61 protein-coding genes (1 of these 61 cut by a window edge) are annotated in these 56,450 nt (G+C 45.2%); 50 read left to right on the top strand and 11 right to left on the bottom strand.

The genetic code is table 11. The annotated features are described in order from the left end of the window. Positions 1-64: 64 nt before the first annotated feature. Together VP97_RS06260 and VP97_RS06255 are read left to right on the top strand one after the other, a co-directional pair. The gene (locus VP97_RS06260; protein ID WP_050180829.1) at positions 65-901 is read left to right on the top strand and encodes a lipoate--protein ligase family protein; all 837 of its coding nucleotides are present in this window, start codon (positions 65-67) and stop codon (positions 899-901) included. A 195-nt stretch (positions 902-1,096) separates the two neighbouring features. Continuing rightward, positions 1,097-3,658, top strand: coding sequence for a vitamin B12-dependent ribonucleotide reductase (locus VP97_RS06255; RefSeq protein ID WP_050180828.1), 2,562 nt, complete (start codon positions 1,097-1,099; stop codon positions 3,656-3,658). Positions 3,659-3,767: 109 nt separating this feature from the next. Here VP97_RS06255 and VP97_RS06250 read toward each other — a convergent pair whose 3' ends face one another. Continuing rightward, positions 3,768-4,148 (bottom strand): SA1362 family protein, encoded by a 381-nt coding sequence (locus tag VP97_RS06250; protein ID WP_050180827.1) that lies wholly within the window; start codon positions 4,146-4,148, stop codon positions 3,768-3,770. A 37-nt stretch (positions 4,149-4,185) separates the two neighbouring features. After that, positions 4,186-5,124, bottom strand: coding sequence for a DUF1385 domain-containing protein (locus tag VP97_RS06245; protein ID WP_050180826.1), 939 nt, complete (start codon positions 5,122-5,124; stop codon positions 4,186-4,188). 106 nt (positions 5,125-5,230) lie between these two features. On the opposite strand from VP97_RS06245, the gene VP97_RS06240 reads away from it, so the two are divergent. From VP97_RS06240 to VP97_RS06105, 28 genes are all read left to right on the top strand, one after another. Then, the gene (locus tag VP97_RS06240; RefSeq protein WP_050180825.1) at positions 5,231-5,644 is read left to right on the top strand and encodes a hypothetical protein; all 414 of its coding nucleotides are present in this window, start codon (positions 5,231-5,233) and stop codon (positions 5,642-5,644) included. A 59-nt stretch (positions 5,645-5,703) separates the two neighbouring features. Continuing rightward, positions 5,704-6,141 (top strand): type II 3-dehydroquinate dehydratase, encoded by a 438-nt coding sequence (gene aroQ / locus VP97_RS06235; RefSeq protein WP_050180824.1) that lies wholly within the window; start codon positions 5,704-5,706, stop codon positions 6,139-6,141. 3 nt (positions 6,142-6,144) lie between these two features. Beyond that, entirely contained in the window at positions 6,145-7,206 is a 1,062-nt protein-coding gene (locus VP97_RS06230) for a M24 family metallopeptidase (protein ID WP_050180823.1), read from the top strand. Positions 7,207-7,226: 20 nt separating this feature from the next. Next, positions 7,227-7,784, top strand: a complete 558-nt coding sequence (efp, locus tag VP97_RS06225; protein ID WP_050180822.1) for an elongation factor P — start codon at positions 7,227-7,229, stop codon at positions 7,782-7,784. A gap of 109 nt (positions 7,785-7,893) precedes the next feature. Then, complete coding sequence (locus VP97_RS06220) at positions 7,894-9,000, top strand: acyl-CoA dehydrogenase family protein (protein ID WP_050180997.1); 1,107 nt, start codon at positions 7,894-7,896, stop codon at positions 8,998-9,000. Positions 9,001-9,091: 91 nt separating this feature from the next. Further along, positions 9,092-9,985, top strand: coding sequence for a stage III sporulation protein AA (gene spoIIIAA, locus VP97_RS06215; protein ID WP_050180821.1), 894 nt, complete (start codon positions 9,092-9,094; stop codon positions 9,983-9,985). Beyond that, positions 9,982-10,494, top strand: coding sequence for a stage III sporulation protein AB (locus tag VP97_RS06210; RefSeq protein ID WP_050180820.1), 513 nt, complete (start codon positions 9,982-9,984; stop codon positions 10,492-10,494). The genes spoIIIAA and VP97_RS06210 overlap by 4 nt, the downstream gene beginning before the upstream one ends. 13 nt (positions 10,495-10,507) lie before the next feature. Continuing rightward, on the top strand, positions 10,508-10,711 hold the full coding sequence (gene spoIIIAC, locus VP97_RS06205) for a stage III sporulation protein AC (protein WP_050180819.1): 204 nt from the start codon (positions 10,508-10,510) through the stop codon (positions 10,709-10,711). Positions 10,712-10,811: 100 nt separating this feature from the next. Beyond that, entirely contained in the window at positions 10,812-11,120 is a 309-nt protein-coding gene (locus VP97_RS06200; RefSeq protein WP_082220269.1) for a SpoIIIAC/SpoIIIAD family protein, read from the top strand. Positions 11,121-11,123: 3 nt separating this feature from the next. Further along, positions 11,124-12,209, top strand: coding sequence for a stage III sporulation protein AE (gene spoIIIAE, locus VP97_RS06195; RefSeq protein WP_050180817.1), 1,086 nt, complete (start codon positions 11,124-11,126; stop codon positions 12,207-12,209). Between the two features lie 4 nt (positions 12,210-12,213). Continuing rightward, entirely contained in the window at positions 12,214-12,714 is a 501-nt protein-coding gene (locus VP97_RS06190) for a stage III sporulation protein AF (RefSeq protein WP_050180816.1), read from the top strand. Beyond that, positions 12,707-13,255, top strand: a complete 549-nt coding sequence (locus VP97_RS06185; protein ID WP_050180815.1) for a hypothetical protein — start codon at positions 12,707-12,709, stop codon at positions 13,253-13,255. Before VP97_RS06190 ends, VP97_RS06185 begins: the two co-directional genes overlap by 8 nt. Continuing rightward, complete coding sequence (locus VP97_RS06180; protein ID WP_050180814.1) at positions 13,255-13,773, top strand: SpoIIIAH-like family protein; 519 nt, start codon at positions 13,255-13,257, stop codon at positions 13,771-13,773. The genes VP97_RS06185 and VP97_RS06180 overlap by 1 nt, the downstream gene beginning before the upstream one ends. A gap of 148 nt (positions 13,774-13,921) precedes the next feature. Continuing rightward, positions 13,922-14,413, top strand: coding sequence for an acetyl-CoA carboxylase biotin carboxyl carrier protein (accB, locus tag VP97_RS06175; RefSeq protein ID WP_050180813.1), 492 nt, complete (start codon positions 13,922-13,924; stop codon positions 14,411-14,413). Positions 14,414-14,426: 13 nt separating this feature from the next. After that, positions 14,427-15,785 (top strand): acetyl-CoA carboxylase biotin carboxylase subunit, encoded by a 1,359-nt coding sequence (gene accC / locus VP97_RS06170; RefSeq protein WP_050180812.1) that lies wholly within the window; start codon positions 14,427-14,429, stop codon positions 15,783-15,785. A gap of 16 nt (positions 15,786-15,801) precedes the next feature. After that, on the top strand, positions 15,802-16,221 hold the full coding sequence (locus VP97_RS06165; RefSeq protein ID WP_050180811.1) for an Asp23/Gls24 family envelope stress response protein: 420 nt from the start codon (positions 15,802-15,804) through the stop codon (positions 16,219-16,221). Between the two features lie 102 nt (positions 16,222-16,323). After that, the gene (gene nusB / locus VP97_RS06160) at positions 16,324-16,716 is read left to right on the top strand and encodes a transcription antitermination factor NusB (RefSeq protein ID WP_050180810.1); all 393 of its coding nucleotides are present in this window, start codon (positions 16,324-16,326) and stop codon (positions 16,714-16,716) included. A 14-nt stretch (positions 16,717-16,730) separates the two neighbouring features. Beyond that, positions 16,731-17,585: a bifunctional methylenetetrahydrofolate dehydrogenase/methenyltetrahydrofolate cyclohydrolase FolD gene (gene folD / locus VP97_RS06155; protein ID WP_050180809.1), complete on the top strand. Its 855-nt coding sequence runs from the start codon at positions 16,731-16,733 to the stop codon at positions 17,583-17,585. 87 nt (positions 17,586-17,672) lie between these two features. Next, positions 17,673-19,028 (top strand): exodeoxyribonuclease VII large subunit, encoded by a 1,356-nt coding sequence (gene xseA, locus VP97_RS06150; protein ID WP_050180808.1) that lies wholly within the window; start codon positions 17,673-17,675, stop codon positions 19,026-19,028. Beyond that, positions 19,018-19,248: an exodeoxyribonuclease VII small subunit gene (gene xseB, locus VP97_RS06145; protein ID WP_050180807.1), complete on the top strand. Its 231-nt coding sequence runs from the start codon at positions 19,018-19,020 to the stop codon at positions 19,246-19,248. Before xseA ends, xseB begins: the two co-directional genes overlap by 11 nt. Next, a complete protein-coding gene (locus tag VP97_RS06140) occupies positions 19,245-20,126 on the top strand; it encodes a polyprenyl synthetase family protein (protein WP_050180806.1) in 882 nt (293 codons plus the stop codon). The genes xseB and VP97_RS06140 overlap by 4 nt, the downstream gene beginning before the upstream one ends. A gap of 93 nt (positions 20,127-20,219) precedes the next feature. Further along, positions 20,220-22,115 (top strand): 1-deoxy-D-xylulose-5-phosphate synthase, encoded by a 1,896-nt coding sequence (gene dxs, locus VP97_RS06135; RefSeq protein WP_050180805.1) that lies wholly within the window; start codon positions 20,220-20,222, stop codon positions 22,113-22,115. Between the two features lie 2 nt (positions 22,116-22,117). Next, positions 22,118-22,945: a TlyA family RNA methyltransferase gene (locus VP97_RS06130; protein ID WP_050180804.1), complete on the top strand. Its 828-nt coding sequence runs from the start codon at positions 22,118-22,120 to the stop codon at positions 22,943-22,945. A 136-nt stretch (positions 22,946-23,081) separates the two neighbouring features. Next, on the top strand, positions 23,082-23,531 hold the full coding sequence (gene ahrC / locus VP97_RS06125) for a transcriptional regulator AhrC/ArgR (protein ID WP_050180996.1): 450 nt from the start codon (positions 23,082-23,084) through the stop codon (positions 23,529-23,531). Positions 23,532-23,548: 17 nt separating this feature from the next. Continuing rightward, the gene (gene recN / locus VP97_RS06120) at positions 23,549-25,240 is read left to right on the top strand and encodes a DNA repair protein RecN (protein ID WP_050180803.1); all 1,692 of its coding nucleotides are present in this window, start codon (positions 23,549-23,551) and stop codon (positions 25,238-25,240) included. 89 nt (positions 25,241-25,329) lie between these two features. Beyond that, positions 25,330-26,415, top strand: coding sequence for a SpoIVB peptidase (gene spoIVB, locus VP97_RS06115; RefSeq protein WP_050180802.1), 1,086 nt, complete (start codon positions 25,330-25,332; stop codon positions 26,413-26,415). Positions 26,416-26,600: 185 nt separating this feature from the next. Beyond that, entirely contained in the window at positions 26,601-27,377 is a 777-nt protein-coding gene (gene spo0A, locus VP97_RS06110) for a sporulation transcription factor Spo0A (protein ID WP_050180801.1), read from the top strand. Between the two features lie 386 nt (positions 27,378-27,763). Next, positions 27,764-27,988: a hypothetical protein gene (locus tag VP97_RS06105; RefSeq protein WP_050180800.1), complete on the top strand. Its 225-nt coding sequence runs from the start codon at positions 27,764-27,766 to the stop codon at positions 27,986-27,988. Between the two features lie 155 nt (positions 27,989-28,143). Here the strand turns inward: VP97_RS06105 and VP97_RS06100 are convergent, their stop codons facing one another. Further along, a complete protein-coding gene (locus VP97_RS06100) occupies positions 28,144-28,737 on the bottom strand; it encodes a restriction endonuclease (protein WP_050180799.1) in 594 nt (197 codons plus the stop codon). 602 nt (positions 28,738-29,339) lie between these two features. Here VP97_RS06100 and VP97_RS06095 point away from each other — a divergent pair. Continuing rightward, positions 29,340-29,648, top strand: coding sequence for a replication initiation and membrane attachment family protein (locus VP97_RS06095; RefSeq protein ID WP_050180798.1), 309 nt, complete (start codon positions 29,340-29,342; stop codon positions 29,646-29,648). A gap of 124 nt (positions 29,649-29,772) precedes the next feature. On the opposite strand, the gene VP97_RS06090 is transcribed toward VP97_RS06095, so the two are convergent. Further along, positions 29,773-30,012, bottom strand: a complete 240-nt coding sequence (locus VP97_RS06090; protein WP_050180797.1) for a DUF2627 domain-containing protein — start codon at positions 30,010-30,012, stop codon at positions 29,773-29,775. A gap of 168 nt (positions 30,013-30,180) precedes the next feature. Between VP97_RS06090 and lpdA the strand changes: the two genes are divergently transcribed. Genes lpdA through VP97_RS06070 form a run of 4 tightly spaced genes read left to right on the top strand, consistent with a single transcriptional unit; the run spans position 30,181 to position 34,857 of the window. Further along, on the top strand, positions 30,181-31,596 hold the full coding sequence (gene lpdA / locus VP97_RS06085; protein ID WP_050180796.1) for a dihydrolipoyl dehydrogenase: 1,416 nt from the start codon (positions 30,181-30,183) through the stop codon (positions 31,594-31,596). Between the two features lie 14 nt (positions 31,597-31,610). Then, on the top strand, positions 31,611-32,618 hold the full coding sequence (locus VP97_RS06080) for a thiamine pyrophosphate-dependent dehydrogenase E1 component subunit alpha (RefSeq protein WP_050180795.1): 1,008 nt from the start codon (positions 31,611-31,613) through the stop codon (positions 32,616-32,618). Continuing rightward, a complete protein-coding gene (locus VP97_RS06075) occupies positions 32,618-33,601 on the top strand; it encodes an alpha-ketoacid dehydrogenase subunit beta (RefSeq protein WP_050180794.1) in 984 nt (327 codons plus the stop codon). Before VP97_RS06080 ends, VP97_RS06075 begins: the two co-directional genes overlap by 1 nt. A 20-nt stretch (positions 33,602-33,621) precedes the next feature. Continuing rightward, positions 33,622-34,857 (top strand): dihydrolipoamide acetyltransferase family protein, encoded by a 1,236-nt coding sequence (locus VP97_RS06070; RefSeq protein ID WP_050180793.1) that lies wholly within the window; start codon positions 33,622-33,624, stop codon positions 34,855-34,857. A gap of 33 nt (positions 34,858-34,890) precedes the next feature. Here the strand turns inward: VP97_RS06070 and VP97_RS06065 are convergent, their stop codons facing one another. Further along, complete coding sequence (locus VP97_RS06065) at positions 34,891-35,751, bottom strand: DUF1002 domain-containing protein (RefSeq protein WP_050180792.1); 861 nt, start codon at positions 35,749-35,751, stop codon at positions 34,891-34,893. A 186-nt stretch (positions 35,752-35,937) separates the two neighbouring features. Between VP97_RS06065 and VP97_RS06060 the strand changes: the two genes are divergently transcribed. The 5 genes from VP97_RS06060 to VP97_RS06040 all read left to right on the top strand — a co-directional run bounded on the left by VP97_RS06060 (position 35,938) and on the right by VP97_RS06040 (position 42,403). Then, positions 35,938-37,467: a methylmalonyl-CoA mutase family protein gene (locus tag VP97_RS06060; protein ID WP_050180791.1), complete on the top strand. Its 1,530-nt coding sequence runs from the start codon at positions 35,938-35,940 to the stop codon at positions 37,465-37,467. Then, a complete protein-coding gene (gene scpA, locus VP97_RS06055) occupies positions 37,464-39,644 on the top strand; it encodes a methylmalonyl-CoA mutase (RefSeq protein ID WP_082220250.1) in 2,181 nt (726 codons plus the stop codon). The genes VP97_RS06060 and scpA overlap by 4 nt, the downstream gene beginning before the upstream one ends. Next, the gene (meaB, locus tag VP97_RS06050; RefSeq protein WP_050180790.1) at positions 39,641-40,723 is read left to right on the top strand and encodes a methylmalonyl Co-A mutase-associated GTPase MeaB; all 1,083 of its coding nucleotides are present in this window, start codon (positions 39,641-39,643) and stop codon (positions 40,721-40,723) included. The genes scpA and meaB overlap by 4 nt, the downstream gene beginning before the upstream one ends. A gap of 198 nt (positions 40,724-40,921) precedes the next feature. After that, a complete protein-coding gene (locus VP97_RS06045) occupies positions 40,922-41,359 on the top strand; it encodes a BrxA/BrxB family bacilliredoxin (protein ID WP_050180789.1) in 438 nt (145 codons plus the stop codon). Positions 41,360-41,416: 57 nt separating this feature from the next. Next, complete coding sequence (locus VP97_RS06040; protein ID WP_050180788.1) at positions 41,417-42,403, top strand: aromatic acid exporter family protein; 987 nt, start codon at positions 41,417-41,419, stop codon at positions 42,401-42,403. Here VP97_RS06040 and prli42 read toward each other — a convergent pair. Beyond that, entirely contained in the window at positions 42,396-42,491 is a 96-nt protein-coding gene (gene prli42 / locus VP97_RS23745; protein WP_156153429.1) for a stressosome-associated protein Prli42, read from the bottom strand. The genes VP97_RS06040 and prli42 overlap by 8 nt on opposite strands. Before the next feature lie 122 nt (positions 42,492-42,613). Between prli42 and mce the strand changes: the two genes are divergently transcribed. The 3 genes from mce (at position 42,614) to VP97_RS06025 (ending at position 45,773) form a co-directional block, all read left to right on the top strand. After that, positions 42,614-43,024 (top strand): methylmalonyl-CoA epimerase, encoded by a 411-nt coding sequence (gene mce, locus VP97_RS06035; protein WP_050180787.1) that lies wholly within the window; start codon positions 42,614-42,616, stop codon positions 43,022-43,024. Then, on the top strand, positions 43,021-44,571 hold the full coding sequence (locus VP97_RS06030; RefSeq protein WP_050180786.1) for an acyl-CoA carboxylase subunit beta: 1,551 nt from the start codon (positions 43,021-43,023) through the stop codon (positions 44,569-44,571). The genes mce and VP97_RS06030 overlap by 4 nt, the downstream gene beginning before the upstream one ends. 83 nt (positions 44,572-44,654) lie before the next feature. After that, entirely contained in the window at positions 44,655-45,773 is a 1,119-nt protein-coding gene (locus tag VP97_RS06025) for a M20/M25/M40 family metallo-hydrolase (protein ID WP_050180785.1), read from the top strand. Positions 45,774-45,908: 135 nt separating this feature from the next. On the opposite strand, the gene VP97_RS06020 is transcribed toward VP97_RS06025, so the two are convergent. Together VP97_RS06020 and zwf are read right to left on the bottom strand one after the other, a co-directional pair. Further along, the gene (locus tag VP97_RS06020; protein ID WP_050180784.1) at positions 45,909-47,462 is read right to left on the bottom strand and encodes a histidine kinase N-terminal 7TM domain-containing diguanylate cyclase; all 1,554 of its coding nucleotides are present in this window, start codon (positions 47,460-47,462) and stop codon (positions 45,909-45,911) included. Positions 47,463-47,590: 128 nt separating this feature from the next. Then, positions 47,591-49,090 carry a glucose-6-phosphate dehydrogenase gene (gene zwf / locus VP97_RS06015; protein ID WP_050180783.1) on the bottom strand — a complete coding sequence of 500 codons (1,500 nt, stop codon included), beginning with the start codon at positions 49,088-49,090 and terminating at the stop codon, positions 47,591-47,593. Positions 49,091-49,218: 128 nt separating this feature from the next. Here zwf and rnz point away from each other — a divergent pair, with 128 nt between their 5' ends. Continuing rightward, a complete protein-coding gene (gene rnz, locus VP97_RS06010) occupies positions 49,219-50,136 on the top strand; it encodes a ribonuclease Z (protein ID WP_050180994.1) in 918 nt (305 codons plus the stop codon). Here rnz and proC read toward each other — a convergent pair. Continuing rightward, positions 50,133-50,954 (bottom strand): pyrroline-5-carboxylate reductase, encoded by an 822-nt coding sequence (gene proC / locus VP97_RS06005; RefSeq protein ID WP_050180782.1) that lies wholly within the window; start codon positions 50,952-50,954, stop codon positions 50,133-50,135. The two genes, rnz and proC, sit on opposite strands and share 4 nt — an antisense overlap. Before the next feature lie 158 nt (positions 50,955-51,112). Between proC and VP97_RS06000 the strand changes: the two genes are divergently transcribed. The 3 genes from VP97_RS06000 (at position 51,113) to VP97_RS23740 (ending at position 53,150) form a co-directional block, all read left to right on the top strand. Then, a complete protein-coding gene (locus tag VP97_RS06000) occupies positions 51,113-52,075 on the top strand; it encodes an MBL fold metallo-hydrolase (RefSeq protein WP_050180781.1) in 963 nt (320 codons plus the stop codon). Next, a complete protein-coding gene (locus VP97_RS05995) occupies positions 52,065-52,841 on the top strand; it encodes an SDR family NAD(P)-dependent oxidoreductase (RefSeq protein ID WP_050180780.1) in 777 nt (258 codons plus the stop codon). Before VP97_RS06000 ends, VP97_RS05995 begins: the two co-directional genes overlap by 11 nt. Before the next feature lie 63 nt (positions 52,842-52,904). Continuing rightward, positions 52,905-53,150, top strand: coding sequence for a hypothetical protein (locus tag VP97_RS23740; protein WP_156153428.1), 246 nt, complete (start codon positions 52,905-52,907; stop codon positions 53,148-53,150). A gap of 50 nt (positions 53,151-53,200) precedes the next feature. Here the strand turns inward: VP97_RS23740 and VP97_RS05990 are convergent, their stop codons facing one another. Continuing rightward, positions 53,201-54,163 carry an alpha/beta hydrolase gene (locus VP97_RS05990; RefSeq protein WP_082220248.1) on the bottom strand — a complete coding sequence of 321 codons (963 nt, stop codon included), beginning with the start codon at positions 54,161-54,163 and terminating at the stop codon, positions 53,201-53,203. After that, positions 54,112-55,035, bottom strand: coding sequence for an aldo/keto reductase (locus VP97_RS05985; protein ID WP_050180779.1), 924 nt, complete (start codon positions 55,033-55,035; stop codon positions 54,112-54,114). The genes VP97_RS05990 and VP97_RS05985 overlap by 52 nt, the downstream gene beginning before the upstream one ends. A 67-nt stretch (positions 55,036-55,102) precedes the next feature. Between VP97_RS05985 and VP97_RS05980 the strand changes: the two genes are divergently transcribed. The 3 genes in view from VP97_RS05980 to fur are tightly spaced (at most 55 nt apart) and all read left to right on the top strand, a layout consistent with a single transcriptional unit that may run on beyond the window. Continuing rightward, complete coding sequence (locus VP97_RS05980; RefSeq protein ID WP_050180778.1) at positions 55,103-55,648, top strand: NUDIX hydrolase; 546 nt, start codon at positions 55,103-55,105, stop codon at positions 55,646-55,648. Between the two features lie 48 nt (positions 55,649-55,696). Further along, on the top strand, positions 55,697-56,326 hold the full coding sequence (gene spoIIM, locus VP97_RS05975; protein WP_050180777.1) for a stage II sporulation protein M: 630 nt from the start codon (positions 55,697-55,699) through the stop codon (positions 56,324-56,326). A gap of 55 nt (positions 56,327-56,381) precedes the next feature. Then, on the top strand, positions 56,382-56,450 hold the start of the coding sequence (fur, locus tag VP97_RS05970; protein ID WP_050180776.1) for a ferric iron uptake transcriptional regulator. It continues 417 nt past the right edge of the window; only the first 69 of its 486 coding nucleotides appear in the window; the start codon lies at positions 56,382-56,384; its stop codon lies beyond the right edge, outside the window.

Raw genomic sequence — 56,450 nt, 5'->3', positions numbered from 1 at the left:
TGAATTTCTGGTTCAATTTGATAGACTTGTTGAGGGAATTTACTATGAAAAGAAGGCGTATATTATGGCAAAAGAAACATGGGCTTTTCTGGATACTGGAAATCAAAGTGCCGCTTACAATATGGCTGTTGACGAGGCGCTGCTTGACTGGCACAGCAGAGGCTTGATTCCGCCTGTTGTTCGTTTTTATGGCTGGGAGCCAGCTGCGCTGTCGATCGGGTATTTTCAAAAAGCGGAAAAAGAAGTGAATTTTGATGCTATTAAAGAATATGGACTTGGCTTCGTGCGTCGTCCTACCGGTGGAAGAGGTGTGCTTCATGAGCACGAGCTGACCTACAGCGTCATTGTAAGTGAAGAGCATCCGGATATGCCAGCGGGTGTAACGGAAGCATATCGAGTCATTTCGGAAGGCGTACTTCAAGGGTTTCGCGCGCTTGGGCTTGCAGCAGAGTTTGCTGTACCCCGGACGGAGGAAGAAAAAGCGAGCTTGAAAAACCCGCGGTCAAGCGTTTGTTTTGATGCGCCAAGCTGGTATGAGCTGGTTGTAGAAGGAAGAAAAGTGGCAGGAAGCGCGCAAACCCGGCAAAGAGGAGTTATTTTGCAGCACGGATCTATCCTGCTTGACCTGGATGAAGACAAGCTTTTCAGCTTGTTTCACTACCCAAATGACCGGGTAAAAGAGCGGATGAAGCGGGCATTTGGAAACAAAGCAGTGGCGATTAACGCACTTCGTTCAGAACCGGTAACACTTGATGAGGCACGTGTTGCGTTCAAACAAGGATTTGAGGACGGGCTCGATATTCACCTTGAACCGCTTGTTTTAACAGATGACCAAAAGCGTCAAATTGAAACCATTCAAAGAGATCGATATGAAAACCCGGATTGGAATTTTCGTAGATAAAAAGAGGTTCGACAAAATTATTTTTTTTTGCTTTTTTCTCTTGAATTTTAAGGCCTGCCAGAGGATGAGCCGAAGGGCAGCCGCTTGACAAACCGCAGTAACTAAATCAATATATAGAATATAAAATTGAAAACAAACACAATATATTGTGTTTGTTTTCGCTTTTTTCAACAGAATACAAAAGGAGTTGTTTTCATGTCTGCTACGTCCGCTAAGGTTATGTCACTGAACGTCGACCAGTTAAACAAGGACATCAGCATTTTCCCGCAGGTTTTCCCGATCACGCCGGAAATGAACATTACACATAAAGGCGTTTCCCGCCTGGTTATGATTGACCGCTATTCATTTAAAGATACTGAAAAAATTACCCTGTCTGAAGGAGACTTTGTTGTTCTGACAATTAAAGAAGATCCTAAATTCCCAGCTCGTGGGACAGGCTTTGTCGTATCGCTTGACCGAGAAGCGAAAAGAGCATCGATTTTGATCGATGAAGAATACCGCAGTGCGATCGATGATCCACAAGAAGCAGAATCAGGTATTATTCACCGCAGTCTCGATGTGATTGAAAAGCCGCTTGAAGTTTTTTACGAGCAGATTGCTAAACGCAACGCAGCAGGGCTTTCATCCGTTGAGAAAACAGATGAAAAGAAAAAAGAATGGTTCGATAAATTTTATAATGAACTTGTAAGCTTAAACTTTATTCCGGCGGGCCGTGTATTATATGGAGCGGGGGCAGACACAGACGTAACATATTTTAACTGTTATGTAATGCCTTTTGTAGCTGATTCACGTGAAGGCATATCCGAGCATCGTAAGCAGGTAATGGAAATTATGAGCCGCGGCGGCGGCGTTGGAACGAACGGCTCTACTCTTCGTCCGCGCAATACCCTTGCCCGTGGCGTAAACGGGAAGTCATCTGGATCAGTTTCATGGCTTGATGATATTGCCAAGCTGACACACCTTGTTGAGCAGGGCGGATCAAGACGTGGTGCTCAAATGATTATGCTGGCAGATTGGCACCCGGACATTGTAGAATTTATTATTTCAAAAATGCAAAACCCGCGCATTTTGCGCTATCTTCTTGAAAATACAGAAGACGAGCAAATTCAAAAAGCGGCAAAGGACAAATTAAACTTTAAGCCGCTGACGGAGCGCGAAGAGCAAATGTATCAGGGTGTGACAAATTATAAAAACATTCCTGGTTATGGCGGCTTCAGTCCTGAAATTATTAAAGAAGCGGAAGAGAAACTTCGTACCGGCGGAACATACAGTGTTCATAACGCTGAATTTTTAACAGGTGCCAATATTTCAATTTGCTTAACGAATGAATTTATGGACGCAGTAGAAAGAGATGCGGATTATGAACTTCGTTTTCCAGCCGTTGAAAAATATAACAAAGAAGAAATGGATCATTACAACGAAAACTGGCACAAAATCGGTGATGTCCGTGAATGGGAGCGCCAGGGAAATCAAGTTCGCACGTATCGTAAAATTAAAGCACGCGAGCTGTGGAATTTAATTAATGTATGTGCAACGTATTCAGCGGAACCGGGCATTTTCTTTATCGACAATGCCAATGAGATGACCAATGCAAAAGCATATGGCCAGCAGGTTGTCGCAACAAACCCATGTGGTGAGCAGCCCCTTGCACCATTTTCTGTCTGCAACTTGGCAGCAGTTAACCTTGCCGAAATGGCGGACAAGGAATCGAAAACGGTGAATTTTGATAAACTGAAACAAACGGTTCGCACCGGCGTTCGTATGCAGGATAACGTAATCGATGCAACGCCATATTTTCTTGAAGAAAACAAAAAACAGGCACTTGGTGAACGACGGGTCGGTCTTGGCGTAATGGGACTGGCGGACCTGCTGATTTATTGTGAAAAAGAATATGGTTCTCCGGAAGGCAATGCACTTGTTGACCAGGTGTTTGAAGCCATTGCGGTCACAGCGTACGAAACATCTGTGGAACTGGCGAAAGAAAAAGGCAGCTTCCCATTCCTTGAGGGAGAAACGGAGGATGAAACGGCTCGTCTTCGTGAGGCATTCATTCAAACCGGCTATATGAAAAAAATGCCGGATCACGTCCGAGAAGCGATTGTTCAAAACGGTATTCGCAATTCGCACTTGTTAACTGTTGCACCGACGGGTTCTACTGGAACAATGGTCGGCGTATCAACGGGATTAGAGCCGTATTTCTCCTTCACGTACTACCGAAGCGGACGTCTTGGTAAATTCATTGAAGTCAAAGCGGATATTGTAAAAGATTACTTGGAGCGCAATCCGGCAGAGGATCCGGATCAACTGCCTGACTACTTTGTTACTGCTATGAGCCTTGCTCCAGAAGCACATGCAGATGTTCAATGTGTGATTCAGCGTTGGATTGACAGCTCCATCTCTAAAACAGTGAATGCGCCGCGCGGCTATACTGTTGAACAAGTAGAAAATGTATACGAGCGTCTTTATAAAGGCGGCGCGAAAGGCGGCACTGTGTACGTGGATGGAAGCCGTGATTCCCAGGTACTCACATTGAAAGCGGAAGAAAACACATGGGATGAAGAGGAAAAAACGGAATCGAAGGAACATGAAAATCACGTTGTGCTGATCGATACCATTCAAGATCTTCGCTCAACGAATGTAACCATTGGCAGTGAAGTGGGCAATACTTGTCCAGTCTGCCGCAAAGGTACAGTAGAAGAGCTCGGCGGCTGCAATACATGCACAAACTGCGGAGCCCAGCTGAAATGTGGATTGTAAGCAAAAGATAAATTCATAAATAAAAGCCGCCTCGATATACAGAGGCGGCTTTTATTTATACCCAATAATCGTAGATAAGAAAAAACTCGGCCTGGATGTTCCGGCAGAGTCATTCGGAAGAAGCGCGGGAGCCTCTTTTACCTTTATTTCCTTGAATGACAGTTAAATGTGAAGCTTTCTTTCGGCGGGATGCTTTCTTTTTCGTTTTTCCAGCTGCAAAAGCAACAGACGCTTTTGGTTTAAAGCCTGTTTTGGACGCATAACGTTTTTTAGATTGCTTTACTGCTTTTGTATAAGCACGGTTTTCACTTCGGTTTCCTTCAGTCCGGTTTCGCATAAAAAGCCGGAGTAAAAACATGACAACCGCAACGGTAATAACAGCAAAAGCAATTTGCTGCACGAGCTGCCCGGGAGAGGTAATCATCATTGACACGAGACCAATGGCAGCGAGCGCAGTAATGGCAGAAACGATAACAGTACGAACATTCATTAAAGCCACCTCCCGGAGAAATAGTGTTACTTACATATTAGACAATTTCGTCCGCTTTTAATCCTTTTTCAGCACTTTCTTCAATAGAAATTAATTTCTTAAAAGAAGCAATGGCGACTTCTACCTGCTCATCTGATGGATCTTTTGTGGTTAAAAGCTGAAGCCAAAGACCGGGATAACCAAGCCACTTTAAGCCGGGGATATCACGAACCTTGTTTGTAAGCTGCAGAACTTCAAATGAAAGGCCAAGCACAACAGGAATAAGAGCAAGTCGGTTAAGCACTCGAACATAAATTGGCTCAGTCGGTACAAGCATATACACGAAAACGCCGACAATGACCGTAAACAAAATAAAACTGGACCCGCAGCGGTAGTGAAGCCGGGAAGATGCCTGCACATTTTGTACAGTGAGTTCAAGCCCATTTTCAATAGCGTTTATTACTTTATGCTCTGCTCCATGATATTGAAACACCCGTTTAACAATTGGCGTCATTGAAATGCCCCAAATATAAACGAGGAGGAGCAGTAATTTAAATAGCCCTTCTATTAAAATTTGAGCCAGATCACTTGAAAAAACAGGCCTTGTTAATTCTGCCAATCCAAGTGGTACAAGTGTGAAAACAAATTTTCCGAATAGGAATGATAAAACGCCAACAAGTGCTACACCAAACACGAGTGTAAGCTTTGATGGCTCTTCTTGGTTCAGTTTTTCCTCGCCCGGTGAAACATCATATCGGTCGTTGGCAAAATTCAAATGTTTAGAACCAGTTGCAGCAGCTTCTAAAATCGCAACAATGCCGCGAAGAAGCGGAATTTTTTTCAGTGTTTGGAGAGCGGGTCGGATTGTACGTGGCAAATGAAAATACTCAATGGATCCGTCATTTCGCCTCACTGCTGTCACGGTGTGTTTTTTTCCGCCAAACATAACGCCTTCCACGACAGCCTGCCCGCCATAAACCGGCTTTTCATTACTCATCGTTCGTTCCTTCTTTCGTTCATCCTTTATGAGGGATGCATGGTAATCATATTTTAGCGATAATCCGGCTAAAATAAAAGCGGGACTTCTCTAAAGGAGGAAAGAAATGAGTGGGGTAAATAATTCTAAACATTCTGACTATTATGGGCGGATTATATTTGAAACAGGTGTAATGGCCGGCTTGCTGCTGCTGCTGTTCGGCTGGCTAGCTTATACGTTTCGCTTTTTAAACTGGAATCCTGCAGCCATGCTGGCCGACTTCCCGCTGCTTGTTCAATACGGACTTGCTCTTGCGATAAGTGTACTTATTTCCATTGTACTGTCTTTATTATACTATGCGCTGTTGCGTAAAAGAAAGCCTTTCGTTGCCGGAATCTTCGTTGCTGCTTGCTTTTTTCTTTTCTTTTTGCCAGGCGTGGATCGTTCGCTGTTGAATTTGGTGACGATATTCTCCCTCTTGCTTGGCTATTTCCTGTTTATAAGCCTTACAATTTCCTGGCATGATGAGAAGGGTAAGTAGTCAGAGGCCGGACAAATATGGTAAACTAGTCGGGAAAATGAATAGCCGGGGGACAGGGAATGAAGAAAATTTTGCTTATAAATGGAGTGAATTTAAACCGGCTTGGAAAGCGAGAGCCGCATATTTACGGAACAACGACGCTTGCCGAGCTCGAGGAACGGTTAATCAAACATGGAGAGCAGGCAGGCATAGAAGTTGTTGCCTTTCATTCGAACTTTGAAGGGGAAATTGTGGAGCGGCTCCACCTTGCTGAGGATGAAGGAATGGAAGGGATTATTTTTAATCCTGGAGCATTCACTCATTACAGCTATGCAATTGCTGATGCGGCGGCAGGAATTAACGTACCGATAGTAGAAGTACATATTTCAAATATCCATAAGAGAGAAGCATTTCGGCATCATTCAGTTATAGCACCTCACGCGGCGGGACAGCTGTGCGGCTTTGGGCTGTATGGTTATAAAATGGCACTGGATTTTTTAGCGAACAGGGAGGGCTGATGAATGGAGCGGATTGAAAAACTACGTTCAAAAATAACTGAAAAAGGTTTGGATGGCTTGTTTATTATGAGCCCGTACAACCGGCGCTATATAAGCGGGTTTACCGGTTCTGCGGGCGCTGTGCTTGTGACAAAGGATCAGGCAGTTTTTATGACAGACTTTCGCTACACAGAGCAGGCAGCAAAGCAGGCAGCAGGCTTTACAATTGTTCAGCATACAAAATCAATTTTTGAAGAAGCAATGCAAAAAGCAGAAGTGCTTGGTGTGCAAACGCTTGGTTTCGAAAAAGAATATGTTTCTTACCAGGAATATGAGCTTCTCCAAAAATACTTTGGCGGCACGCTTAAGCCTGTGGCAGGCATCGTAGAAAACTTGCGCTTGATTAAGACAGAACCAGAGATTAAGATATTAAAGGAAGCGTGTGATGTTGCGGATGCGGCATTCAAGCACATTTTGGATTTTCTGAAGCCCGGCGTCAAAGAAATTGATGTGTCAAATGAACTTGAATTTTTCATGAGAAAATGCGGTGCGTCTTCTTCCTCTTTTGATATAATTGTCGCTTCAGGCGTTCGCTCTGCCCTGCCTCATGGTGTAGCAAGCGAAAAGAAAATCGAATCAGGGGACTTCGTTACACTTGATTTTGGCGCATACTACAAAGGATATGCATCGGACATTACCCGTACAGTGGCGGTTGGTGAACCGTCCGAGCAGCTGAAGGAAATATATGCCATTGTTTTAGAGGCGCAAATGGCTGCGGTGGATCAAATTAAGCCGGGAATGACAGGTATTGAAGCAGATGCCGCAGCACGCGACATTATTTCAGCAAAAGGATATGGAGATGCGTTTGGCCACTCAACCGGACATGGACTTGGTCTTGAAGTGCATGAAGGTCCGCGGCTTTCTGTTAAAGGTGATCAGCCGCTCGAATCCGGCATGGTTGTCACCGTTGAACCGGGTATTTATTTGCCGGGTGTCGGTGGTGTCCGGATCGAAGATGACATACTACTCACAGACAGTGGGAACGAACTGCTCACACATTCTGCTAAAGAACTTATTATTTTGTAAAAACCCCAGGAGGAACACACATGATTTCAGTAAATGACTTTCGTACAGGATTAACGATTGAAGTAGACAATGGCATTTGGCGCGTTGTTGATTTCCAGCACGTAAAACCAGGTAAAGGAGCGGCTTTTGTTCGTTCAAAGCTGCGCAACCTTCGTACTGGCGCGATCCAGGAAAAAACTTTCCGTGCCGGTGAAAAAGTAGGAAAAGCACAAATCGATAACCGTCGCATGCAATATCTATACGCAAACGGCGACCAGCATGTTTTTATGGATAACGAATCATACGAGCAAATTGAGCTGCCAGCATCTCAAATCGAGTATGAATTAAAGTTCTTGAAAGAAAACATGGAAGTATCAATCATGATGTTTGGAACAGAAACACTTGGTGTGGAACTTCCAAACACAGTAGAATTAAAAGTAACAGAAACAGAACCAGGTATCAAAGGAGATACAGCTTCAGGCGGCACAAAGCCTGCTATTGTGGAAACAGGCCTTTCTGTAAATGTACCGTTCTTTGTTAACGAAGGTGATGTTCTTATCGTGAATACAACAGACGGCTCATACGTATCACGTGCATAATCGTTTTTGAGGGTGTACCTTAACAGGTATACCCTTTTTATTTGCGTTCTGTCCCGCTTATTCGTACGATAAAAGAAGACAAAGAGAAAGAAGGTCGATCGTATTGGGTATGAAAGAACAAATCGAGATGCTGATTCCCGTCTTTCAATCTAGGGAACCGGCACTCGACGAGCTGAATTCTTTTCCGTTTGAGAATATAAAAGATTTAAAGGAAATCGGCTATACAAAAGCGATGCTTCCGCAAAATGGAGGAATGTCACTTGTTGATTTTATCCAGCATCAGGAACTGATCGCAAAAGGGTGCGGGGCAACGGGTCTTTCGATTGGGTGGCATACCGGTATCCTGATGGAATATGCAGAGTACCGGCACTGGAACCCGGCGATCGCTGATTTTCTTGTAAAAGAAATCCAAAACGGCAAATTGGTCAATGCGGCAGCAAGTGAACGCAATGCAGGAAGCCCGCTTCGGGGGGCGCGATTTAAAACAAATGCGGCTCGTAATGGCCAGGAATATATAATCAATGGAGAAAAAACATTTACCTCAGCTGCACCCGTATTGGATTACGTCTTTGTTTCTGCCTCAATCAGTGAGACGGAAGAGGCGGCTGTGTTTCTTGTCCCTATGTCTGCCGAGGGTGTTTCGATACGAGAAACATGGGACAGCGTAGCGATGCGTGGAACAGCGAGTCATGATTTGATTCTCGAAAACGTTAAAATACCGGCTGATTATATTGTGGAAGAGCTCAATAAATCCCAGCGTCTCCGCCGGAAAGGATCTCTTCTTCACATACCGGCTTGTTATATTGGCATTGCCGGCGCCGCTCGTGACTATGCCCTTCAGTTCGCGTCCTCTTATACGCCGGCTACCCTGGATCATCCGATTGGCGAATTGCCAGTAATGGAACAGTCCATTGGCGCAATGGAAACCAAGCTGATGGCTGCCCGGCAATTTTTATACCGTACCGCAGAGCTGTATGATCAGGAGCCCGATTTCCCGCTGGGTCCGCAAATGGCCGCAGCGAAAACTTTTGTGACCAACACGGCTATTGAAGTAACCGATATCGCCATGCGAATTGTCGGTGCCAGAAGTTTATCGGCGAAAAACCCGCTTCACCGGTACTGGCAAAATGTGCGTGCCGGCCTTCACAATCCGCCAATGGATGACATAGCTTACCGGACACTCGCACAAAGCGCTCTGGCACAATTTCCCTCATAAATATTAAACCGCCAATCTTCTGGCGGTTTTTTCATGGATAATATGCCTTCTTCAATCATACAATGTGGAAAGAGCGGAAGGAGGCGGCGGATTGCCCTATAAAACCATTATCCCTTATTTACCCGAATCGACGTTACAAGCTGTCAGTCCTCTTTTGAAAAGCGATCCGGCAATTGAAGAGATCAGGCTTCGAACCGGTCAGCGTATTGAGCTGTCAGGCCCAAAGCCATATGTGCTCTCCACTTATTTTTCTGAACAGGATCGTGCTGCATTTGTTCACAAGATTACGAAACATTCCGTGTACCGGCTTGAAGAGCAATTAAAGCGTGGTTATTTAACCATTGAGGGAGGCCACCGCATCGGTCTTGCAGGACAAGCTGTTTTAAAAGAAGGCACGGTGTCTTCGATGACCAACTTATCCTTTTTTAATATAAGGATTGCCAAGCAAAAAAAAGGAGCAGCTCTTCCCATGCTGGCATCTTTATGTGAAGGCGGATGGAAAAGCACGCTTTTGATTGGTCCTCCACGTTCCGGTAAAACAACCCTATTGCGGGATATTGCCCGCATTGCCGGTACAGGAGAAGCGAATCGGAAAATAAAAGCGGTAAAGACATGCATTGTCGACGAACGCTCTGAAATAGCAGGATGTCTGTATGGAGTTCCCCAGCTGGATGTTGGGATGAAAACGGATGTTTTGGATGCGTGCCCGAAATCAGAAGGAATGATGATGATGATCCGTTCTATGAGTCCAGACGTTTTAATTGTAGATGAAATCGGCCGTCCTGAGGATGCACAGGCTCTTTCAGAAGCGCTGCATGCAGGTATTGCAGTTATCGCAACCGTTCACGCACGTTCTTTAGAAGAAGCTCTTCGCCGTCCCGTTATTCGCCAAATTAAAGAAAGTGGCTTATTCGATAACTATATCGAAGTAAATAGAGAGCATGGCTTTACCATACTAAAAAAAGAAAAGCAAGCGGCCGGATGAAGTGGGCCGGTGCCTTGTTTATTGTAGCGGCGAGCTTGTTTATCGGCTGGCATAAATCAAGATCGTATGGGGAGCGTGTCCGCCAAATTCGTCAATTTGAAACAGCCCTTATGATGCTTGAATCGTCTATCGCTTATGGCGCAGAATCAATGGAAACAGCTGTGCGCGCCATTTCTAATACAATTGAAAAGCCTGCAGACAGGATTTTTGCTGTGTTTGCCGAGGAGCTGTCTAACTCAGAAAAAAGCGCTGAAGATCTCTGGTCCGATGTTTTAAAAAAGCATTCAAGCGGACTGGCGCTTAAAAAGAGAGACCTGCAGATTGTCGAACAAGCAGGCTGTATGCTCGGTACGGTCACCCAGACGGCAGAGGCAAGAAAGCTCCAGCTCGTTTTAAAGCAGCTTGAAAAGCAGCGTGAAGAAGCTGCAACTGAAGAAAAAAAGCTTTCGGGCATGACACGGTCTGTTAGTCTGCTGTTTGGCCTGATGACAGCCATTTTGCTTTTATAGGGTGGGTCGGAAGATGAATATGGACGTAGATTTACTGTTTAAAATTGCTGCCATCGGTATTATTGCTGCTTTTTTGCATACCATTTTGGAGCAGCTTGGCAAAAAAGAATATGCCCAGTGGGTTACCTTGTTCGGTTTTGTATACATTTTATTTATGGCTGCAACCATTGTTGGCCAGCTGTTTGAAAAAATAAAATCAGTGTTTTTATTTCAATGATAGGAGCGGTTGACTCATTGCCATTACGCATATTGCCGCTATCATACTCGTTGCTGTTTTTTTAGCCATTTTGCTTCATGAATACAGTCCGGGTTTTTCCTTGCTGTTTGTTTTATTTACATGCAGTATTCTTCTTTACCAGTTTGCGGATGAAATGGCGAAGCTTATTGCAGCTGTTCGAAAAATGGCTGCTTATGCAGGCGTGGAAGCTCTTTATATTGAAACAGTTTTAAAAGCCGTGGGCGTAGCTTTTATATCCGAATTTATTGCCAATATCGCAAAAGACGCAGGTCAGCAGGCACTTGCTGCAAAAATGGAGATTGCCGGAAAAATTATTATTATGGCGCTGATTCTGCCTATTTTAACTATTTTGATTGAAACAGTTTTAAACATGCTTCCAGGGCGGTGATCCATGGGATCTATATGGCAGCCGATAATGGAGCAAGCGGATTTATCGGCGCTTGAAAAAAGATGGAGTGAACTAAAGCAGCTGTACGGTCCTTTTTTACCCGGAAAAATGGAGTTTGATTCTTCTAATATCGATTTGACAGCTCTGTTATCGCTTGAAAGCTGGATGTCGGCATTGAAGTCCTATGTTCTTTTTGAAGTAACTACACACGCACAAAGTCTGGCGATAATTTTTTTGTTATCTATTCTGGCTGCGGTGCTTAAAACAGTAGGACAAGCATTGGAAACGCAAACGGTAACCAAAACCGCAGAAGCAGCTGTGCTGATTCCTATTTTTATCCTGTCTATGGGGACATTCCGACTGGCTGTTGAATCCATTTCGGCTGCAGTAGAGCAAATGACCGTTTTTATGATGGCTTTTATGCCGGTTTTAATCGCATTACTGACCATAAGCGGCGCTGTGGCATCTGCTGCGTTGTTTCCGCCGCTGCTTCTTTTTATGATGAATGCATCGGGTATTTTAATTGATCAAATTATTCTGCCATGCTTGATTTTCTCCGTGGTCTTCAGCCTGGTCAGTTTACTGTCAGATCACTATAATGCCGATCGGATTGCAGCTCTGCTCAGAACAATCAGCATTTGGCTCCTCAGTGCGTTTATGACCGTTTTTCTGACCATCTTAACGATGAGGGGTGTTACGGCTGCAGCGGCAGATGGTTTAACCGTTAAAACGGCTAAATTTATAAGCGGCACTTTTGTGCCTGTAGTAGGCCGGATGATGGCAGACGCCGCAGATACAGCCTCTGGCGCTGCCCTGATGATTCACAACACGGCAGGCGCTGCCGGTATTGCTCTTTTGGCCCTTACAGCGCTGTTTCCTGTAGTGAAGCTGATGGTGCTTGTAGTGCTGTATAAGGCATCAGCTGCTGTGCTTCAGCCGCTTGGAGATTCAGCTGCTGCGTCGCTGCTTGATATTATTGGTAAAACGATGTCGTTTATGCTGGCTGCTCTGGCACTCGTGTCGTTTATGTATTTTTTATTTATGGCTGCTGTTGTAGCTGCAGGAAATGCCGCTTACATGATGAGGTGAGAAGATGCAGAGTCTTTTTGACTGGCTGTCATCCGTTCTGGCACTTTTATTATGCGCTTCTGTCGTCGACATGCTTTTATCCGAATCACCGATGAAAAAATATGTCCGGCTTGCAGCCGGGCTGGTGATCATGGCTGCACTGGTTAAACCGCTTTTTTCCGCTGACTGGTCCTTTTCTTTTTCAGATAAACAGGGTGTATCTTCGTTTGAGCAGGAAACGAAAAAGCAGGTTGAGGAATTGTCGGGCGTTTCGGAGCTGGCTTCTGACACCTATGTAAATCAAACATTTCAGCAGGAAGCCGAGCAAATTGTTTCCTCTTTCACTTCCTGTGAGCTTGTTGCTGTGGAAGCGGAAGTAAAAGAAGAACAAGTGCAAAAAGTAGATATACAGCTCCATGGCCAGTGTCCAGAGCAGGAAATTCGGGAGCATTTAGCGGAAAAGTGGAATATTGGGGCTCATCAGCTGAATATGGTGATGGAAAAGGAGGAAACAGGAGGTGGCTGACCGGCAATCGCTTTTAACATGGTGGAAGAATGGCAAAGCGGACAAGCCGCTAAAGTGGGCAGCCATTGCGCTGGGTGCCGGTATTGCCCTGATGGCACTCAGTGATTTGACGGAAACAGAACAACCGCCTGAACAAACAGAAAGCAAGCCTGCTGCAGCGAATACGGAAGAAGATTGGAAAAAGGATTACGAATCTGAATTAACCCATGCACTCAATCAAATTGATGGTGTGTCCAATGTTTCGGTAGTTGTGAATCTGGCTTCTTCTGAACGGAATGTTTACCAAAAAAACGTAGTTTCTTCTGAAGGGGAGAGCGAAAGCACAAGTGATGAGCAGATGGCTGTTGTCCGCAGTGGGGATGTGGAAAGTCCAGTCATGATTGAAACGCGCCGTCCGGATATACAAGGTGTGTTAATTGTCGCTGTGGGAGCTGAACGGGCGCAGGTGAAAAAGCGCATGGTTGAAGCGGTCACTCGGGTGCTTGGTGTTCCTGTGCATCGCGTAGCCGTCATGCCTGGAAAAACAGGAGGGAAAAATTAATGCCGAAAAAACAAACGGTTTGGCTATTTACAATGGTTAGTTTAACGGCTGTGCTCGGGGTTTATTATATGACAGGTCCGGAAAAACTGCTGCCGGCTTCTACACTTGAAGAAAAAGTGTCGGAGCCACAGGAGGATGTGGATGTAGCGGTAGAAGAAACGCCAAATGACGAAGTTTTTGAAATGATCCGGCTTGAAGCGGAAGAAGAACGCAGCCGATTAAAAGAAGAATTAACCGCGAAAGTGGCTTCTGCAGAGCTTTCAGCCGAAGCGAAGGATGAAGCTTATACGACGATGCAGCAGCTGGACGAGCAGGCTTCCAGTGAGCGAATGCTCGAAACTGTTATTAAATCGAAGGGGTACGAAGACGCTCTTGTTAGAACAATAGATGGAGAAGTTCGGATTACAGTAAAAGCGGACAGCCATTCCACAGAAGCGGCTAATGAATTGATTCAGCTTGCTAAAGAAGAAATGGGTGATAAAATGCCGGTTTCGGTAGAATTCGAACCATTTAAATAAAAGGAGCACCCGCTTTTTAAAGAGCGGGCTCCTTTCATTATAGATTCTATATTTGCTAATTAACGAAAAAAAGATAAAATGGGGGGAGGGCTTTTTTATTTGTGAAAAACGGCTCGTTTATTTATTTCCTAAAAGGGGTGCTCTGTACATGAAAGTACAAGAAATTAGAGAATTAATCAAACTGGTTGATCAATCAGGAATTGATGAATTCGTATTTGAATCAGCAGGTAGCAAGCTGAAAATGAAAAAATCAACAGGAGTCACTACATATGCTGCATCACAAGCAGCGCCGGTCTCACATGTTCAACAAGTATCGGTTACACCGGAAGCGCCAGCTGAGCCAGTTACGCAGGAGGCGCCGGCACCAGAAGCACCGAAATCAGCAGCTGATAACGCTAACTTACATAAAATTACCTCACCAATGGTTGGAACGTTTTATCAGTCGCCATCGCCGGATCAAGAAGCGTATGTGAAAGCAGGGTCTAAAATTCAGCCGGATTCCGTTGTCTGCATCGTGGAAGCCATGAAGTTGTTTAATGAAATCGAAGCAGAAGTGGGCGGAGAAATTGTTGAAATCCTTGTAAAAGATGGACAGCTTGTTGAATACGGCCAGCCGCTTTTCTTGGTGAAACCGGAATAAAGGAGCAGTTGCAATGATAAAAAAAGTATTGATTGCCAATCGCGGAGAAATTGCGGTCCGAATTATTCGGGCCTGCAGAGAACTGGGAATTGACACAGTAGCCGTCTACTCAGAAGCAGACCGTGAAGCGCTGCACGTACAACTGGCAGACGAAGCGTACTGCATTGGTCCAACTGCTTCAAAAGACAGCTACCTGAACTTTACAAATATCGTCAGTGTAGCGAAGTTAACAGCATCCGATGCGATCCATCCCGGTTACGGCTTTTTAGCGGAAAACGCGAGCTTCGCAGAATTGTGCCGTGAATTGAACATTACCTTTATCGGTCCCTCGCCAGAAGCGATTACGCAAATGGGAACAAAAGACGTAGCACGTGATACAATGGAAGAAGCAGGAGTGCCGATTGTTCCGGGTTCAGACGGGATCATTAAAGATATTGAAGAGGGACTAACGGTTGCTGCTGAAATCGGATATCCGGTGATTATCAAGGCGACAGCCGGCGGAGGCGGAAAAGGGATCCGTGTAGCCCGTGACGAAGTGGAACTGGAAAAAGGTATCCATATGACACAGCAGGAAGCAGCGACAGCTTTCGGAAATCCAGGTGTGTATTTAGAGAAATTTATCGAGGATTTCCGCCATGTTGAAATTCAGGTGCTGGCTGATACGCATGGAAACGTGATTCATTTAGGTGAGCGTGATTGCACGATTCAGCGCCGTATGCAAAAGCTGCTCGAAGAAACACCATCCCCGGCTTTGGACGAAGAAACAAGAGCCCAAATGGGTGAAGCAGCGGTTAAAGCAGCCCGGGCAGTTGATTACACAGGGGCAGGCACGGTAGAATTTATTTATGATGCCCACGTTGGCACATTTTATTTCATGGAAATGAATACTCGTATTCAAGTAGAACATCCTGTCACAGAAATGGTTACGGGCGTTGATTTAATTAAGGAGCAAATTCGGGTCGCTTCCGGTGAAGTGCTGTCGCTTTCACAGGAAGATGTAACATTTGACGGCTGGGCAATTGAATGCCGGATTAATGCAGAAAATCCAGAAAAGAATTTTATGCCATCTGCGGGAAGAGTAGAAGGATATCTTCCGCCAGGTGGGTTTGGTGTACGGATTGATTCTGCTGTGTATCCGGGCTATATGATTCCACCTTTTTATGATTCAATGGTGGCAAAGTTAATTGTTCATGGCAAAACACGGGAAGAAGCCATTGCCCGGATGAAACGAGCGCTTTCGGAGTTTGTTGTAGAAGGGGTTTATACAACGATTCCGTTTCATCAGAAGCTGCTTGAGCATGAGGTATTTGTGGGCGGGGACTTCAATACGAAATTCCTTGAAACATATGATGTAATGAAAAGTCAATCCTAATTCGGAGGTGCTTAGAATGTCAGAACAACAATCTGTAAATCAAGTACTCGAAATGAGCAATGGAGAGGGCGGCCACGGCCGTATTGAAATTGCTCCTGAAGTTATTGAAGTGATTGCCGGAATCGCTGCTTCAGAAGTGGACGGCGTTGAAAAAATGCGCGGAAGCTTTGCCTCAGGTGTAGTGGAGCGGCTGGGCAAGAAAAATCACGGCAAGGGTGTCCGAGTTGAATTAACCGAGGATGGCATCAAGGTTGATGTGTATTGTGTGGTAAAGTTCGGCGTGTCGATTCCCCGTGTTGCCCAGTTAATGCAGGAAGGAATCCGCCAGACGCTTCTTAACATGACGGCACTTGAAGCAGACGAGGTTAATATTCATATTGTTGGGATACAATTTGAAACGAAACAGCCGGAACCTGAATATCAGGACGAAGTATAAACGAAGAAGCGCTCTGGCATTGCCGGAGCGTTTTTCGTATGTTTTCCACAGCGCTTTTTTATGCTATGATCAAAAAGGCATTAAATACAAAGGAGCAATCGAATGAACAGACGTACGGCACGGGAAAAGGGCATCCAGGCTCTTTATCAAATGGATTTAAGTGGAGCGGAGTCATCGGAAGCAGTGGCAAACGTATTAGAAGAAAGTGACAGCGACAGCAGCTATTTGCGTGAAATTGTCACCGGAGTAGAGCAGCACCGCGAGGAGATCGACACAATCATTAAAAGCAATTTAGAAAAATGGTCGTTTGACCGTCTGGCAAAAGTTGACCGGAATATTTTGCGTCTCGCTGTGTATGAAATGCAATATTCAGACGATGTTCCAGCCAAGGTAGCCGTGAATGAAGCAATTGAATTAGCGAAGTATTTTAGTGATGAGCGGGCCGGAAAATTTATTAACGGCGTGTTATCAAAAATTAATCAATCCATGGACTAAGTGAGGGGTATTTTATGGCAGCAGCTATTATTGACGGAAAAGCAATTGCAAAGAACATTCGTGCAGAATTAAAAGAAGAAATCGATGCGCTGAAAGCATCAGGTACAACACCTGGTCTTGCAGTCGTGATTGTCGGAGATGATCCGGCTTCTCACACGTATGTAAACAGCAAAGAAAAAAGCAGCAAAGAAATCGGCATTTATTCAGAAGTGCATCGTTTTCCAGCTGATTTTACGGAAGAAGCGCTTTTGGAAAAAGTAGAAGAGCTAAACCGTGATAAAAATATTCATGGTATACTTGTACAGTTGCCGCTCCCAAAACACATTTCTGAAGACAAAGTGATTGATGCGATTTCACCAGAAAAAGACGTAGACGGCTTTCATCCGGTAAATGTCGGTAAAATGGTGATCGGGAAAGATTCATTTTATTCGTGTACACCATATGGCATCATAAAGATGCTTGAAAAAGAAAATATTTCACTTGAAGGCAAACACGTTGTTGTGATTGGACGAAGCAATATTGTCGGTAAGCCGGCTGCTCTTCTTTCATTGATGCATAATGCCACAGTAACCATTTGTCATTCGCGCACAAAAGATCTAGCAGCGATTACCCGCCAGGCGGATGTTGTTATTGCAGCTGTTGGCATTCCAAACTATGTGACAGCGGACCACCTGAAGCCGGGCGCTGTTGTGATTGATGTGGGCATTAACCGTAATGCAGAGGGCAAGCTGTGCGGTGATGTGGATTTTAATAGCGCAAAAGAAACAGCAGGCGCTATCACACCGGTACCGGGCGGAGTGGGTCCGATGACGATCACGATGCTTCTTTACAATACGGTAAAATCTGCTAAAGTATTCGCAGCAAAATAAATTCAAAGCAGATGAATGAAACTGTCTTTTCGATCGTGTTATAATCGGAAAGACAGTTTTTTAATGGGAAGAAAAAGGTGGTCAGAAATGGAACCAGGACGGCATTTAACTGTTAAAGCGTTAACCAAATACATAAAACGAAAATTCGATGCAGATCCGCATTTGAAAAATGTGTCTGTCAAAGGTGAGCTTTCCAACGTAAAGCATCATTCAAGCGGGCATTTATACTTTACATTAAAAGACGACAGTGCGCGCATTATGGCTGTGATGTTTGCCGCATCAGCAAGAAATATAGCGTTTCGTCCGGAAAATGGCATGGAAGTGATTTTAACAGGTGACGCCACTGTTTATGAATCGAGTGGACAATATCAGCTGTACGTGAAAACGATGCGGCAGGAAGGCGCGGGCAATTTGTTTGCGGCTTTTGAGCAGTTAAAGAAAAAATTGGAGCAGGAAGGGCTTTTCCGGCCGGAGGTAAAACGTCGAATTCCGGCGTATCCATCCGTGATTGCGGTCGTTACCTCTCCTACCGGCGCAGCCATTCGGGATATTTTAACAACTATTAACCGACGCTACCCATCAGCGGAAATACTTATTTATCCTGCACTTGTTCAGGGGGAACGTGCAACCGAATCGATTGTAAGACAGCTTCAAAAAGTAAACAAAGACGGCCGGGCTGACGTCGTGATTGCCGGCCGCGGCGGGGGCTCTATAGAAGAGCTCTGGGCCTTTAATGAAGAAGCGGTTGCCCGGGCGATTCGCTCGTCAAACATTCCGGTTATTTCCGCGGTAGGCCATGAAACAGACTTTACGATTGCTGACTTTGCTGCTGATCTGCGTGCCCCAACACCAACAGCTGCGGCTGAAATGGCGGTTCCCCATGTGGAAGAAGTATCAGAGCGGATTAAAGCCAAAGAAAACCGTTTGATGCGGGCAGCTTCGGAAACCGTCCGATCTTCAAGAAACCGTCATCAAGCTGTTCTAAATTCATACGTGATGCGGAATCCAGAAGCACTCTACCGGCAGCAGTTTGAGCGGGCAGACCGGCTGCATGAACAATTGATCCGCAGTACAGGTGCGCTCATTGATCGGAAAAAAACAACCGTGCAGCATGCTTCATTTCGTTTAATGAGAACAGGTCCGGGTCCGCGTATCGCGCTGGAGACGGCACAGCTTGAGAAATTAAAAAAGGGTCTGGGACGACTTACTCAATCCATTGTGAACAACAAAAAATCAGTGTTTGGACGGCATCTTTCCATGCTCGAAGCGCTCAGTCCGCTAAAAGTGATGGAAAGAGGGTACAGCCTCGTATACAGTGAAAACGAAACATTAATTAAATCAGTTGAAGACGTACAAAAAGGAGACCGAATCCATGTGCAAATGACAGATGGTGCCATTTATGCACAGGTTGATTCAATTGGGGGGAAGAAAGATGAAACGTGAGGATATCAGCTTTGAAGAAGCAATGGAGCAGCTTGAAAAAATAACGGCCCGTCTTGAAGAAGGAGATGTGCCGCTTGAAGAAGCCCTCGAGGAATACAAGCGGGGAATGGAATTGTCTGCTCTGTGCCACAGCAAGCTGAAAAAAGCGGAAACAGAATTGGCCAAACTCGTGACAAACGATGGCGAGCAGCCGTTTTTACTGGATGGTGAAGATGCATGACGAATATAAAAAAGTACATGGAAGAAAAGCAGCCGCTTTTTGAATCATATATGATGAAGCTTGTGAACGACCTGCAGGTGCCGGATTCACTCAAAGAAGCAATGGCTTATTCACTCCAGGCGGGTGGTAAACGAATCCGGCCGATGCTTCTTTTCGCGGCGCTTGAAACGTACGGCAGAGAAGCGGAAGCCGGTCTTGATGTTGCCTGTGCCCTAGAAATGATTCATACGTATTCGCTTATTCACGATGATCTGCCTGCGATGGATAATGATGATCTTCGTCGCGGGAAGCCGACAAATCATAAGGTGTTCGGGGAAGCAACGGCTATTTTAGCAGGAGACGCGCTTTTAACGTATGCATTTGAAGTGATCGCCCGCTCACCGGTTTATTCGCCTGAGCAGGCAGTCGAGCTGATTCGAATGCTGTCATTTGCGGCAGGACCGACGGGAATGGTCGGCGGACAGGTAGCAGATATGGAAGGTGAACAAAAAAAGCTCTCTCTCGGAGAACTTGAATATATTCACCATCATAAAACGGGCCGTCTGCTTGCTTTCAGTGTAATGGCCGGCGCATTGATCGGCGGGGCGGACGAAATGGAAAAAGCGCTGCTTGAGACTTATGCCCGCCATATCGGCCTTGCTTTTCAGATCCGGGACGATATTTTGGATATTGAAGGCACTGAAGAAGAAATTGGCAAGCCTGTCGGCAGCGACGAGTCAAATGAAAAAAGCACGTATCCATCTCTGCTGACAATGGCAGGAGCTAAAAAGAAATTGGAGGAAGAGCTACAGGAAGCACAATCTGCCCTAGCCTCATTAAAAAGACCAGCCCCTCTTTTAGAAGCATTCGCGGATTTGATTGCGAAGCGCACGTCGTAAAATGCCGAAAATTGTTAGCGCCACTGAGCGTGTGCTATAATAGCGGTACATTTTAACCAAAACTGAAACAGTCAGGAAAGTGAGCTGATCCACTTGGATCTATTATCCATTAAAGACCCATCTTTTGTGAAAAAAATGAATGTGCATGAAATGGAGCAGCTAAGTGCAGAAATCCGTAAATTTCTTATTCAAAAACTATCAGTAACAGGTGGACATATTGGTCCAAACCTTGGTGTTGTTGAATTAACTGTTGCCCTTCATCATTGTTTTACAAGCCCAAAAGATAAATTTTTGTTTGATGTTGGACATCAGTCCTATGTGCATAAAATTTTAACCGGCCGTGCCGGTCAGTTTGATACATTACGGCAATACAAAGGGCTGTGCGGATTCCCCAAAATGAATGAAAGTGAGCATGATGTATGGGAAACGGGCCACAGCTCAACGTCGCTGTCTGCAGCGACAGGCATGGCGATAGCCCGCGATTTAAAAAAATCCAACGATCATATCGTACCCATTATCGGAGATGGCGCCCTAACAGGCGGCATGGCACTTGAGGCGCTGAATCACATTGGCCATGAAAAAACAAATATGATTGTGATTTTAAATGATAATGAAATGTCCATCGCGCCAAATGTCGGAGCGATGCACAATATGCTTGGCCGCATGAGAACAGGCGGAAAATACAACAAATTAAAAGATGAGCTGGAAGGGCTTTTAAAACGAATTCCAGCAGTGGGCGGAAAAGTAGCCTCAACAGCTGAGCGCTTGAAAGACAGCTTAAAGTATATGGTTGTACCCGGTATGTTTTTTGAAGAATTTGGATTTACGTATCTGGGACCCATTGATGGGCATAATTTTGATGACTTAATTAAAAGTTTAGAGCAGGCAAAGCGGACAGAAGGACCCGTGCTTGTTCATGTGATCACGAAAAAAGGAAAAGGGTACAAGCCGGCCGAAACGGATACGGTTGGTTCCTGGCATGGTACCGGACCATACAAAATGGATACCGGTGATATGATTAAAGCAGGCGATAAAGCGCCAGCCTGGAGTGCAGTTGTTAGTGAAACAGTACGCGAAATTGCCCGTACAGACGAACGTATTGTCGCGATCACACCGGCCATGCCAGTCGGCTCTAAATTGCTCGGCTTTGCGAGTGAGTTTCCAGACCGCATGTTTGATGTTGGAATTGCTGAACAGCATGCGGCAACAGTTGCAGCCGGCCTTGCTACACAAGGGATGAAGCCGTTTCTAGCGATTTATTCCACCTTCCTGCAGCGTGCCTACGATCAGGTGGTTCATGATATTTGCCGGCCTAATTTAAATGTATTTATTGGAATTGACCGTTCAGGTCTTGTAGGAGCAGATGGTGAAACTCATCAGGGAGTATTTGATATTGCTTTTCTCCGCAACCTACCAAATATGGTGCTGATGATGCCGAAAGATGAGAACGAAGGCCGTCACATGGTAAACACAGCGATTCAATACGATAAAGGTCCAATCGCTATGAGATTTCCACGCGGCAATGGACTTGGTGTGGAAATCGATCCGGAGCTTGCAACGATTCCGATTGGTTCCTGGGAAGTGTTAAGAGACGGCAGTGACGCCGCTATTTTAACATTTGGGACAACCATTCCGATGGCACTCGAAGCAGCTGAGGAGCTTGAAGCCCGCGGGGTAAGTGTAAAAGTAGTGAATGCACGGTTTATTAAACCGCTTGATTATGGAATGCTCGATCAATTATTTGAACAGCAAATGCCTGTATTAACGATTGAAGAAGCTGTTCTTGAAGGCGGATTCGGCAGTGCGGTCCTTGAGTACGCACATGACACAGGGCGCCATGGTGCGGTGATTGACCGAATGGGAATTCCGGACCAGTTTATCGAGCATGGAAGTGTAACAAAGCTGCTTGAGGACATCAATTTAACGACAGAGGAAGCGGTTCGCAAAGTAGCTGCTTTTGTTCGGGAAAAGCAAGAGGAACGTGCATAAACATGGCAAAAAAAGAAAGAATCGATGTATTGCTTGTAGAAAAAGGATTGTTTGAAACAAGGGAAAAAGCAAAACGGGCTGTAATGGCGGGAATTGTTTATTCTAATGAAGAGCGCATCGATAAACCAGGAGAAAAAATTTCGGTTGATGCGCCGCTTGAGATAAAAGGAAAAACGATGCCTTATGTGAGCCGGGGCGGATTAAAGCTGGAAAAAGCACTGCAGGTATTTGATTTGACGGTTGAAGGTAAAACGCTCATTGATATTGGTGCATCAACAGGCGGATTTACCGACTGTGCTCTTCAAAATGGGGCGAAAATGTCTTACGCACTTGATGTAGGATACAATCAATTAGCCTGGAAGCTTCGTCAGGATGAGCGTGTAGTCGTCATGGAGCGGACAAACTTTCGTTATGTGACACCTGCGGAATTAGAGCGGGGAATGCCGGACTTTGCTGTGATTGATGTGTCATTTATCTCACTGTCCCTTATTTTGCCGGTGTTAAAAACCCTGCTTGTGCCAGGAGCAGATGTGATGGCTCTTGTGAAGCCTCAATTTGAAGCAGGACGGGAAGAAGTCGGCAAAAAAGGAATCGTTCGTGATCGAAAAGTACACCAGGCAGTCATTGAAAGAACAGTGCAGCTGGCTTCCACGCTTGGATACGATGTCATTAACTTATCGCATTCACCGATTACAGGCGGCGATGGCAATATTGAATTTTTACTGCATATACGCTGGACAGGCAAGGATGGGGAGGGAGAAATCAAACTCCCGATTACACCTGAACGGGCAGTTGAAGCCGCACACGAAGAATTCAAGCAAAAGGGCTAACACATTCAGCTTTATACAAAGCGGCCGATTCCGTAAGTGTCTCATGGAAACGTGCCGCTTTTTCTATACTTTTTAATGCTTATACAGTATGATAATGTATAAAGAAGTATAATTATACATTATGAGGTGAACGATGATGAATAAAGGACAACGCCATATAAAAATTAGAGAAGTAATTGCCAATAATGAAATTGAAACACAGGACGAGCTTGTCGATTTGCTGCGCGAAGCAGGATATAATGTAACGCAGGCAACCATATCACGAGATATTAAAGAGCTTCATCTTGTAAAGGTACCGCTGATGGATGGCCGTTATAAATACAGTCTACCTGCGGACCAGCGCTTTAATCCACTGCAAAAATTAAAACGGTCTCTTGTCGACTGCTTTGTCAGCATCGACTCAGCCGGTCACTTTGTGGTAATGAAAACATTGCCAGGTAATGCGCAGGCAGTCGGGGCGCTTATTGACAATTTAGACTGGGAAGAAATCATGGGAACTATATGCGGTGACGATACATGCCTGCTTATTTGCCGCGCGCCCGAGCATACAGAAACGATCTCGGCCCGCTTTTTAGAAATGCTTTAATAAGGATGTGACCGACTTTGCTTCAGGAATTATCAATTCGCCATTTTGCCATCATTGATTCGCTTGCACTCTCTTTTGAAAGAGGATTGACTGTGCTTACCGGTGAAACGGGAGCGGGTAAATCGATTATCATTGATGCTCTTCAGCTTTTAACCGGTGGAAGAGGTTCGGGCGAATTTGTTCGTCATGGCGAAAAAAAAGCAGAAATTGAAGGAATGTTCACCATTCATGGTGACCATCCATGCGCACACGTCTGCCGGGAGTTCGGCATTGATGTGGATGAAGAAACCATCATTTTACGGCGGGAAATTTTAGCAGCCGGTAAAAGCGTCTGCCGGGTAAATGGAAAAATGGTGACATTGTCTATTCTGCGTGAAATTGGCGCCCGGCTTATGGATATTCATGGACAGCACGAGCACCAAGAATTGATGAATGCTGGACGTCATATTCGGCTGTTGGATGATTTCGGCGGAGCTTCCATTTTAAACGCACGGGCACAATACGGTGAGATTTATGAGAGGTATGCACATCTGCAAGCAGAAATTCGCCGTTTAAGCGAAAATGACCAGCATTTGGCACATCGTCTGGATTTGATTCAATTTCAACTGAACGAAATTGAAAAAGCAGCGCTCGTGTCTGGAGAAGAAGAAAAGCTGGAAGCAGAGCGTCAGCAGCTGGCGAATTTTGAAAAATTGTACGAGGCGCTGTCTGCTGCCTATAACGCTTTGTCAGGTGAAGGCAGAGCGCTGGATTGGCTCGGAGTAGGAGTAAACGGATTAGAGTCTGCCGCCGAGATTCATGATGATTACAAATCTCTTCATGAATCTGCCGCCAACAGTTTTTATGCACTTGAGGATACCGTACGCGACGTTAGTTCGCTGCTTGATACGCTTGAATTTAACCCGGAGCGGTTAAATGAAATTCAAAGCCGTTTAAATGAAATTAACCAGCTGAAACGCAAATATGGAAGCAGCATTGATGAAATCCTGCAGTATGGGGAATCGATTGCAAAAGAAATCGATCAGCTTACCCACCGTGATACGCATGTAAACCGTCTGCAGAATGAACGGGAAGAAGTGGAGCACTTGTTGAGAACAGAGGGGGAAAAACTGTCTGCTCTTCGCCAAAAAGCAGCTGCCGAGCTCGAGGAAGCCATTCATCGAGAATTAAAAGAGCTATATATGGAAAAAACCGTTTTCAAGGTATACGTACAGGATGAATCAGGGCAATTTAAAAAGGATGGGATCGATCAGGTAGAATTTTACATGACCACCAATCCAGGAGAGCCATTAAAGCCGCTCGTGAAAATTGCATCTGGTGGTGAAATGTCACGGGTCATGCTGGCCATGAAAACCATTTTTTCAAGACATCAGGGTATTACGTCCATTATTTTTGATGAAGTAGATACAGGTGTAAGCGGCCGGGTGGCTCAGGCCATCGGAGAAAAAATTTATAAAATTGCCATTCACTCACAGGTGCTGTGCATTTCACACTTGCCGCAGGTGGCTGCCATGGCTGATACGCATTTATATATTCAGAAAAACTTGCAGGGAGAACGGACGAGCACCTCTGTGACACCTCTTGATGAAGAAGAAAAGGCATCTGAAATCGGTCGTATGATTTCTGGTGTAGAGATGACAGATTTAACAAAAAAACATGCAAGAGAGCTGCTCGCTCTGTCTGCAAAATTAAAACAGTCGGCTGTTTGAAAAGCCATCCATCTAGCCCCCTAATTACCGTTATAAGAACACCTCCCTCCGGACAAAGTAACAAGGCAGGATGAAAAGGAGGGAGCGGGATGGCGGTAGTAAGTCGGGGTCTTTTTTCATTTTTGCTTTTATTTACATTTTGGACAGCAAACGGGTCCGTTACCCAGGCAGAGCAAACAGAAAAAGAACTGCTGCAATCAGCGGGATTTTTAGAAGCACAGGAAAAGCGTGAACGTGTATTTGTTGTGCCCGGCGGACAGTCAGTTGGTGTACAGCTTGAAACAAAAGGGCTTTACGTCGTTGGCTTCCATTTTATTCAAACGGATACAGATCGCATTTCTCCAGGGGAAGAGGCCGGTCTTCTGCCTGGTGATGTCATTACACATGTGAACGGCCACAAAGTAACAGAACCTCAAGCCATTCGGCCGTATGTGCAAAAAGCGGCTAATGGAAAAACCTCCTTAAAGCTCACGGTACTGCGTGGGAAAAAAACGTTACATCTTTCAGTAAAACCAATTCAAGATGAAGGAACAAACACTTCCAAGCTGGGTTTATACATTAAAAATAAAACAGCCGGTATTGGGACTCTTACCTTTTATGAACCAAAATCAAAAAAATTCGGTGCACTTGGCCACGTGATCAGTGATATGCAGTCAGGTAAACCGTTTGCCCCGGTTAAGGGTACACTTTATCCTGCTCATGTAACAGGGATTAAACGGGCGACAGAGGGTATACCAGGGGAAAAAACAGCTGACATTCCAACAGAAGAAAGATGGGGAAGCATTACCTCTAATACGCCATTTGGCTTGTTTGGACGACTTGATCATGAATTAAACAGGACGACAAAGCTGTATCCGGCAGCACATCCTGATGAAGTCAAAGAAGGACCGGCGCAAATTTGGACTGTAACTAAGAACAATAAAATTGAAACATATGATATTTCGGTTGTGCGTACCGTTGAGCAATCGAAGCCAGCCATCAAAGGAATGATTATTAAAATGACCGATCCGCGTCTTATTGAGAAAACAGGGGGCATCGTTCAAGGCATGAGCGGCAGTCCGATTTTACAAAATGGCCGGGTTATAGGAGCTGTCACTCATGTGTTCGTAAATGATCCTCTTTCTGGATATGGTGTTCATATTGACTGGATGTTAAAGGATGCTGGAGTGTTGTAGAGCGCAATTGCGCTCTTTTTTTGACGAAGTTTTATGGGAATAAAGTCGAAAAATGACAAAAAACGGTGTAAAATAAATATTTTGAATTTTTTAAAGGAATCCATTTCGCTTTGTCGAAAAAACCTTTAGAATAACCTTATAGATGAAGCATCGCCTTAAGGATTGAGAAGTGAGGAGGAAATGATTTGAGTAAAATAAAAGTAGCAATTGCGGACGATAATCGGCAGCTTGTACAGCTGCTTGAAGAAGTGATAACAAGCCAGGAAGATATGACAGTTGCAGGAACAGCATTTAATGGGCAGGAGTGCCTCGGCATGCTGCCGGAAACAGAAGCAGACGTGTTAATTTTGGATATTATTATGCCGCATATGGATGGGCTGGCTGTACTGGAGCGCCTGCGTACAAGCGGCCAAAAGCAGCCCCATGTTATTATGCTGACTGCATTTGGCCAGGAAGATGTCACAAAAAAAGCGGTTGATCTAGGGGCTTCCTATTTTATGCTCAAGCCGTTTGATATGGAAAGCTTGATCAGTCAGATCCGGCAGGTAGCGGGTGCAGAACAGCCAATGCGCCATGTGGAACGTAAAGAAGAACCGAAAAAGCAAAAGAAAAACATTGATGCCAGTATTACGGCTGTTATTCATGAAATTGGTGTACCAGCTCACATCAAAGGCTATTTGTATTTGCGCGAAGCAATTACAATGGTATTTAATGACATTGAACTGCTTGGCTCAATCACAAAAGTACTTTATCCGGAAATTGCCCGGAAATACAACACAACACCGAGCCGAGTAGAAAGAGCGATCCGCCATGCAATTGAAGTGGCCTGGAGCCGCGGCAATATGGAATCGATTGCTGCCCTTTTCGGGTACACGGTATCAGTGTCAAAAGCCAAGCCAACCAATTCAGAATTCATCGCCATGGTGGCGGATAAGCTTCGTATCGAATACATGGCTTCTTGAAAGCCAGAATGATGCGGCTTTAAATCATTTTAAAGATGAACCGCTGGAGCAAATAAAAGATAAAGCCAGCTTCCTGGCTATGTAAGCGTACCTCTACTTTAAAAAGAGGGCGCTTTTTTGTTTCATGTAAATGAATTTTCAAATCGGCATAAACCAGTTTTTCCTATTATGAAGCAGGAAAAATAAACATCGTTAAAGCCCTTTTCGCTTATCTCAATACTCTCCCTCATATACTAGTATTCATCGATGATAGGCGGCTTTGCAAAAAAATCAAGCTGGTTTTAAGGCAGATGGGTATTAGTTCAAAATAAAAACATAAATTTAGGATAAACAGAGGTTCGAAAAAAGCTCACTAAAATACTGGGAACGAAAAGAGGCGAGGGGTCATGCTGAAAAGGATATACTGGTCCAAATTAAACGATTCTCACGATAAAATAACAGCAAAAGCCGGCTTCAGAAAAGAAAGTAACAAACTTTATGAGCCTTATGAAATTTACCTTGAAACATGGGAAAAAGAAGATAATAGCTGGGTATATAAAGGGGGACAGCCGGAACAAAGGCAGCAGCAATTAGAAGAACATCCAGCTATAGCATCGCTTTTAAAAAGTTAAAGGGATGAATTGCACTCATTGGGCGCCATAGAAAAGGTGCTTTTTTTCTGTTTTGAAAACATAGCACCTTTTCAATTCCCAGCATAAGAAAGAACAGGACGCCTTTTATCTGTACGAGAAGCACTCCTTGTGTCGGTGAACTCGAATTCTTGTCGTTATGTTGGCCGGGTTTCTTGTGGTTTGGCTATAACTTTGGTTTCAGAAGCAAAATGGATCAAATCATTGCGGTCGATTAGTTTTACATCAAGTTTTTCTGCATAGCTGCATGCATGCTTCGTAAATGTATGATTGGTTACAGCCCAGGCTTCATTCGCTTTATAGAACTCTTTGCCGCTGCTGGCTTCCTGTACAGCCTTCACACCTACCGGGCTATTGTATTGTGTTGCCTGCACTGCGATACTGTAGGCTCCTTTATGTAAAAGTAAATCCGCACCGTACTCGGCTGATTTCGCGGTGTATTCGACAGAATACCCTTTGCTTTCAAACAAGGCTCCCACATATTGTCCGAATTGAATGCTATCCATACGGTCAATTTCGTTTAATCCTGCCTGAAGTACTTGCTGATTTTTCTCCCTTTTTGTATACCAGCGCAGCAAGAGGAATGGTATCGCTAAAAGAGCGACGAGTATCGCATAGCCAATAAACACCTCGATGTGCTGCAGGATGACAATAAAAACAACGGCATACAGCATATATATCAGTAATTTATCGCTGTTTACTCCAAGCCCTTTACTGCGTTTTCCCGCCATCGTCCCAGCTCCTTTTATCTTGTTTATTCCTTATTTTTGACGGGCAAAGAAAGAACTATCCAAAAAAGATAAAAATAAAACAGTTATTCAAGAGAAGGGCGCGAACTTTTTTATTCGCTGGCCTTTTTATTGTAAAAAAGCGATAAAAGCAGAAAAAAATACATGGTGTCTACAGTCTGAGCATTTCCTTTTTAAGGGGATACTTTTATTAACATTTCACAATATGCAAAATTCAAATAATAATTATATAAAAATAATAATGGAAAACAGAAGCAGATAAGCGGAATTCGTTCATGTCATAGATGTGTTTAAAAAGGGCCCATTACGGAAATAGATGTGTATGGAGCTTTCGGTCAGATAGCGTCAAACAAGCCGGTACACAGGTACAAGCCGATTTGATGGATAAAAAATGACCAAAGCTGTCAAATGCTTATTGGAGGACATGAAGCATCGCTTACTTATCTCTCCATTCGCTCCTAATCAAAAGGCTGCAATATTTTACGGAACAGCTCCGGCTTGTTTGGCTGAATAACAATTTGCCAATAAAACAGACGCTGACCGTTAGAACCTTCAGTATTTCACAAAAGGAGTTATGCAGCCGAATGACAGAAAACGAACGCAAAGTAATAGAATACGTTAAAGAAGTAAGCGCAAGTCAATTGCTTCAAGACCTATCTGGCGGAAAAGTTGTAGGAACGGACCTGCGAGCTATTGGAAAGCTGCGATTGTACCGCTTGCCCGACGAAGTAAAAAACGTTCTTTTGTACTGTGTAAAATGCAAAATGAGTAAACAAATAGATTATAAGGACGTTTATAAAATAGCCGCCCGCTGGAACAGGCTCCGTGTTCAAACAGCAGAAGAAGCGTTCAAATTAGCGAAGCAGGAAGGTTGTTTTCAAGAACAGAAGTAAGTGTCCTCCATTAAAACTGCACTCTTTATGAGTGTAGTTTTTCTTGCTTTTGTATAAATCTTAACACTTGGACAAAGAGAGGATTTTAGTAAGCAATAAGCAATCCCTTGCAGAGGGACTGCTTTTATTTTTTTGCCTGGAATTTCGTCTGTACCTTGTTTTGTTTGCGATCCCGTCTAAAGATAAATCCGGCCACAAATCCGAGGCCGCCTACAAAGAGAAGTAAACCGGCGAAAAATTGCACCCACAAAACGGGAAAGGGCGGCTGTAAAATGCCAAAAAGCATGTCCCGCATCAATTTAATACCGACACCAGCTAAAAAACCAGGAATTACCAGAACAAGCAGCGCGACAATCCGGATCATTTATTTCCCTTCTTTCAAACTATTCTTCCCACATCATAGCGTAAACGCTTTATTTGTCAAGAAGAGGTGATAGAATGAAAAAAACAAATAAAATTTTTCTTATTACATGACATAGTTTTGAAAACCGTATACAATGATAAAGGAATTATAAAGAAGGAGCGAAAGCATATGGCAGCAACATACGATCTTGTCATTTTAGGTGGAGGAACCGGAGGCTACACAGCAGCCCTTCGCGCGGCACAGCTTGGACTAAAAACAGCGCTGGTTGAAAGAGCAAAAGTAGGAGGAACCTGCCTGCATAAAGGCTGCATCCCAACAAAAGCGCTGCTGAGAAGTGCAGATGTACAGCGCACCGTAAAAGAAGCCGCTGTATTCGGTGTAGAAGCTGGCAGCCCGATGCTTCATTTTGGACGCGTACAGGAAAGAAAAGAAGAAATTGTACATATATTATATAACGGCGTACAGTCGCTTCTGAAAAGGGGCAAAATTGATGTATATGAAGGGACAGGACGCCTGCTTGGTCCATCTCTATTTTCACCGATGGCTGGAACGATTTCTGTAGAAATGAATGACGGGACAGAAAATGCCATGCTCGTACCACGAAATGTGTTGATTGCCACAGGTTCACGTCCAAAGCACCTGCCAGGTCTTGAGCCGGATGGCGATATGATTTTATCCTCAAACGAAGCACTTGAGATGAAACAGATTCCCACATCCATTATGATTGTAGGCGGCGGTGTAATTGGGATCGAATGGGCATCAATGCTTGTAGATTTCGGCAGTAAAGTGACGGTTCTTGAATACAGTGACCGTATTTTGCCGCTTGAAGACGAAGCGGTTTCGGCCGAAATGGCGCGTCAGCTTTCTAAAAGAGGCGTTCAAATCGTTGTAAACGCAAAAGTCAAAGCAGATTCACTTCAAAAGAAGTCAGGTACCGCTTCAATTCAAACAGAAGCAGGCGAGACCTTTTCAGCAGAGAAAATCCTTGTTGCTGCCGGGCGTACAGCGAACACTGAACAGCTTGGTCTTGAAAATACAGAAATTAAAGTTGAAAATGGTGTAATTCAAGTGAATGAATGGATGCAGACTGGTGAATCACACATCTATGCCGTGGGTGATGTGATAGGTGGATTGCAGCTTGCACATGTCGCTTCCTATGAAGGCATTACAGCTGTTGAACATATGGCAGGAAAAGCAGTAGACCCCGTTGACTACACCGCTGTTCCACGCTGTATTTATTCACATCCAGAAGCGGCCAGTATTGGCATGACGGAAGAGCAGGCTGCTCTTAAAAGAATAGAAGTAAAAACAGGTACATTTCCGTTTCAAGCGAATGGAAAAGCTCTTGTGTACGGTGAAACAGAAGGATTCGTAAAAGTAGTGGCAGATGCGAAAACGGATGATATACTAGGAGTTCATGTAATTGGACCTCATGCAACAGAGCTTATCTCAGAAGCTGCACTGGCTCAGCTGCTTGATGCATCCGGCTGGGAGCTTGGCAAAGCGATTCACCCGCATCCTTCTTTATCAGAAGCGATGGGCGAGGCCGCTTTAATGCTGGACGGCAAAGCGATTCACTTTTGAAAGGAGCGAAGAAAATGAAATCTAAACATAAACAAGCAGGATTAACTGATCAAGACGTCATCAGCATGTATGAAACAATGCTTCTTACACGTCGTTTGGATGAAAGAATGTGGCTTTTAAACCGGTCAGGAAAAATCCCATTTGTTGTATCCGGACAGGGCCAGGAAGCAGCGCAGGTCGGCGCTGCTTACGCGCTAAACAGAAAAGAAGACTACATATTACCCTATTACCGTGACTACGGCGTTGTGCTTGCTTTTGGCATGACGGTGCGTGAATTAATGCTTTCTGCGTTTGCAAAAGCCGAAGATCCAAACTCGGGAGGGCGCCAGCTGCCCGGGCACTTTGGACAGCGGAAAAACCGTATTGTAACAGGATCGTCTCCGGTGACCACTCAGGTTCCTCACGCTGTCGGCATTGCGCTTGCGGCGAAAATGGACCGGAAATCGACGGTAGCATTTGTGACTTTTGGAGAGGGTTCCTCCAACCAGGGTGATTTTCATGAAGGAGCAAACTTTGCGGGCGTGCATAAGCTGCCGGTTATTTTTATGTGTGAAAACAATCAATATGCGATTTCTGTACCGTTAAATAAGCAAATTGCAGCCCGTGTATCGGACCGGGCAGCAGGGTACGGGATGCCGGGCTATACAATTGACGGAAATGATCCGATCGAAGTGTACAAGTGCGTAAAAGAAGCCGCTGACCGTGCGCGGCGCGGTGAAGGGCCGACGTTAATCGAAACACTCACATATCGTCTGACGCCGCACACATCTGATGATGATGATCGTTCGTACCGGACAGCAGAAGAAGTAGAGGGTGCGAAAAAAGAAGATCCGCTTCACTCTTTCCGGCTATACGTAAAAGAAGCCGGTCTCCTCACAGATGAGCGTGAAGAGCAGCTTGAAAAAGAAATTGCTTCGGTGATTAACGATGCAACGGAGTATGCGGAAGAAGCTCCTTTTGCAAGCCCAGAATCGGTTCTTCAATTTGTTTACGCCGAAGAAGAAAGCGAGGGAGGAAAATAATGGCTGTTATTTCGTATATCGAAGCAGTGACCATGGCCATGCGCGAAGAAATGGAACGCGATCCGAATGTATTTATCCTCGGTGAAGACGTCGGCAAAAAAGGCGGTGTTTTCAAAGCGACTGCCGGCCTTTATGAGCAGTTTGGAGAAGACCGGGTGCTTGATACACCTCTTGCAGAATCAGCGATTGCCGGTGTAGCGATTGGGGCAGCCATGGTTGGGAAACGCCCAATTGCTGAAATGCAGTTTGCCGATTTTATTATGCCGGCTGTAAACCAAATCATCTCTGAAGCAGCGCGCATCCGGTACCGTTCAAACAACGACTGGCATTGCCCGGTTGTCGTTCGTGCGCCATATGGAGCCGGTATTCAGGGAGGGCTTTATCACTCCCAGTCAGTAGAAGCCATTTTTGCGAACCAGCCGGGTCTGAAAATTGTGATCCCCTCTACACCATATGATGCAAAAGGACTCCTAAAAGCGGCTATTCGCGATGAAGATCCCGTATTGTTCTTTGAGCATAAAAAAGCATATCGCTCCATCAAAGGAGAAGTACCGGACGATGATTATGTACTCCCTATCGGCAAAGCGGATGTAAAGCGTAAAGGAGAAGACATTACGGTAATCACGTATGGTCTTTGTGTTCATTATGCTCTGCAGGCCGCTGAAAAATTAGCAGGAGAAGGGATCAGCGCAGAAGTAGTTGATCTTCGGACGGTTTATCCGCTTGATCAAGAAACGATTATTCAATCCGCGTCTAAAACAGGAAAAGTGCTGTTGATCACAGAAGACAACAAAGAAGGCAGTGTAATCAGCGAGGTAGCCGCCATTATCGCCGAGCATTGTTTGTTTGATCTAGATGCGCCCATTGAACGTCTGGCAGGGCCGGAAGTACCGGCAACGCCCTATGCAGCACCTTTAGAAAAGCACTTTTTAGTTAATCCCCAAAAAGTAGAGAAAGCAATGCGTGATCTCGCTGAATTTTAATAAAAAAGAGGAGGCGCAGCATGGCAATTGAAGAAATGAAAATGCCTAAGCTCGGCGAAAGTGTAACAGAAGGAACCATTACCAAATGGCTCGTTGCACCGGGAGATTATGTGAATAAATACGATCCGATCGCTGAAGTGCTGACCGACAAAGTAACAGCTGATATTCCGTCTTCTTTTGCCGGAGTCATTAACGAAATCAGAGCAAAAGAAGATGAAAAAATGGCTGTTGGCGAAGTGATCTGTACGATCGAAACAGAGGCAGCTGTAAAAGCGCCGGACAAACAAGAGAAAGTAGAAACAGCTGTAAAGACTAATAAAGCCATTTTATCAGGCGCTGACCAAAGCGGCCGGTATTCGCCGGCTGTATTGAAACTTTCGCAGCTTTACAATATCGATTTAAAAGGTATAAAAGGAAGCGGGAAAGGCGGCCGCATTACGCGTAAAGATGTGCAGGCAGTAATCGACGCTGGTGCAAACCATCAAGTGCAGACAGCGGACCGTACAGCTCCTGTGACAGTCGCGACACAAGGTAAAAAAGCGATTGAACCGCAAAAAGGTGATACGATTGTGCCAATTGATGGCATTAAACAAACCGTTGCGGCCAACATGGTAAAAACAAAGCAGGAAGTACCGCATGCCTGGATGATGGTAGAAGTAGACGTTACCCAGCTGGTGCACTATCGTGATTCGATCAAAACGTCATTCAGGGAAGCAGAAGGATACAATCTTACGTATTTCGCATTTTTTGTTAAAGCTGTAGCGCGTGCGTTAAAAGAGTTTCCAGAAATAAACGCCATGTGGGCGGGTGACCATATTGTACGCAAAAGGGATATTAATATCTCAATCGCGGTTGCAGCGGAAGACAAACTGTTTGTGCCGGTTGTCAAGCATGCGGATGAAAAATCAGTCAAAGGCATTGCAAGAGATGTGAATAACCTGGCGAAAAAAGCGCGTAACGGCACGCTTACAACAGAGGATGTCAGTGGAGGAACCTTTACGGTAAACAACACAGGCTCCTTTGGTTCAGTGCAGTCAATGGGCATTATCAATTATCCGCAGGCAGCAATTTTACAGGTGGAATCCATTGTGAAACGCCCGGTCATTATTGACGGCATGATTGCAGTACGGGATATGGTCAATCTGTGCCTGTCACTTGATCATCGTGTGCTTGATGGACTCGTATGTGGACGATTTATGCAGCGTGTAAAAGAACTGCTAGAAGCCGCTTCAGAAGATACAATGCCGATTTACTAAAAAACAGCTTCTCCAAAATGGAGAAGCTGTTTTTTATTTGAACAAGCCGGCAATGCTGTCGACGATTGATTGAAGAAAATCGATGATCGATTGTAAAAAGCCTTGTCCTTCTTCTGAGTTTTTAAAGCTGTCCCATTGTTCTTTCGCTTTATCGATTTGGGCGTTTACTTGGTCCCAGTTTATATTTAAATCCTTCATTTTCTCAAATAAACCAGCCAACTGGTCCACTTGTGCATCAGTCAGTGTAATGTTTAATTCATTAGAAATATTGTTTACAATCACTTTAATTTCCTGAAGCGTCTCTGGGTTTTGAGCGGCTACTTCCTCTTTAATACGCTCAATGAGCTGGGTAGCGTCTTCCTGGCCGATTTCATCGCCGAGCTTAGCAGTTGTCACCATTTCTTCATTGGCAACTTGCTTTTGTTCTTCAGGAATTTTTTCACCAGTTGTAACCTCATAGGCTTTAATAATTCCAGTTAGGGCAGCTGTGCCAGACACTTCAAACGGTGCTGTAATGTAAATATCAGCGTCCTTTACACTCGCCGTCGATAGGGCATTTGTATACATTTCCTTGGATACCCATGAAATATTTTTTGTTTCTACATTTAATCCGGAACCAGATTCCGTTGTGGTAATTTTACTTGATGAAATCGCTTTTGTACCAATTTGGGCTTTTGGAATGTAGTCGCCCAAATATTGGTGTTCTTCTGCATTGGATACGGCAATCTTTTGAACGTCTGCGGAAACACCCATTTCTTCAAGCAGCTGCTCTTTTTGGGCAGGTGTCAAATTCTCGCCAAGTGTCACCAGCGTATCACCAGGCGTACTATCTGCAGAAACGACTGTACCAAAGCCCAAAATGGCCACTCCAAGCAAGCTTATTAGTTTTCTCATATTCTCTCTCCTGAATGTTAAAATTGGCTCCATGGAGCTAGTAATAGAATAGCATGCAGTCCAAATTTTTTCACGTTTTGACCTAATGACATTGCTTCTCCTGCTTCGTTTATATTACAATAAAGAGAATATCCAATTGCTTACTTTTTATTTGTAACCGATTACAAAATGAAGAGGAGTGGGAGCTTGGCTGATCAATTGTTTCGACCGGTAACGCACGCAGATTGGACATCGGCTGTAAAAGCTGCTTTAAAAGGAGCTTCTTTAGACATCCTGCATACAGAAACAGCAGAAGGTATCTGTTTAAAACCTCTGTACACAAAAGAAGATTGGAAAGCTTCCCTCGGTTTGCCTGGTGAAAAGCCTTTTACAAGAGGATTTCAAACAACGTGGTCTTTTCCGAAAACAAATATGGTCATTGGCTCCGACCCTATCTCTTCCGGTGCTGCAGCCGGTGTTTTTCCAGAAGCTGCTGTACTTGAAGCTGCAAGCAAAGGGGAAATGATCACGATTAATATTGTTCCTTACCATCTGGCTGGCGCTAATGCGGTGCAGGAATTGGCTCTGGCTCTTTTGGAAGCGGCCTGTTTTTTAAAAGCGAGAAGGGAAAAAAGCAGAACTCCTTTAAGATGGCTGATTCATTTTGCGGCAGGCACTGCTTTTTTTACAGAAGCAGCTAAAATACGGGCTTTTCGTATGCTCTGGGCTGCTTTTATGGAAATATATCAGCTTGAAGACGATGAAAAACCATTGCTAAGCGTGGAAACGAGCGAAGCGATGCTGTCCATCCTTGACCCTCACGTCAATCTTTTGCGCACGAGTAATGCCCTATTTGCCGCTGTTATCGGAAATGTTGATTATATAAAAGCTTCTCCATTTAACGGCCTAACCCATAACCCGCCATCAGAGCTGGGTGAACGAATGGCTCGAAACATCCCGCATATATTAAAATATGAGGCGCTGCTGGATAAAGTGGCAGACCCGTCAGGCGGCTCTTATTATATCGAATCACTAACCGAAGAAATTGGCCGCAAAGCGTGGGATTTGTTTGCCGAAATCGAGGAAGCAGGCGGGCTTCAAAAAGCATTAATAGATGGCACAATTCAACAGCAGATAGAAGCCGTACAGCTAAAAAAAGCACATAATATAGCGACGCTCCGTCAAAAAATGATTGGTGTAAATCACTATGCTAATCTGAATGAGCAAATCCAGTCTCAAGAAAAGCCAGCGACAAACAGAGCCGCAGCCGGCATACCCATCCAGCCTCTTGTTTCAAAAAGGACAGCGGAACCCTATGAAGTTCTTCGGTTAAAAGCTGCGAATCTCCGACAAACTGGTCAGTCTCCTCGAGCCGGCTTGATTTGTCTTGGTGAATGGAAAACCTGTAAAAAGCGGGTGGATGAGGCGGCCGGCATATTGGCTGCAGGCGGGATCGACGTCGTTCGCTCTCATGCGTGCCATACCGAGGAAGAAGCTGTTCGGTTTATAAAGGACCACCCGGCAGTTTATTACTGTCTCTGCGGCTCCGATCAAACATATGAACAATTCGGCTCTTCCCTGGTCTCTTTATTAAAAAAAGCATCGGGCGGGGCCGTGATAGACAGCGCCGGAAGCGGGAGTATGCAGGGTGTGGATGGACGTATTGCATCAGGAGATCATGTCGTGCAAAAGTTAAAGGGCATCCTCGCCTTGTTTCAAGGAGGGAAAACTCTATGAACTTGAAAAAACACAACCCTTTTAATCAGCCATTGAAACCTTTGTCCAAGCAGCAGGAGCAGACAGCATCACGGGCAAAGCAACTATATGAAAGGTTATCCTTTGAAACAAATGAATCGATTCGGCTGCGTGCGCTGTACACGGAGGAGCATACAAAAGGATTGAACCATATGGATGATTATCCTGGTATGGTGCCGTTTACGCGGGGGCCTTATCCGACAATGTACGTTACACGTCCTTGGACGATCCGTCAATATGCGGGCTTCTCCACGGCTGAAGAAAGCAACGCGTTTTACCGCCGTAATTTAGCAATGGGCCAAAAAGGACTTTCAGTTGCGTTTGATCTGCCCACACACCGCGGCTACGATTCTGATCATCCACGTGTTATTGGGGATGTTGGAAAAGCTGGTGTGGCGATTGACTCGGTGGAAGACACCAATATATTGTTTAATGGCATTCCGCTGGACCAAATGTCCGTTTCTATGACAATGAATGGGGCTGTACTGCCCATTATGGCTTTTTATATTGTATCAGCAGAAGAACAGGGAGTAGCTAGAGAAAAACTGTCCGGCACAATTCAAAATGATATTTTAAAGGAATACATGGTGCGCAACACATACATTTATCCACCGCAGATATCCATGCGGATTATCGCCGATATTATGGGTTATACGGCAGCCCATATGCCGAAGTTTAACTCTATTTCTATATCGGGCTATCATATGCAGGAAGCCGGTGCCCCTGCTGATTTAGAGCTTGCTTATACACTCGCTGACGGACTAGAATACGTTCGCACAGGGCTTTCGGCAGGTATTGATATCGATTCGTTTGCGCCGCGCTTGTCTTTTTTCTGGGGAGTGGGCATGAATTATTTTATGGAAGTGGCAAAAATGCGCGCCGCGCGGCGGATGTGGGCACAGCTTATGAAGCCATTTGGCCCGAAGAACCCAAAATCAAGCATGCTGCGTACCCATTCCCAAACATCGGGATGGAGTTTAACCGAACAAGATCCATTCAATAATGTGACAAGAACGTTTATGGAAGCGCACGCAGCGGCCATGGGACACACACAATCATTGCATACAAATGCGCTTGATGAAGCTATTGCGCTTCCAACTGATTTTTCAGCCCGCATTGCCCGCAATACACAGCTGTTTTTACAGGAGGAAACAGGTATTACTGATGTGATTGACCCATGGGGTGGCTCCTATTACGTGGAAACGCTCACCGATGAGCTGATGAAGCGTGCCTGGCAGCACCTTGAAGAAATCGAAGCACTTGGCGGAATGACAAAAGCCATTGGAACAGGACTTCCAAAAATGAAAATTGAAGAAGCGGCTGCCCGCCGCCAGGCAAAAATTGATTCTGGCGAAGAAGTTGTTGTTGGCATGAACCGGTTTCGTCTTTCAAAAGAAGAACCGATTGATATTCTGAATATCGATAATACGGCGGTGCGGCTCAAACAAATCGAACGCATTGAACGCACGCGCCGGAATCGAAACGGAAAGAAAGTAAAAGCAGCACTTCAAGCCATTACCGAATCGGTCCGCTCAGAAGGAGAGAATTTACTTGAGCTGGCTGTGGAAGCAGCAAGGGTACGGGCAACGTTAGGAGAAATTTCTGATGCCGTTGAAGCGGTAATCGGCAGGCATAGGGCGGTGATCAGATCGGTGAGCGGTGTGTATGGTTCAAACTTTTCTGATGCGGAACAAATCGAAACGGTTCAGCAAATGACAGCCGAATTTGAAGAGCAGGAAGGGCGGCGGCCGCGTATATTGATCGCCAAAATGGGCCAGGATGGGCATGACCGCGGCGCGAAAGTGGTTGCTACAGCTTACGCCGATCTTGGATTTGACGTCGATATCGGTCCGCTGTTTCAAACGCCGGAGGAAACAGCCAGGCAGGCAATGGAAAACGACGTTCATGCTGTTGGAGTCAGTTCTCTTGCAGCGGGCCATAAAACGTTGCTGCCGGCTTTAATAAAAGAACTGAAAAAACATGGCCGAGAAGATATTGTCGTGTTTGTTGGCGGTGTTATTCCAGCGCAGGATTACGAATTTCTGAAACAACACGGGGTAGCGGCTATTTTTGGTCCTGGCACAGTCATTCCAGTTTCCGCCCAGGTCATTATAGAAAAAATTTATGAACGGCTCGGGTATGAGGAAGTGGCAGAATGACAGACGAATATCTGCCCGGCCAAAAAGGAGTCGACGCTTCTCAGGATGGAACAGGAGCTCTGCCGCAGAAAGTGTTTCGAAAAAAAGCCAGGCATTCCCCGGACCTGGCTGCTATTGGCGCAGGAATTCTGAATGGTTCAATAAATGATTTAGCCAAAGCCATCACTTATATTGAAAGCAGTTCGCCTGCTCATTACACGTATGGACAGGAATTGCTGCAGGCCATGCTCCCTTATACAGGAAAATCAATCCGGATAGGCATTACCGGTGTTCCGGGAGCTGGTAAAAGCACTTTTATCGAGTCATTCGGCATCAGACTGTGTGAAGAAGGACATCGCGTGGCTGTGCTGGCAGTCGACCCCAGTTCATCTATTTCTGGAGGATCCATTTTAGGGGACAAAACAAGAATGGAACAGCTCGCCAGGCATCCGAATGCTTTTATCCGGCCCTCTCCGTCTGGCGGTACGCTTGGCGGCGTACACCGAAAAACGCGCGAAACGATGCTTTTGTGTGAGGCAGCCGGCTTTAATATGATTTTGGTTGAAACCATTGGTGTCGGACAAAGTGAATATATGGTTCGAGGAATGACAGACTTTTTTATGCTCCTTGTACTGACTGGTGCGGGCGATGAGCTTCAAGGTATAAAAAAAGGCATTCTGGAGCTGGCTGATGCCATTATCGTCAACAAAGCGGACGGAGAAAATAAGCTGCCGGCCCAAAAAACAAAACGAGAGTATGATCAGCTGCTGCATATGCTGAAACCCTCTACAAAAGGATGGCGGTCAAAGGCGTTTGTATGTTCTGCCTTAAAACAAGAAGGAATGGGTGAGATTTGGACCGCTATACAATCTTTTCAATCCTTAACGGAAGCCTCCGGTGTTATGGCGGATCGCCGCCGCAGTCAGACAAAAGACTGGCTCCATACGCTGATTGCTGAGCAGCTGCATCAGTTTTTTTATCGTCATCCGTATATTAAAACAAATTTAACAGAGTGGGAGCGCCTGGCAATGGATGGGAAAATAATGCCGGCGCAGGCAGCTGGGGAGCTGTTTGGGAAAGTTATGAAGAAAACAGAATAAAAAAAGGGCCAGCCGAACAAAATTCGGCTGGCCAAAACAGGGAGTTTAGGGGTATGGATCCAGTTGCCTTATTATTCTACCCGGGTTTAAAGAAAGTAAACATTCTTTTTGCAGTGATGTAAAAGAGGGAGCCGCTTTATTGAAATAAACGTTTTTTTCCCTTATGATTAAGCTACTAATGATAAAGGAGAGAAAAACATGGGAATGGATTTTAATTTTTTCATGAATGACGTGGTTCGCCAGGCACGCGAAGAAATCAAAGCGGCCGGTTATTCAGAGCTTACCACACCCGAAGATGTGGATGCAGTACTAAACGAAAAAGGGACAACACTGGTTATGGTAAATTCCGTATGCGGCTGCGCTGGAGGGATTGCACGCCCGGCAGCTGCGCATGCGATTCACTATGATAAACGCCCGGATCGTTTAGTGACGGTGTTTGCAGGTCAGGATAAAGAAGCAACGGCTCAGGCGCGCAGCTTTTTCACTGGTTATCCGCCGTCTTCTCCATCTTTTGCTTTATTAAAAGATGGGCAGATTCAAGCAATGGTGGAACGCCATGAAATTGAAGGGCATCATCCGATGTCTGTCGTTGAACATCTGCAGACACTTTTCGATCAGCATTGCGAAGAAGTGTAAAGACGACCCCAAGCCCTGCCGTGTGTGGCGGGGCTTTCTTTCATTCGAGGTGAAAAAATGATCAAAATTGGGTACCGAACGGCTAAAACAGCCCTTGGTATAGCCATTTCTATTTTAATTGCTGAATGGATTGGCCTTCACAATTCGGCTTCTGCCGGTATTATCGCCATTTTATGTATTCAAAACACAAAGCAGCAGTCTTTAAAAGCTTCATGGACCCGCCTTGTGGCCAGCATGATCGCTCTTTTTTATTCCGCTGTTTTTTTTGAACTGCTTGCTTATCACGCGGTTGTGATCGGTCTGATCTTAATCGTCTTTATTCCAACAACCGTGGCGCTTAAAGTACAGGAAGGCATTGTTTCAAGCACCGTCCTTGTTTTGCATATGTATGCTGCAAAAGAAGTTTCTGCGGCGATTCTTTTAAATGAAATAGCTCTTGTCATTATAGGAGTAGGAATAGCACTTGTGCTCAATTCCTACATGCCGAGCGTAGAAAACGAGCTTGTAAAAATGCAGCAGCAGACAGAAGAACTATTCGAGCGTATTTTCAAAGAAATTATCTCTTACTTACGGACGAATGAACACACGTGGGATGGAAAAGAACTGACGGAAACGGCTGCTCTGCTTAAACGGGCCAAATCTCTTGCCTATAAAGACGTACAAAACCATTTTACCCGTCACCACAGCTTATTTTATCAATACTTCACGATGCGCGAAAAGCAGTTTGAAATTATTGAACGGCTTATTTCAGTCGTGGTCTCGATCTCGCATCGTCCGGAACAGGCCGAAATGATTGCCACGTTTATGGAAGAAGTTAAAGAAAATATTCATCCGGGCAACACAGCTAAACTGCATTTAAGCCATTTAAATGATTTAAAAAGAGAATTTGAAGAAATGCCTTTGCCAAAAACACGCGAAGAATTTGAAGCGCGCGCTGCCCTTCTGCAGTTTATACGGGAAATGGAGCGGTATCTGCGCATCAAAGCACGGTTTCGAGGCATGAAAAAAAGAGCAGCCCACAAGCGCCGCCCTTCTGTTACATAAACATTGTCAGGCCAAACATGACAGTTGAAATTAACATTGCAAATAACATTAAGTACACAACAATTTTTTGAAATGTTTTATTACGCATGAAACTCTCCTTTAAAGGTTGTTGAGTATTATTGTACCGGCAATGAAAAGGATTTTCAACTGGCTCTTGCAGAAGCAGCGCCATTTAACCGCTTATCTATTTCTATCAAGGGGGATGGGAACATGAATAATGTTGATCATATTGGCATAGCCGTTTCATCGTTGGAGGAAGCTCTTTTGCTTTATACGAAGCAGCTTGGCATGACACATATTAAAACGGAAAGGGTAGCCTCGCAGGGAGTAAACGTCGCTTTTATCGATGCCGGCAACATAAAGCTGGAACTGTTAGAACCAGCTTCGCCAGACAGCTCAATCGCCCGTTTTATTCAAAAACGGGGCCCTGGTATCCACCATATCGCTTACAGTGTAAAAGATATCGAGACAAGGATAGCGGAAGTGAAAAGTCAGGGAATCGAGACAATTGGAGATGTGCCGGTACAGGGAGCAGGAGGAGCCAGAATTGCTTTTATGCATCCCAGGTCAACAGGCGGTGTGCTGATGGAACTGTGTGATAAAGGGGAGGGCGAAGCATGAGAGACATGTTTGATTCGATTCATGATTTGCAGGATAGACGGAGAGAAGTAGAACTCGGCGGCGGTGACGGGCGAATTGACAGGCAGCATGAAAAAGGGAAACAGACAGCACGCGAGCGAATTGATCTTTTAGTGGATGAAGGATCCTTCGTCGAATTAAACCCTTTTATAAAACATCGCAGTACGGACTTTGGGCTTGACGGGACAAAAGGGCCTGGGGACGGGGTCGTGACTGGATATGGAAAAATAAACGGCCGGCCCGTTTATTTATTTTCACAGGATTTCACAGTATTTGGCGGGGCTCTCGGTGAAATGCATGCCCAGAAAATTGTTCATGTGATGGACCTGGCTGCCAAAAACGGTGCGCCGTTTATCGGCTTAAACGACTCAGGGGGAGCCCGTATTCAAGAGGGTGTGCTTTCTCTTGATGGATACGGCCACATTTTTTACCGAAATGCGATTTATTCAGGCGTGATTCCGCAAATCTCCGTGATCCTCGGCCCTTGTGCAGGCGGTGCCGTTTATTCACCAGCGATTACGGATTTTGTTTTTATGGTTGATCAAACGAGCCAGATGTTTATCACCGGTCCGAAAGTGATTGAAACGGTAACAGGGGAAAAAATTTCAGTAGAAGATTTAGGCGGCGCGAAGGTGCATAATACAGTCAGCGGCAATGCACACTTTCGCGGAAAAACAGAAGAAGAAGTTCTTGAAAGCGTGCGAAATCTTATTACCTATCTTCCGCAAAACAATGAACAAAAAACCCCTCTTTTGGAAACAAAAAATGAAAGCGATTACCGAGAGGATTTGGCGGAAGTGGTTCCTTTTGATGGCCTGCGCCCATACGACGTGCGCAGAGTGGTTGATCAAGTGGTCGATTCAGCTTCCTTTATGGAAGTTCACAAGGAATTCGCTAAAAACATGGTCGTAGGGTTTGCGAGGATAAAAGGGGAAACAGTCGGCCTCGTCTGCAATCAGCCAAAATGTATGGCAGGAGGACTTGATATTGATTCGTCTGATAAAGCTGCTCGTTTTATCCGCTTTTGTGATTCATTTAATATTCCGCTTATTACATTTGAAGATGTTTCTGGATTTTTTCCGGGGGTCAAGCAGGAGCTTGGCGGTATCATCAGACATGGAGCAAAAATTCTTTATGCTTATTCTGAAGCGACGGTACCAAAAATTACAGTCATTTTAAGAAAAGCATATGGCGGTGCTTATGTCGCCCTGAATTCAAAATCAATCGGTGCTGATCTTGTTTTTGCCTGGCCCAACGCGGAAATTGCGGTTATGGGGCCGGAGGGAGCAGCGAACGTTATTTTTGCACGTGAAATTGCTGCAAGCGACAATCCAGAAGCAGCTCGTCTGGCAAAAATAGAAGAGTACCGTAAAGCCTTCGCTCATCCTTATGTAGCGGCTGCTCATGGAATCGTGGATGATGTGATTGATCCGCGTGAAACCCGCATTAAGCTCATTCAAGCACTTGAAATGATGCGGACAAAAAAAGAAGACCGGCCAAAGAAAAAGCATGGAAACATGCCTTTGTAATGAGCGCAGGCGCGCATGCTGGCTGATTTTTCCGTTCGGAACGTTTATAATGAAAAAGCGAGAAAATGTGGAGGTGCAGCACAATGAACGAAGAACGTTTATTAAATGAATTTTTAGAGCTTGTACAAACAGATTCAGAAACCAAACATGAGCAGGCAATCGCCCAGCTGCTGAAAAAGAAATTTACAGACCTTGGCGTGCAGGTGCATGAAGACGAAGCAGCAGCAAAAACAGGTCATGGGGCCGGTAATTTAATTTGTACGCTGCCGGGTAATAAGCCGGGTGTAGATCCGATTTATTTTACTTCTCATATGGATACAGTCGTTCCAGCAAATGGAGTAAAGCCTGTTGTAGAAAATGGCGTCGTAAAAACAGATGGAACGACAATTTTAGGAGCGGACGATAAAGCCGGTCTTGCTGCCATATTCGAAATGATCCGTCAGCTTAAAGAGCGTAAGATCGAGCATGGAGACATTCAATTTATCATTACGGTCGGAGAAGAGTCAGGACTTGTTGGTGCGAAGGTGCTTGATCCGTCTTTGATCAAAGCAAAATATGGTTTTGCGCTTGATAGTGACGGGGAGGTCGGCAATATCATTGTTGCGGCACCGACACAGGCAAAGGTTACGGCGCACATTTATGGGAAAACAGCTCATGCCGGCGTAGCGCCTGAAAAAGGCGTTTCAGCCATTACAATGGCCGCTAAAGCAATTGCACGTATGCCGCTTGGCCGCATTGATGAGGAAACGACTGCAAACATCGGCCGATTTGAAGGAGGTCAGGCAACAAATATTGTCTGTGATTACGTTCAAATTTTAGCTGAGGCCCGCTCGCTTGTACCTGATAAAATGGAAGAGCAGACGGCTAAAATGAAGGCGGCTTTTGAAGAAGTGGCAGCCCAAATGGGCGGACGCGCAGAAGTAGAAATTGAAGTGATGTACCCGGGCTTTAAATTTGGTGCGGACGATCACGTCGTACAAGTAGCGCAAAAAGCGGCAGCAAAGATTGGCCGTCCATCCGAGCTGTTGACAAGCGGAGGCGGAAGCGACGCCAATGTCATTGCCGGGTTTGGTATTCCGACCGTAAACCTCGCAGTCGGATACGAAGACATTCACACCGTCAATGAAAAAATGCCGGTTAAAGAATTGGTCAAGCTGGCCGAAATGGCAACCGCCATTGTGGAAATTACAGCAGAAACATAATAGCGTACACCTATAAGCCAACCATTGGCTTTGATGAAAAAAACAGCAGCTGCCCACCGGCAGCTGCTTCTTTTGTTTAGATATTTTGAATAGATCATATTTTTCTTCAACAGCATCGATAGTCGATGTGGAGGTTTATTTGGAGGTCTGAAGTGCTTTTTTCACCATGTTGCGTCCGCTCGCTTTGGCTGTGTAGAGCGCTTGATCGGCCTGGAAAAGCAGCACATCTATGTTTTGCTGTTCACTTTGCGCTGCAACGCCGAAGCTTGCCGTAATCGAAATAGCCTGCTCTCCAGCCCAAAACGGCTCCTGTTCAATGCTCCAGCGTATTTCTTCGGCGACGGCAAAAGCGGATTCAAGCGAAACATCGAGAAGTGCAATGATGAATTCTTCTCCGCCATAACGGGCGATCAAGCCATGGCAGGGAACGTGCTGCCTGCTGATAGCGGCAACATGGCGGATCGCTTCATCTCCTGCCTGATGTCCGTAAGTATCATTTACACGTTTAAAGTGGTCAATATCAAACATGATCAAGGAAACAGACCGGTTTTCCTCAAGCCATTCCGCGCTTCGTTTCATAAAATAAGTACGGTTGTAAAGCTTTGTTAAACCATCTGTAAACGCCATTTTTTCAAGCGCATCCATCATATTTCGTTCTTTTGTTACATCACTGATGACGATGGTCTGACCGGCCATTTGTCCGTTGCGTTTAAATAAAGGAGAGGTATGAACAACAAAATGTGCCTGCTTTCCGCCACATTCCCACGTTCTTTCCAGCTTGTCAAAAGCAGCGCTTTCTGTTTTTTGAAGCGCCTCGATGAGTCTGTGTTCTTTTGAAACGGCTTCTAAGGGCTTGCCAATTGATGCGTTCGTAAGCCCGGTAACCACCCGGGCAGCAGACCGGTTAAAATCAACAACCAGACCTGCTGTATCCAGCACCAGGACACCATCACGTATATGTTCAAATACATGGTCCCGCGCAATAGGTGTGACAACCAGCATGTTGGAAGACAAAATCGCCAGCAGATAAAAAGCGGATGTTACACACATAACAGCAGGAACCAGATCGATACCATACGGGGTTAAGCCGATTAAATACAAGAAAGATGTCACCATTGGCAGTGAAAAGCCAAGTATCATTGTAGCCAGCTGAAACCGGTAAGCGGATTTTGCTTTTCTTCCATACCAGAGCAAAATAGAAATGCCGGCAAAAAGGCAGCCGAATGTATAACTTCCATGAATCACGTAGTAAGGTCCGGGCTGAATATCAGTCAGCAAGTATGAATCCACCGGATAAACAGAGATTGATTTATAAAACAAATGGTGCCAGTTGTTTGTAAAAACGAGAATTACCGTTGTAACAGGGATGCTAAAAAGAAACATCATTGTTTTCCGGGTGAGCCATTTATCAAATCCGGCAAACTGCATAGCTAAAACGAGATTAAACGGTGAAATAAAAGGAAGTCCAAGGTATTGAAAAGCAATGGTCCATTCTATTTCCTCGCGTGATGAAGCAATTAGCTCAAATGTATGGCCAAAAATGTAAATACAGGAAGTCACACATATCCATATAAAGGTTCGGCTTCCTAAAAAGCCCCGGCGACGTATATAAGCGAATATGCCTAATATAACGTTTAATGTACCAGAAACGGCCGTAACGACAACAATATCAAACAGCTCAATAGTCATAAAAATAGCCCCATTTTCATATAGTTGCTTTTATTATAATGGAAGGGCATCCCAATTGGTTTTTCTTTTTAAAAAACAAATTTTTTCACAAAAAAACAGATGCTCCTAAAAAGCATCTGTTTTGTGTTTTAGTTGTATGCATCTACATCAAGCATATTCAGCGGCCACCAGAAAAAGCCGTCCCGTTCAAGCAGTGCATCAGCCGCCTGAGGTCCTTTCGTGTTCGCTGCATAATTTGGAAACGGCGCTTTCTGCTCGCGCCACGCTTTAGAAATAACATCGACAAAGCTCCAGGAAAGAGATACCTCGTCCCAGTGTGTGAAGTTCGTTGAATCACCGCGCATCGCATCGTGAATCAGTTTTTCATATGCTTCAGGTGTATTCATAATATCAATGCCGCTGTTTGCATAGCTGAGTTTCACTGGCGTTGTATGCAATTGATGCCCGGCACGCTTTGCATTCAAATGAAGCGTAATGCCTTCTTCCGGCTGAATGTGGATCACCAGCAGGTTCGGCTCCAATTCCTGATCATCCGGACGATAATAAAGGTTCATTGGAATATCCTTGAACTGAACAACTATTTTAGTGGATTTCATCGGCATCCGTTTTCCGGTGCGGATATAAAACGGTACACCCGCCCAGCGGAAATTATCAAACATAATTTTTCCGGCCACATACGTTTCTGTATTCGACTCTGCGTCCACATTTAACTCCTGACGGTAACCGAGAAGCAGTTCACCTTCGTTTGGTCCATACTGTCCGCGTACAAAGTAATCATTTACTGTCTCTGGTGTCAGAGGACGCATAGAGCGGAAGGCCCGTACCTTTTCAAGGCGGATTTCCTCATCCTGCAGGCTGATTGGCGGCTCCATGGCAAGAAGAGCAACCATTTGCAGCATGTGGTTTTGAACCATATCTTTTAAAGCACCACTTGTTTCATAATAGCCGCCACGTTCTTCAACACCAAGCGTTTCACTGGATGTAATTTGAATATTTGAAATATATCGGTTATTCCATAGCGGTTCAAACAACGCATTGGCAAAGCGAATTGTTTCAATGTTCTGGACCATTTCTTTGCCGAGATAATGGTCGATGCGGTAGATATCTTTTTCGTCAAAGGATTGGCGAATTTGAGTATTAAGCTCCTGAGCTGAAGGAAGATCATGGCCAAACGGCTTTTCAATCACAAGACGTCCAAAACCTTCTGTATCTGTTAAACCATCTGCTTTTAAATGATCCGCGATCGTTCCGAAAAATTCCGGTGCCATGGCTAGATAGAAAAGGCGATTGCCGCCAAGAGAATAGGTTTGGTCAAGCTCGTTAGCGAGTATACGAAGTTCAGCGTATGATTCAGAATCCGACACATCGTGCGGCAAATAATAAAAGTGGGAAATAAACTCCTCGATCTGATCGTGAAGAGGAGTAGACTTCATAACCGATTCTTTAACATGCTCACGGAAAATTTGATTGTCCCACGGGCGACGTGCTGTCCCAATCACGGCAAAGCCCGAAGCTAAATGCCCTTTCCGGTAAAGACGGTAAAGAGACGGATATAATTTTCTTTTCGCTAAGTCTCCGGTTGCGCCGAACAAAATGGTCAGCGCTGGTGGTGTTTCGAATTGTTTCACGTTAGTAACCCCGCTTTTGAGTATTCATATTTATTCTATTGCATTTTTTCACAAAACACTGAAAGTGACAAGTATTTTTGTTTATGATACATATATGTGAAAAGAAGATAAACAAAGGAGTGTTTCTGATCGAACTTTTATTTCTTGGCACCGGAGCTGGTGTACCCGGAAAACGGCGTAATGTAACAGCCGTGGCCTTAAAAATGCTGAATGAGCGCGGTGCTGTCTGGCTCATTGACTGTGGAGAAGCCACGCAGCATCAAATTTTGCACACATCGCTTAAACCGCGCCGCATTGAAAAGATATTTATTACCCATTTGCATGGAGACCATATTTTTGGGCTGCCTGGCCTGCTTGGCAGCCGCTCATTTCAAGGCGGAACCGAACCTCTAACGGTATATGGACCAGCCGGGATACGGGCTTTTATCGAAACGGCTCTCCTGGTCAGTAACACTCATTTGCAGTACCCTCTTTTGATCGAAGAAATCGAGGAAGGGACTGTTTTTGAAGACAGCCACATACAGGTAACCACCGAAAAGCTTGATCATGGAATCCATTCGTACGGCTACCGATTTTCAGAAAAAGAAAAGCCAGGTGAACTGCTTGTCGAGAAACTGCGCGCAGACGGGATTCCGCCAGGCCCTGTTTACAAAAAAATAAAAGAAGGGCAGACGGTCACGCTTGCGGATGGACGTACAATTGACCCGGCTCCATATACAAGCAGCCCACAGCCAGGGAAAATTGTAACGGTTCTGGGAGATACACGACAGTGTGAAAGCGCCGTCCGGCTGGCCAAAAATGCAGACATGCTTGTTCATGAAGCGACTTTTGATGCGAAAAGTGAGAAAATGGCGCGTGACTATTTCCATTCCACAACCCGGCAGGCCGCCGAAACAGCTGTGCGGGCCAGGGCGAAAAAGTTATGCTTAACCCATATCAGCTCGCGCTATACAAAAGAGGAGGAGCATCAGCTCATAAAGGAAGCGTCCGAACTGTTTCCATCTGTTGTGATTGCCCATGATTTCATGGAAGTTCCGATTGATTAGCGGATATAAGCTTTTCCAAGCCGCTTGGATTGAACCGCTGCTTCTTTAACGCCGGCTTCAATAGCCTGCTTTGTGCGAAATTCATCGAATGTGCGAATAGCTGCTTCGGTTGTACCGCCAGGGCTTGTGATGGCCTTTCGGAGAGCAGCAGCCTGGCCGTCATGTTTGGAAAACATGGCTGCCGCGCCAAGCAGCGTTTGGATCAGCAGTTCTTTCGCTGTTTCATGGTCCAGGCCCAGGTCTTCGCCAGCCTGCTGAATAGCCTCTGCAACATAATAGAAGTAAGCAGGCCCGCTTCCGGAAACAGCTGTTACAGCATCCATTTGAGATTCATCTACAGTAATCGCAGTGCCAATGGCTGAAAACAGGTCGATCGCAGCAGCGTGCTGTACTTCTGTAACAAAGCGGTTTAAGGCAAGGGCTGTAGCCGACTTTCTTAAAGCTGCCGATGTGTTCGGCATAGAGCGGATAATGGCACACGGTTTGCCAAGCGTTTCTTCCATAAAATCAAGGCCGACACCGGCGAGTAAACTAATAATAACCGAATGTTCATGTATAAAAGGGCGGATACTTAAAAGGCCTGCTTCCGCATCTTTTGGCTTCATAGCAAGCACAATAATGTCTGCCTCCTGTACGGCAGTGCTCGTTTCATAGCCGGTTTGCACACCAAATTCTTCTGCAAGCTGCCGCAGGCGCGCATCATTCGCTTTGTTGGTTACATATGTATGTTCAGGCGTAAGCGCACCACTCCGCAGAGCTCCGGCGATAATGGCTTCTGCCATAGAGCCCGCGCCGATAAAAACTGCTTTCAATTTCATTCCCCCTATTGACTAAACATTTTGACTTTTCAAGTGATTATGCGGAATAATCAATCATCTGTCAAGAGGTGAAAAAGAAATGAATGACAGTTCACTAACGAAACGCTACACTGAACAAAGATAGGATGCATACTTTAGTCAGAATGAGGTGATACATAATGGTTGAACAGTATGAAGACATTATTAAAATTACCGTGCCGACGCCGTTTCCTATTGGCGACGTCAATACATATCTTGTAAAAGGCGACTGCTTAACGCTTATCGATGCAGGTGTTCGTACGGAGGAAGCGGAAGCAGCGTTTCGGGCAGGGATAAAAGAGGCCGGCTATCAGCTTTCAGATATTGAGCAGGTGGTTTTGACTCATCATCACCCTGACCACACTGGACTTCTTGATCATTTTAATGTGGACATATACGGCCATGAATATGCGAAAAACTGGCTTTCCTGCAATGAGCCGTTTATGCGCTGGCGGAATGTATTTTTTGGAACGCTTTTCAAGGAGTTTGGCATTCCGGTGGAAATGAAAGAGATGGCCGGCAATTTAGAAAAAACGCTTCGCTTCGGCTCAGAGCGGAGTCGGCTCAGCGGCTTTTTAAAAGAAGGAGATCGCGTGCCAGGCCTGCCGGATTTTCATGTTTTTGAAACTCCGGGCCATGCACAGAGCCACCTTGTTTTTTTCCGGGAAAAGGACGGGCTCCTTTTAGCGGGTGATCACATCCTAAAAACCGTTTCTTCCAATCCTTTAATTGAACCCCCTATGGAACCAGGGGATGAACGAAGCAAATCACTGCTTCAATATCAACAGTCACTAAAGAAAATGATGGATCTTGACATCAGCCGGGTAATGACGGGGCATGGAAATGACCTCACATCCATCGTGCCATTGCTTCATCGTCGCTTTGAGCGGCAGCACGAACGGGCGATGCTCGTTTTAGCGATGCTTCGCCGCCAGCCGATGACCGTATTTGAGTTATGCATCCGGCTGTTCCCGGAAGTGTACCAAAAAGAAACCGGCTTAACGCTGTCTGAAACAGTCGGACAGGTGGATTATTTGCTCGACCAGGGAAGTATTCGTATAGACCGGGTAGAAGATGGAGCGATTTACTACTATGGTGCATAATCATCAAAAAGTAGTCGTGATTACGGGCGCCTCGTCCGGGCTTGGAGCAGAGCTCGCAAAAAGGGCCGGTTCAAAGGGGTTTCATCTTGTTCTTCTTGCCAGGCGCCTTGACCGGTTAAAGGAGCTGCAGCAGGAGCTGCTCGACAAGGGCGCTTCTGTACGGGTGTTTGAGGCCGATGTTACGGATAGGCAAAGAATGGAACAGGTATTCGAGGAAATTGGCACTGTTGATGTGCTGATCAACAATGCCGGTGTTGGCTTTTTTACATGGGCCCATGAATCCAAGCCTGAAGAAACAAAGCAGATGATAGACGTAAATGTCAGCGGGCTTATCGGGTGTTGCGAGCAGGTCATTCCACAAATGATGGCACGCCGGAGCGGGCATATTATTAATATCGCCTCACAAGCTGGTAAAATGGCTACGCCAAAGTCTGCTGTTTATGCAGCCACAAAGCATGCCGTGCTAGGATACACAAACAGCCTGAGAATGGAAATGAGCCGCTTCGGTGTTTTTGTAACGGCCATTAATCCAGGTCCTATCGCGACACCATTTTTTAATCAGGCCGACCCGGAGGGCACGTACGTAAAAAACGCCGGCCGGTTTATGCTGAAGCCGGATAAAGTAGCCGAAAAAACGGTAGCGGTTATCGGCCGGCCGGTACGGGAAGTAAACCTGCCTCGCTGGATGGCCGCCGGAAGCCGGATTCATTCCTTGATTCCAAATACTGTTGAAAAGCTGGGCAGGAACGCTTTCTTCAAAAAATAAAAGGAGCCTAGTTCTGGCTCCTTTCAGACTGTAGACAAAGGATATGGGTGACCGTACACATGAATGAAATGGATCGGCGGCATCCAGGCAGCTTCGCTTTCCCTGGGGCAGGCGCTGAGCCCGACTGCTCACCGGTCTCAACTGCCCGCTCGTCCCATAGGAGTCTGCGCTGCCCTCCTGCCGCCAAGTGGCTTGCCCCAAGAATATATAAAGCTAAAAACGATATATTTTTCTTTTGAAAAAAGAGAAAATGTCTATCCAGTCCTTAGCTCATTGATCTTCAACACTACTTATCGGCTCTTTTTTTAAAAGCGAAAGACTTTGTCTGTACACTAGAAGGAGCCCATTTCTTCTTCTTTTTATGATGGGTATAAGTTGAACTCTTTTAAAAATTGATCAATGGCTTTTTCATACTCTTCCGGGTTTTCATTATAGGACTGAGCGTGTCCGCCATGCTCGGCCATAAACAGCTGTTTTGGACCCCTTTTTGCATGAAACAGTGCTTCTGTCATATCCGGCAGAATAAAATCGTCATCTTTGCTGTGGATGAAAAGAACCGGCTTTTCAATGGCTTGAACTGCTTCAAGGGGGGACAGCTCTGCCATTTTATAGCGGCCACGCAGCCAAACAGCCCACTCGGCAATAGTCATAAAAAAGGGAGGAGAAAAGCCAAGCTCCCGTTTCATTTGATGTCGCACCTGCTGGCGAAAATCTGAAAAGGGGCAGTCGGCTACATAAAAGGATGCTTTGTCTTCTACGGTGCCGGCATAAAGTAAAAGTGTCACGGCACCCATCGATTCCCCGTGAATACCAAAACGAATCCCTTCACCTTCCCGTCGAACCAGTTCATCTGTAATCGCTTTTAAATCGTGCTTTTCAAAATGCCCATAACTTGTAAGGGCTCCTTCTGATTCCCCGTGCCGGCGATGGTCAAAAAGAATCGCATTAAAGCCACGTTTTAAAAATAGATTCATATATTTAACAGAGTTAATTTTATGCTCCGTCACGCCGTGGCAAAAAATAACATACGGCTGACCAGGGCGGGGTGTAATAAAAACACTTTTTAGCCGGGTCCCGTCCATAGAAGTGACCCATACATCTTCTTTCGGAAGCTGCTCGTAAAGTTCGGCATCGAACCGGCCGGCTTTTGTTTCACGTTCTGCAACCGCTTGTTCCGCTTTTTTGGCAATATGCAATATCCGCTGCGACAAATAAAGACCTGTTCCTGCTACAGCCAGTGCTGCCGAAGCACTGGCGACAATTCCGTTTTTCAAAGCCGATGCGCGTCGTAGTCGGCTGTTTTTGAGATATCTTGTATCCATTTATATTCTTCCTCCGTCAGCGGGGCTTCTTGTACCGCGCGGGCATTTTCTTTTAACTGTTCCACTGAGCTTGCTCCAGCCACAACCGTAGCAGCAGCCGGGTGTCCCAGTACATAACGGAAAGCGAGCCCGTTTAAAGTACGTCCTTCTGGCAGGCTGCTTTCAATTGTTGACAGCGTTCTTTCAAGCTCTGGCTCCTTGTACCAGCTAAGCCCTTTTTTGGATGCTTTAGCAAGCCTAATACGCCAGTGGCTGCTCAGGAGCCCAAACGCTATCGGGCCGCGCGCAGCGACAGTGACGCCATTCTCTGTTAAAATAGGAAGCGCCTGCACTTCAGGGCGGCGGTCTAATATACTGTACTGCATCATGACATTTGAAAGATTCGATCTTTTTACATATTCATTAATTACTGTCGGACGAATAGAGGAAATACCGTAAGCGCGGATAAAGCCTTCCGCTTTTAATTCCTCAAACGCTTCGATCGTCTCATCAATTGGATCTTCAAGAGTGCCGCCGTGCAGCTGATACAAATCAATATAGTCAATACCGAGCCGTTTTAAACTTTGCTTGGCTGCTTCTTTTATGTACGCCTTTGAGGCATCCCATGTCCAGCTGTCCTTTGAATCGGTCCAGCGGTTGCCTGCTTTTGTTGCGATCACGACCTCGTCGCGAACCGCGCGCAGTGTTTTGCCGACAAGCTGTTCGTTGACGCCAAAGTCGTATAAATCAGCAGTATCAAAATACGTGATGCCTTCGTCGAAAGCCGTTTTTAAAAGTGTTTCTGCCTGCTTTTCCTCAATGCCGATAGACATGCATCCAAGACCAAGCTCGCTCGCGTAAAGTCCAGATTTTCCAATTTCGCGTTTATTCAATTTGCAACACCTTCCTTTTTTGTACAGTGTATCATATGGAAGAAAAAAATAGAAAAGAGGGGCATGTATGCACAAATTTGAAGAAAAAACAATGAAAACAGAATCGATCTTCGACGGTAAAGTCATTCAAGTACGAGTTGATGACGTCCTGCTGCCAGACGGGAAGCGGTCAAAACGAGAGTTGATTAAGCATCCCGGAGCGGTTTGTGTGATTGCGATTACAGATGAAAAGAAAATTATTTTAGTAGAACAGTACCGTAAAGCGCTGGAGCGTCCGCTTGTAGAAGTGCCGGCCGGGAAACTAGAGCCGGGAGAAGAGCCTTCCTTCTGTGCGGAGCGGGAATTGGAGGAAGAAACAGGATATCGTCCGGGCAGCATCAAACATATTCAATCGTTTTACACATCGCCTGGATTCGCGGATGAACTCGTTCATGTATTTTTAGCGGAGAAGCTTCAAAAGGTTGAGGGCGGACTTGTAGCAGATGAAGATGAGTTTGTAGACCTGCTCGAAGTCACGCTGGAAGAAGCAGAGGAACTGGCGAAAACCGAACGTATTTTTGATGCTAAAACACTTTGGGCTCTGCAATATATCCGTTTAAACAGCCTGGCATAATAAGGAGCCCCCTCTCATATAGTGCGAAAAGAGAGGGGGCCTCCATCTATGTGGACTGCCATCATCGAACACATTCAAAAAAGAGCGGCACTATATTTGTTTACAGCAGTACTGTTTATGACAGGAACAGCCTTTGGCGCCATTACGGTGAACAGCATGGAGCCAGTGCAGAAATCAGAGCTGTATACGTATGTAAAAGAGTTTTTCGGGCAGTCTTCATCCGGAACCGTTGCGAACCCAACTGATCTTTTCCTAGAAAGTTTAATTTATAACTTGAAATTTACGGGTGCGATGTGGATCGCCGGCATTTCGATTATCGGGCTGCCGCTTATTTTTATTCTTCTTTTTATTAAAGGAGCTGTAACCGGTTTTTCTGTCGGCTTTCTTATTCAGCAAATGAAATGGGACGGGCTATTTTTGTCGTTACTGTCTATTTTGCCGCAAAATCTTATTTTGATTCCGGTTTTTCTGTTTACAGCTGTGATGTCGGCATCCTGTTCCATTCGTCTGGTCAAAAAAATTACAAGCCGGCAGACGATGCCGCTCCCGGTAACGAAAAGCTTTTTTACGTATCTGGGGTATGCTGCAGCGGGGGCTGCCGCTATTTTGCTTGCTTCTTTAACGGAGGCGTTTATTTCAAGCCAGTTTATGAATATTCTCGTAAATAAATTCTTTTGATTCATTGGCGGCTTTTGTTATAATAAGGAGTACATCGGCGAGGGAGGGAACAAATATGGAAAGCCGGATTGACCGAATAAAAAAACAGCTGCATGCGGCAAGCTACAAATTAACACCGCAGCGC

It is taken from the genome of Domibacillus robiginosus (assembly GCF_000966195.1).
Taxonomy (GTDB): domain Bacteria; phylum Bacillota; class Bacilli; order Bacillales; family Domibacillaceae; genus Domibacillus; species Domibacillus robiginosus.
The sequence above is the reverse complement of the archived record's forward strand: the minus strand, read 5'-3'. Positions and strand labels throughout refer to the sequence as shown.

Bases quoted from the DNA above. Each gene is read 5' to 3' on its own strand.
- VP97_RS06260 (WP_050180829.1), top strand. From the start codon at position 65: ATGGCAAAAGAAACATGGGCTTTTCTGGATACTGGAAATCAAAGTGCC.
- VP97_RS06255 (WP_050180828.1), top strand. From the start codon at position 1,097: ATGTCTGCTACGTCCGCTAAGGTTATGTCACTGAACGTCGACCAGTTA.
- VP97_RS06250 (WP_050180827.1), bottom strand. From the start codon at position 4,148: ATGAATGTTCGTACTGTTATCGTTTCTGCCATTACTGCGCTCGCTGCC.
- VP97_RS06245 (WP_050180826.1), bottom strand. From the start codon at position 5,124: ATGAGTAATGAAAAGCCGGTTTATGGCGGGCAGGCTGTCGTGGAAGGC.
- VP97_RS06240 (WP_050180825.1), top strand. From the start codon at position 5,231: ATGAGTGGGGTAAATAATTCTAAACATTCTGACTATTATGGGCGGATT.
- aroQ (WP_050180824.1), top strand. From the start codon at position 5,704: ATGAAGAAAATTTTGCTTATAAATGGAGTGAATTTAAACCGGCTTGGA.
- VP97_RS06230 (WP_050180823.1), top strand. From the start codon at position 6,145: ATGGAGCGGATTGAAAAACTACGTTCAAAAATAACTGAAAAAGGTTTG.
- efp (WP_050180822.1), top strand. From the start codon at position 7,227: ATGATTTCAGTAAATGACTTTCGTACAGGATTAACGATTGAAGTAGAC.
- VP97_RS06220 (WP_050180997.1), top strand. From the start codon at position 7,894: ATGAAAGAACAAATCGAGATGCTGATTCCCGTCTTTCAATCTAGGGAA.
- VP97_RS06210 (WP_050180820.1), top strand. From the start codon at position 9,982: ATGAAGTGGGCCGGTGCCTTGTTTATTGTAGCGGCGAGCTTGTTTATC.
- spoIIIAC (WP_050180819.1), top strand. From the start codon at position 10,508: ATGAATATGGACGTAGATTTACTGTTTAAAATTGCTGCCATCGGTATT.
- spoIIIAE (WP_050180817.1), top strand. From the start codon at position 11,124: ATGGGATCTATATGGCAGCCGATAATGGAGCAAGCGGATTTATCGGCG.
- VP97_RS06190 (WP_050180816.1), top strand. From the start codon at position 12,214: ATGCAGAGTCTTTTTGACTGGCTGTCATCCGTTCTGGCACTTTTATTA.
- VP97_RS06180 (WP_050180814.1), top strand. From the start codon at position 13,255: ATGCCGAAAAAACAAACGGTTTGGCTATTTACAATGGTTAGTTTAACG.
- accB (WP_050180813.1), top strand. From the start codon at position 13,922: ATGAAAGTACAAGAAATTAGAGAATTAATCAAACTGGTTGATCAATCA.
- accC (WP_050180812.1), top strand. From the start codon at position 14,427: ATGATAAAAAAAGTATTGATTGCCAATCGCGGAGAAATTGCGGTCCGA.
- VP97_RS06165 (WP_050180811.1), top strand. From the start codon at position 15,802: ATGTCAGAACAACAATCTGTAAATCAAGTACTCGAAATGAGCAATGGA.
- nusB (WP_050180810.1), top strand. From the start codon at position 16,324: ATGAACAGACGTACGGCACGGGAAAAGGGCATCCAGGCTCTTTATCAA.
- folD (WP_050180809.1), top strand. From the start codon at position 16,731: ATGGCAGCAGCTATTATTGACGGAAAAGCAATTGCAAAGAACATTCGT.
- xseA (WP_050180808.1), top strand. From the start codon at position 17,673: ATGGAACCAGGACGGCATTTAACTGTTAAAGCGTTAACCAAATACATA.
- xseB (WP_050180807.1), top strand. From the start codon at position 19,018: ATGAAACGTGAGGATATCAGCTTTGAAGAAGCAATGGAGCAGCTTGAA.
- VP97_RS06140 (WP_050180806.1), top strand. From the start codon at position 19,245: ATGACGAATATAAAAAAGTACATGGAAGAAAAGCAGCCGCTTTTTGAA.
- VP97_RS06130 (WP_050180804.1), top strand. From the start codon at position 22,118: ATGGCAAAAAAAGAAAGAATCGATGTATTGCTTGTAGAAAAAGGATTG.
- ahrC (WP_050180996.1), top strand. From the start codon at position 23,082: ATGAATAAAGGACAACGCCATATAAAAATTAGAGAAGTAATTGCCAAT.
- spoIVB (WP_050180802.1), top strand. From the start codon at position 25,330: ATGGCGGTAGTAAGTCGGGGTCTTTTTTCATTTTTGCTTTTATTTACA.
- VP97_RS06105 (WP_050180800.1), top strand. From the start codon at position 27,764: ATGCTGAAAAGGATATACTGGTCCAAATTAAACGATTCTCACGATAAA.
- VP97_RS06100 (WP_050180799.1), bottom strand. From the start codon at position 28,737: ATGGCGGGAAAACGCAGTAAAGGGCTTGGAGTAAACAGCGATAAATTA.
- VP97_RS06095 (WP_050180798.1), top strand. From the start codon at position 29,340: ATGACAGAAAACGAACGCAAAGTAATAGAATACGTTAAAGAAGTAAGC.
- VP97_RS06090 (WP_050180797.1), bottom strand. From the start codon at position 30,012: ATGATCCGGATTGTCGCGCTGCTTGTTCTGGTAATTCCTGGTTTTTTA.
- lpdA (WP_050180796.1), top strand. From the start codon at position 30,181: ATGGCAGCAACATACGATCTTGTCATTTTAGGTGGAGGAACCGGAGGC.
- VP97_RS06080 (WP_050180795.1), top strand. From the start codon at position 31,611: ATGAAATCTAAACATAAACAAGCAGGATTAACTGATCAAGACGTCATC.
- VP97_RS06075 (WP_050180794.1), top strand. From the start codon at position 32,618: ATGGCTGTTATTTCGTATATCGAAGCAGTGACCATGGCCATGCGCGAA.
- VP97_RS06070 (WP_050180793.1), top strand. From the start codon at position 33,622: ATGGCAATTGAAGAAATGAAAATGCCTAAGCTCGGCGAAAGTGTAACA.
- VP97_RS06065 (WP_050180792.1), bottom strand. From the start codon at position 35,751: ATGAGAAAACTAATAAGCTTGCTTGGAGTGGCCATTTTGGGCTTTGGT.
- scpA (WP_082220250.1), top strand. From the start codon at position 37,464: ATGAACTTGAAAAAACACAACCCTTTTAATCAGCCATTGAAACCTTTG.
- meaB (WP_050180790.1), top strand. From the start codon at position 39,641: ATGACAGACGAATATCTGCCCGGCCAAAAAGGAGTCGACGCTTCTCAG.
- VP97_RS06045 (WP_050180789.1), top strand. From the start codon at position 40,922: ATGGGAATGGATTTTAATTTTTTCATGAATGACGTGGTTCGCCAGGCA.
- VP97_RS06040 (WP_050180788.1), top strand. From the start codon at position 41,417: ATGATCAAAATTGGGTACCGAACGGCTAAAACAGCCCTTGGTATAGCC.
- prli42 (WP_156153429.1), bottom strand. From the start codon at position 42,491: ATGCGTAATAAAACATTTCAAAAAATTGTTGTGTACTTAATGTTATTT.
- mce (WP_050180787.1), top strand. From the start codon at position 42,614: ATGAATAATGTTGATCATATTGGCATAGCCGTTTCATCGTTGGAGGAA.
- VP97_RS06030 (WP_050180786.1), top strand. From the start codon at position 43,021: ATGAGAGACATGTTTGATTCGATTCATGATTTGCAGGATAGACGGAGA.
- VP97_RS06025 (WP_050180785.1), top strand. From the start codon at position 44,655: ATGAACGAAGAACGTTTATTAAATGAATTTTTAGAGCTTGTACAAACA.
- VP97_RS06020 (WP_050180784.1), bottom strand. From the start codon at position 47,462: ATGACTATTGAGCTGTTTGATATTGTTGTCGTTACGGCCGTTTCTGGT.
- proC (WP_050180782.1), bottom strand. From the start codon at position 50,954: ATGAAATTGAAAGCAGTTTTTATCGGCGCGGGCTCTATGGCAGAAGCC.
- VP97_RS06000 (WP_050180781.1), top strand. From the start codon at position 51,113: ATGGTTGAACAGTATGAAGACATTATTAAAATTACCGTGCCGACGCCG.
- VP97_RS05995 (WP_050180780.1), top strand. From the start codon at position 52,065: ATGGTGCATAATCATCAAAAAGTAGTCGTGATTACGGGCGCCTCGTCC.
- VP97_RS23740 (WP_156153428.1), top strand. From the start codon at position 52,905: ATGAAATGGATCGGCGGCATCCAGGCAGCTTCGCTTTCCCTGGGGCAG.
- VP97_RS05990 (WP_082220248.1), bottom strand. From the start codon at position 54,163: ATGGATACAAGATATCTCAAAAACAGCCGACTACGACGCGCATCGGCT.
- VP97_RS05980 (WP_050180778.1), top strand. From the start codon at position 55,103: ATGCACAAATTTGAAGAAAAAACAATGAAAACAGAATCGATCTTCGAC.
- spoIIM (WP_050180777.1), top strand. From the start codon at position 55,697: ATGTGGACTGCCATCATCGAACACATTCAAAAAAGAGCGGCACTATAT.